Here is a 57,671-nt window from a genome sequence, read left to right as displayed (position 1 = left end):
CCGAGAATCTTATTGTACTTGGTGAACTAGACTGCAAAGACCTGATGCAGAAAGCTTCTTATTTTGATGATTCAGACCCTAACTATCATGCAAAATTAGGCGATCTGGTAAAAGAAATTGACCAACTGGTTGCAGACCTTATTGAGTTTATCATTTCTAAAGGTAAAATTCCGGTGATCGTTGGAGGCGGACATAATAATGCCTACGGAAATATTAAAGGCGCGGCTAAAGCTTTGAAGGATCCTATCAATGTTATTAATATTGATGCTCATACAGACCTTAGACAGCTAGAGCATCGCCATAGTGGAAATGGATTTAGTTATGCCATCGAAGGCCAGTATTTGAGAAAATATTCGGTATTTGGTTTGCAAAAAAATTATACTCCAGAATACATTTTTGAAGAAATGGAAGCTTCAGAAAATATGAGTTTTAGTTTAATGGAAAACCTGTTGAAATATCCAGACGAGTTATCCAGACGTTTTGAGCAGTCTCTTGAAAAGGTGGGGAATTCAAATTTTGGATTTGAGTTAGATTGTGATGCAATCGCAAATTTCCCAAGTAGCGCTAAATCTCCTTCAGGCTTTTCAGAAGATCAAATCAGGAATTTAATTCAACTAACCTCAAATAACGAAAATTGCTGTTACTTTCATATTTGTGAAGCCGCACCAGATGAGCAAACTTCAGCCCAGGTTGGGAAAGCTTTAGCTTATTTTATTAGTGATTTTATCAGGGATTAGTCAGGAATTTTGATCTAATCGATTTTCATCACTATTACGCTGCCAGGGAAATCTACCTTCAATTTCCAGCTCTATAGATAAGCTTAAAAATGTCCTGATAAGCACAATGACACCAAGAGTAAGCACTTTATTCATAGTAGGTTCAGTGACTACCGTCGCAATTATATCTGCTGCGACCAGGATCTCCAGCCCCAGCAATATTCCTTTTCCTAATTCCTGTCTCAAAAGCTTATAGGATCTCTGGTTTCCATTTTGTTTCGAAAACAGAAATTTTCCAATAGCGATTATTGTTCCTACTAATATGGTTAGAACCCCTCCAATCTCAATAATTTTAGCTGTATATTCTATATATAGTTCTATATTCTCCATAGATTATTTTCCTGATGATAATTTTTGATAAACCCCGTTAGTCCAGCCAAATCCATCCTGTGTTGGGTATTCTCCACCACCACTTTCTTTAGATAAATCTTCAACGTTATATTTTTCAAGCATTTTATAAGTGCGCCCGTAAACATCTTTATTCAGTTTCAACCAACGTGATTTTATTTTGTTAGCCAGATCAATATTTCCATAATTTTGTAGTCCTTTTATTGCTAACCATTGTAATGGAGCCCAACCATTCGGCGCATCCCATTGTTCTCCTGTATTATAAGGAGTGGTTACTAAACCGCCCGGTTTTAAGAACATATTTTCAATTTTGGCGGAAACTCTACCAGCCTGCTCATCTGTTGCAACCTCAAAGAATAAAGGATAAACTCCAGCAAGAGAAAATTGACTCGTCTGTCTGGATTTTCGGAAATTATAATCCATAAAATAGCCTTCCTCTTCATTCCAATGGTATTTCAAAATTGCTTTTTTCCTTTTTTCTGCCTTCAATTTAAATGCCTCCGATTTCTCAGAATTCCCCATTATTCCAGCTGCTTCAGAAATAGTCATTTCCAGGTTATATAATAAAGAATTCAGGTCTACGGGAACAATATCTGTAGTATGTATCGTGGATAGGTCAAATTTACCATTAGATCCTTTTTCCAGCCATCTACTGGAAAAATCCCAGCCAGATTCAGCTCCGGCTCTTAGATCTCTATAAACTTCCTCTTTAGAAAGTTGAGGATCTTTAGAAACGGCTATTTCAGCCGTTTTTATATCTTCACGGTAACTTTCTGGTCTTGGGGTAGCATTATCATCCCAGTATCTATTCAAGATCTCACCATCGGTCATCTGTACAACTCTTCTATATTCTTTTTTATTTTCAAGTCTTCCTGTACCATCCATCCAGAAATTATACTCTGTTTCAAGTTCTGCCAAATACTTCGGTAGAACTTCAATTGTTTTCGCATCGGCTAATGTTTTAACCATCATGGCAAAGAATGGGGGCTGCGATCTTCCCAGGTAATAGGTCCTGTTTCCGTTAGGGATAAAACCATATTCATATATTAAATATGCGAAATTGTCTACCATATTCTGAATAGTTTCCACCTCTCCATCTACCTCCAGGCCAAGCATGGTGAAATAACTATCCCAGTAATAGATTTCCCTGAACCTGCCTCCCGGAACGATATATGGATTTGGTAAGGGTATTAATGTTCCCGAAATTCTTTCATCGCTAGGACGTTTTAACACACTCCACAATGCAGCGATATGATTATTAATTGAAGAGGAATCTGTTTCAAATGATATTTCATCTCCTGGTATTTTAAAATGTTGCTCTACAAAATCTGAGACAGCCGTTACAGAAGTATCATTAAGCATATTATAACGTTGCCTTATAAGTCCTACATTTTGTTGTGGCACTACATCTACAAAGGTTTTACTGTCCTCAAAGATCTCCTTATTCTGAACATCGTAGAAAAGATCGCCATAGAGCTCTCCTGGCGGCAGAATTTCAACTTCATTTTCAATCTTCTCAAGTTCCTGTTCCGGATCTGGACCTATTTTACACGAAAGAAAGAAAAGAACAATAAAAAAGTAATGAAGCCAGAAAGAAAGTCTAATTCTCATAATGGTGAATTTTAATGACTTATAAATATAATAGAATTTGAATAGGCCACCGCCCCAACTAAATTTCTAAATATTTAATAGTTTTATGATCTAAACTTATAATGATGCAGATCGTAGATTGGAAACCGGAATATTCAGAAGAATTTAAAAATATGAACATTCACTGGCTGGAGGAATTCTTTTGGGTAGAGCCTCATGATGAAGACGTACTGGGAGATCCTAAAAAACATATTATAGACCCTGGTGGGATGATCTTTTTCGTTAAAGAAATAGATAAGATTATTGGCTGTGTTGCTTTAATGAAAATTGAAAATAATATTTTCGAATTAACTAAGATGGCTGTAAAACCAAAACATAGAGGAAAAAAAATTGGTCAGCAATTAATGCAACACACCCTCGATTTTGCCAGGAATGAAGGCTGGGATCGATTAATCATCTATTCAAATAGAAAATTAGAAAATGCCATCCATCTATATAGAAAATATGGGTTTATCGAGATCCCGATTGAGAAGAATAATCCTTATTCCCGTGGAGATATTAAAATGGTTTTAAACCTTTCATAAATGTTTATTAATTGGGAAGTTACTCCATAATTCCTTCTTTATTTTTAGATAAAAATATAATTATGAGAAGAATAGCTACCCTATTAGCTGTTGGTATTCTACTAGCAGGATGTAAGAATAACTCAGATTCCAAGGAAAGTAAAACTACATCTGAAGTAGTAGAAAAAAATACTTCCTCAGAGACAAATCCAGACACGTTAGATATTGAAATTACCCCTATTTCACATGCCACGGCAGTATTTAAATGGAGCGATGCGGTTTTTTATACAGATCCGGTTGGTGGAGCTGAAGCTTTTTCAGGAAACGATAAACCAGATTTTGTCTTAGTAACAGATATTCATGGAGACCATATGAACGCTGAGACTTTGAAGGCATTAGAATTAGGGGACACAAAGATAATTGTTCCTAAAGCTGTACAGGAGAAGTTACCAGAAGAATTACAATCTAACCTGATTGTTCTAAATAATGGTGCGACTGTAGAGCATATGGGATTTTCTATTGATGCTATACCAATGTACAATTTACCGGAAACCAAAGATGCTATGCATGTGAAGGGTCGAGGAAATGGTTATTTATTACAGAAGAATGGTCAAAGTTTATATATCTCTGGTGACACAGAAGATATACCGGAAATGAGAAATCTCAGGAATATTGATGTTGCTCTAATATCCATGAATTTACCTTATACTATGCCCGTAGATCAGGCTGCAGAAGGAGTACTTGCTTTTAAACCAAAAAAGGTTATTCCATATCATTATCGTGGGAAGGATGGATTTGCAGATGTAGAAAAATTCAAGCAATTGGTGAATAAAGGAAATAAGAATATAGAGGTAGAATTAATAGATTGGTATCCTTCTAAATAAATAAACTTTATAAAAAAGTCATCTCCTTGTGCGCTCGCGAGTATCGATTATGTGAAATTTTATTTTGGCTAATTCAAATTTAACAGTATTTCAACGCAAATGCCCCTAAGGAGACGACTAATGTTTTTTCAGTAAAACTTATTTAAATATAGAGATTCATTTTGCATTTAACAAAATTTATTAAACATAAATGATTAAAAATCAGTATGTTTTAAGATTCGTTGAATTTTGAATCATTAAGAATTCTTTGTACGATTAAATGGATTTCTATTTTTTGATTGATGAATGACCATTGATTAAGTATGGTAACACATTCTGGTTTTAACCATACAGCTCTTAACTTTAAAAGTATTTTCAGACTGTATATTATACACTTTGTATCTGAAAAACTCCTGAACATTCTCCAATTTAGTGTCGATAGATAGAGCAGCGTACCCAGCTTTATGCTCAGGTGTAAAACTTACTTTTGCTGCTATTGCCAATAAGATTACTGTAAAGAGTAAAAGCTGGATTCTTTTCATTTCTAATTACTTAGTTGTTCTATTTAAAAGACGACGCCAAAAAACTTTCGTTACACTTAATTTATCATTTTAACATTTTGATAATGAGTACACTAATAGAATAAACGAACAGTATCTAAAAAAATTGCAAATAAAAGGCCCGGCAATATGCCGGGCCTTTTATAATATAATAAGGTTCTGTATTCTTAAGAAAGTACTTCCTGTACTTTATCTGCAGCTTCCTGAAATTCTATAGCACTGTAAACTTTTAACCCGCTACTGTCTATCAATTCCTTAGCAATATCAGCATTGGTTCCTTGAAGACGAACAATGATAGGCACATTCATAGCATCTCCCATATTTTTAGAGGCATCTACAATTCCCTGTGCTACACGGTCACATCTTACAATACCTCCGAAGATATTAACAAGAATAGCTTCAACTTTATCATCCTTAAGGATTAATCTGAAAGCTTCTTCTACTCTTTTAGCATCAGCAGTACCTCCAACATCAAGGAAGTTGGCAGGTTCTCCACCAGCTTGTTTAATCAAATCCATTGTTGCCATAGCAAGTCCAGCTCCATTTACCATACATCCTACGTTACCGTCAAGATCTACATAGTTAAGACCTACCTCTCTAGCTTCAACTTCAGTTGGATTTTCTTCACGAACATCACGCATCTCTGCATAATCCTTATGACGGAAAAGTGCATTATCGTCTAAAGTTACTTTTGCATCAACTGCCATGATTAGATCATCACTGGTTTTTAATACCGGGTTGATCTCGAATAAAGAAGAATCAGACTTTTCAAAAGCTTCATATAATGACATTACGAATTTTGTCATCTCTTTAAATCCTTTTCCGCTTAAACCTAGGTTAAAAGCAATTCTACGTGCCTGGAATCCCAGGAGTCCTGTAGAAGGATCTATTTCTTCAGTGAATATAAGGTCTGGAGTTTCTTCCGCAACAGTTTCAATATCCATTCCACCTTCAGTAGAATACATGATCATGTTACGACCAGTAGCACGATTAAGCAATACAGACATATAATATTCTTCCGGCTCCTTGTCTCCTGGATAGTAAACATCTTCAGCTACTAATACCTGGTGTACTTTCTTACCTTCAGCAGAAGTTTGAGGAGTTACAAGATTCATCCCAATGATATCTCCTGCAATTTCTTCAACCTCCTTTAGGTTTTTAGCAAGCTTTACACCACCACCTTTTCCACGGCCTCCAGCGTGTACCTGTGCTTTGATCACATGCCACCCGGTTCCAGTTTTCTCTGTTAGTTCCTTCGCAGCATCAACTGCTTCTTTGGCGTTTCTTGCCACGGTCCCACGTTGAATGCGAACTCCGAAGCTGCTTAAAATCTCTTTTCCTTGATATTCGTGTATATTCATAATCAGCTATTTCTTCTGTATTAATTACGGAAGGCAAAAGTAACAAATACATACTATTGTACCAATCTTTTTTGAGCTTCTTAACGCTTGCTGAATTTGACAAATTCAACTACAAGCTGGCTCGAATGGATTCCGGGATTTCAACGAAAAGGTTATCGGTTAAATTTCCTTAAATCTTGTAGTAATAGATTGGTCTCTTGTAAATTGTGCGTTTAATTTTTGCATTATGAAGAAGGCATTACTAGCATTAGCGATCGGAGGTTTTGGAATAGGCATGACAGAATTCGTGATTATGGGAATATTGCCTGAAGTTGCAAATGCCCTGGATGTCACTATTCCTCAGGCAGGTCACTTTATATCTGCATATGCACTTGGTGTAGTAGTTGGAGCACCTTTGCTAACAGTTTTTGGCAATAAATGGCCTGCTCATAAAGTCCTTCTGGCACTTATGGTCTGGTTTACGGTCTTTAATACGCTATCTGCATTCTCCAATTCATATACGCTTCTTTTAATATCCAGGTTTCTATCTGGACTGCCTCATGGAGCATTTTTCGGAATTGGCGCCGTGGTAGCTGGAAAACTAGCAAAACCAGGAAAAGATGCCCAGGCTATAGCCATGATGTTCACTGGGCTAACCGTAGCCAACGTGATAGGTGTACCATTAGGAACCTGGTTAGGACAGAATTTTAGCTGGGGAGTTGCTTTTTTAGCCGTAGGTATAGTAGGTGTCCTGGCTGTCTTAAGTATAAAATTCTGGATGCCAGAATTGCCAATATCGGAATCTAATGGGTTTAGAAGCGATATGAAAGTAATGAAGAAGCCTGAACTCTGGATGGTAATTTTATTAACCACTATAGGTACAGGTGGATTCTTCGCCTGGTATAGTTATATCGCACCATTAATTACTGATGTGGCCGGCTGGCAGGAAGAGATGGTAAGCTATGCAATGATACTGGCCGGTTTGGGTATGGTTGCAGGAAACTTTTTAGGAGCAAAATTAGCAGAAATGTTCAGCCCCATAAATGCTGTTATTATAGCTCTTATTCTCATGGTGATTGCATTAATTTCAAACACTTTTCTAGCCTATGATCAAATTGGAGTATTAGTAATGACCTTTATTTTACCGGTGATCGCCTTTTGTATCGCCACTCCAATTCAAATGGCAGTGATAAATTCTGCTAAAGGATCTGAGATGCTGGGTTCTTCACTTAATCAAAGTGCATTTAATATGGGAAATGCCAGCGGAGCGTATTTGGCTGGATTACCTATCGCTTATGGTTATGGTATTGTTTCCGCTCAATATGTTGGGGCGGTAATGGCGGCTATTGGCATTCTTCTGGGGATTGGCGTTGTAATTATTAGAAAACAAAGATCATCTGAACTTAAAATAAGTAATTCATAATTATTTCTTTTTAGAATTAACAAAATATATAAATCGGTTATATTTGATATTAGCCTTACTTATTAAAGCTTAAGAAATATATTTTTGCGCTAAATTTTTAGAATATGACACAAAAGGAATTACTATCGGTTGCTGAGGAATTTGGAAGCCCTGTTTATGTTTATGATGCGGAAAAGATCACTTCCCAGTATAAACGCCTTACTAATGCTTTTAAAGTTGACAACCTTAGAATTCATTATGCGGTTAAAGCCCTTTCGAATATTTCAATCCTTAAGTTATTGAATTCCCTTGGTTGCGGACTTGATACCGTTTCTTACCAGGAAGTAAAACTAGGACTTAGGGCCGGTGTTGCGCCAGAAAATATCATCTACACTCCTAACGGTGTTTCGTTGGAAGAGATCGAAGAAGTGGTTGAGCTTGGTGCCCAGATCAATATTGACAATCTGTCTATTCTGGAACAATTTGGAAATCGCCATCCGGAAATCCCAGTTTGCATAAGGATCAACCCACATGTAATGGCCGGGGGAAATTCTAAAATTTCAGTGGGACATATAGATTCAAAATTCGGGATAAGTATTCACCAGATGCCACATCTGCTTAGAATAGTTGAAAATACCGGCATGCACATTAACGGTATACATATGCATACCGGAAGTGATATTCTTGATATTGGTGTTTTTCTATATGCTTCTGAAATTCTTTTTGAAGCAGCCAAAAATTTCAAAGAATTAGAATTTATAGATTTTGGTAGCGGATTTAAAGTACCATATCGTGAAGGAGATATAGAGACAGACATTGAAGATCTGGGAACTCAGTTGACAGAGAGATTTAATAATTTCTGCAAAGATTATGGAAAAGAATTAACGCTTGCTTTTGAACCCGGTAAATACCTCGTAAGCGAATCTGGGAATTTCCTCGCTAAAGTAAATGTGATCAAGCAAACAACCTCAACAGTATTTGCTGGTATAGACACGGGGTTTAATCATTTGATAAGGCCAATGTTCTATGGTTCTCATCACGATATAAAAAACATATCTAATCCAGAAGCTAAACCCCGTTTCTATAGCGTGGTTGGATATATCTGTGAAACTGACACTTTTGGAAGTAACCGCAGAATCTCTGAAATAAGAGAAGGAGATATTTTAAGTTTTAGCAATGCCGGGGCTTACTGCTTCTCGATGGCCAGTAATTTTAATTCAAGATATCGCCCTCCGGAAGTACTTTGGTATAACGGAAAAGCCCATTTAATAAGGGAAAGGGAAACTTTTGAAGATCTTACCAGGCATCAGGTGGAAATTGAATTCGAAACTCCAGAAAAGGAACTTGTAGATAAAGACTAAAAAACAATACGAATAGAAACCTTGTCTTTGATGAGGACTTTAAACCTGCTATTGAAGGTGGGAATAACGTCATCTTACTTTCTAATGATAAATTTAAACAGAAGGAAGCCTTTCAATTATTCTAACTGTTTCTTTCTCCAGCTACCCTGAATAAAACCACAAATAATGGGAATGGTTCTGTAACTACTGGATCAATGTTCCCAATTGGTTAATCATAGGTCCGGGACTGGCAGCTTTAAATTTAATCAAGGCTTCAGCATCAAATAAAAGATTTAAATACGAATTGATGGAATACGACCTTAATTTAAATCATTGCAACCAGGAGAGGAAAAATCCGGTATCATTGGTATTAATTCTGAAAGTTACGATGCTCTAAAGATCAATTATATTGGAAATATTGACCTCGAAGAGGAGAACGAGATTTCGGTTGAATAATCTTTTTCAATAGTTATTACATTAAGCCTGTTTTTATTCGAACAGGCTTTTTTAATATAATGCTAACCAATTCAACAAGTTCATTTAGTATCTTAATATGAAAAAATTAAATGAGCTATCAACTGGATAAAGACCTGGATCTAAATAAAAATATAAGCAATATTGTTGCTGAAGAATTACAAGGATGTCTCACGGCCTTAGATACCTTGGATATTCATGAGGCTATACATGATATAAGGAAGCGACTTAAGAAAATTCGTGCCCTGGCCAGAATTGTAAGAGATGAATTAGGTGATGAAAAATATAATGAGATCAATATCTTTTTTCGGGATCTTGGAAGAGAAATTTCAGATTTCCGAGATCTTACTGCACATTTAGAAACCATAGCTCTTCTAAATGAACGATATGGAAAACACATATATGTAAACTTCCTTTCTACCATTCACAAACAAATTGAAAAAGAAAGGGACACTATGGAAAAGGAATTAAGAGAAAGTAAATTCTTTTCAGAACATTTAGTCGATAAGCTTAAGCAGGCTCAAAAAAAGCTTTTAACCTGGCCTGTTCACAACAATGATATTCAAATAATACTTCCCAGTATTAAGAGAGTATACAAAAGAGGGAAAAAAGCATTGAAGAAATCGTATAAAAATCCAACAAAAGAAAATTTTCATGAATGGAGAAAAAGGGTAAAATATCTTTGGTATCAAACGCTATTGCTGCAGGATACCTGGCCCCAGTTTTTTGAAACCCTGGAATTAGAATTACATGAACTTGCCGATTTTTTAGGGAACGATCATGACCTGATGGTATTCCAATTGAAGGTGAATTCCGGAGATATTGATATTAAAGATCCTCAACAACTTGAGTTAATGAATGCTATTATTAACCAATACAGCAAAAAGCTAAGGGATAACGCCAAAACAAAAGGTGAGCTAATCTATGCCGAATCTCCGGCCGATTTTACCAAAAGAATAGGATCTTATACCGAAATTAACTGGAATTGATTTAGTAAATTAATGGATCAAAATTAATTCTATATGAAAACCCTAAGCATCTTAATAGGTCTGGTTATTAGTGCTAATATTTTCGCCCAGGATCAACAAATTATAAAGGGCGAAATTGTAGATCTTACACATTCTTTTTCTGAAGAAAGTGTGTATTGGGTTACTGCCAAAGAATTTCAGCTTGAGGAGGTTGCTAGCGGACTTACTGATGCCGGCTTTTACTATTCTGCCAATAATTTTACTACCGCAGAGCATGGAGGAACACATATAGATGCTCCCATACATTTTGCAGAGAATAAACAATCTGTAGATCTAATACCTTTAGAAAATTTGATAGGTACAGGAGTAAAAATCAATGTACAGGATAAGGCTTTAAAGAATCCTGATTACCTTATAAGTATAGAAGACATTAATAACTGGGAGTCTAAAAATGGAATGATCCCAATGGAAAGCATCATCTTATTTCAAACTGGATATGGTAAATTCTATCCTGAGGCTAAAAAATATCTTGGAACAGATAAACGCGGATCTGATGCCGTTAAAGAACTTCATTTCCCAGGTCTCTCAGTAGAAGCGGCAAATTGGTTAATAGAAAAAAGAAATATAAAAGCTGTAGGTTTGGACACCGCAAGTATAGATCATGGACAGTCTAAAGACTTCGCTACGCATGTAGCATTAATGACTCAAAATGTCCCTGCCTTTGAGAATGTTGCTAATCTTGATAACCTACCCGAAAAAGGTTTCCAGATTATTGCATTACCTATGAAAATTAAAGGTGGAAGCGGCGGACCGCTAAGAATTATTGCCATCAAATAAATCAATGCTCTTTGGATACAAAAAATTTAAGACCCCCACTCTATTTTATTGCCATAAGCCCACCAGCGAATATTGTAAAATCTGTTGAGAGTATTAAAAAAGAATTGAAAAATGAATTTGGGGTAAAACATGCACTAAAACTTGATGCACATATCACCGTACAAATTCCTTTTAGAATGCCAGAATCAAAAGAAGGGATTCTGATAAATAAACTTCAACAGTTTACCGAAGAACAACATACTTTCACCACCAGACTGGATGGTTTTGCCAAGTTTGCCAAAAATGTCATTTTCATAAAAGTTCTGGATCACGAGCCATATATCAAATTACATAAAGAACTTCAGGAATTTATGCTGAAGTTTAATGATTTGAAAAGTCATGAAATTTCTTCAAAAATTTATCCACATCTAACCTTAGCTACAAGAGACCTAAAGAGAGGCCATTTTCCGGAAATTTGGGATCACTTCATCGGGAAAAATTTCTCTGAAACATTCATAGTTGAAAATTTACAATTGCTAAAACACAATGGTCAAACATGGGATATTATCAAAAGATTCAAATTCCAGGCTAATAAATAGCTCAACATGCTCAGAAACTGACTTTTTTAACCCGAATTTATAATTAACCTAAGATTCTTTATGATACTAAATCTGTAATTTCAGGAAAACAGAAAAAATGAAAAACCTAACCGAGCTACTGGAACATGAGATCAAAGATCTTTATTCTGCCGAGAAACAATTGATTGAAGCGATCCCTGAAATGATCGAAGCTGCGAAAAATGAGAAGTTAAAAAAGAAATTCGCCAAACATCTTAAAGAAACCGAAGACCATTTAAATCGTATCCAGGAGATATGTAAAGAAATGGAGATCAACCCTGGAAGTACTAAATGCAATGCTATGGCAGGGTTAATTGAAGAATTTCAGGGGCTTTTAAAGGAGAAATCTAATCCAGAAATTCTTGATGCTGGTTTGGTAGCGGCTGCCAGAAGAATTGAGCATTATGAAATAGCCGGATATGATTCTGCCTTTAGATATGCCAAAGCCTTGAAATTAAAATCGGTTAAAAAATCCTTGAAGAAAACGCTTAAAGAAGAACTAAAAGCAGAGAAGAAATTAAAGAAATTAGCTCGTAAGAAAATCATTAAAAATGCCCGGGATTAACCCAGAATTTCAATATAACCCTGAAATTATTTCCTCACTAAATCTTTTAGAATTAAGGCTTGAGCTAAGTTATTCTATTGCTTACTAACACCTAATTTTTCTATTACTTTTCCTACGGTAAGACCCTGAACCAGGATGGAAAATACCACTACAAAATAGGTGATCATTAGAAATAGTTCACGGTGCATTTCGGCAGTTAAGCTTAGTGCTAAAGCAATAGAAATACCACCGCGTAAACCACCCCAGGTCATGATTAAATTTGTATTAGGTACAAAGTCCAGTTTTCTACTAAAGAATTGAATGGGGACTAGTAATGAAGCATACCTACATAGAAGAACAACAGGTATAGCTATAAGTCCTGCAATTATATAATCACCCTCAACGGTTAGCACTAACATTTCCATTCCTATAAGAACAAATAGAATTGTGTTCAGTAAAATATCGATGAGTTCCCAGAACTTATCTACATAAGTTTCTGTGATCTTAGACATTGTGGAAGATCTTACCGTATCGTTTCCTACAATTAATCCAGCTGTAACCATTGCTAAAGGCGCTGAAAAATGGAAATGGTGGGCAATTGCCGTACCACCCATCACCGCTGCCAGGGTTATAATTACTTCTATATCATAATCATCTATAGATCTCATTAAGCGGTAAGTGAGATAACCAAGAACAAGTCCTATAGCAACTCCACCTATGACTTCCATCCCAAATAATTTTAAAACCTGGCCTACTCCCACATCGCCAGATGAAGATGATGCAATCTTATAAATGGTAAGGAATATCACTACTCCTACCCCGTCATTAAAAAGAGATTCGCCAACAATTTTAGCTTCCAGCTTCTTGGGAGCACCTGCTTTTTTTAATATTCCAAGAACCGCTATAGGATCTGTTGGTGAGATCAACGCTCCAAAAAGAAGACAATAGATGTAATCTACGCTTAAAGGGATAAGTTGTAATATGAGATAAATTATAGTCCCAACTAAAAAGGTAGAAACAATCACTCCAATCGTTGAAAATACGAGAACCGGCCATCTTTGAATACGAAGTTGTTCAAAATTGGTATGCAAGGCTCCAGCAAATAAAAGAAAGCTCAACATTATATCCAGCAATACGGTTTGAAAATCGATACTGTTTATAATGTATTTTTCAGCATTTAGCAAAGTATCATCAATCGCGCTTAAAGCTATAACCCCCAAACTAAATAGAATAGTAATTAGCATTAAGCCTATACTATTAGGGAGTTTAAGAAATTTCACATTTATAAAACCAAAGACTGCCGCAAGGCAAACAAGAATTGAGGTTATTAGAAAATACTCCATTAATAAGAATTAATATGCTGAATGATTAGAGCCTCTATTGCCTGATTAAATTAAGGTCAAACTATCTCTGCAGGTAAGATATAGAAATAAATACTTATAAAATGGGCGAACGTACCTAATAAGACGAAAATGTGAAAAATCGCATGGTTATAGGGAATCTTGTTTTGCATAAATAAGATAGCCCCAATGGTATAAAAAATTCCGCCACTAAATAACCACCAGACACCTTCTGTTGACAGATTTTCAATTAATGGATTTATGGCAAAAATGATTAGCCACCCCATAGCTACATATAAAATGGTTGATAGTAATTGAAATCTACCGGCATAGAACAATTTCAGAATTACCCCGGCAAGCGCCATGATCCAAACGACCCAGAGAATAGTTAATCCAGTAGTTCCTTCCAGGGTTACCAGTGCAAAAGGAGTATACGTACCTGCAATGAGCACGTATATTGCTGCGTGGTCTAAAATATTAAGTTTAATTCTAAGTCGGTTGTCTTTTGCACTATGATAAAATGTAGAAGCAGCATACACAAGAACCATGCTTGCCCCAAAAATAGTAAAACTAACCAGGTGCTCCAGTTCGCCGAATTTTCTGGCCTTAAGAATTAATAGAATTAATGCGAGTATACTTAAGCCGAAACCTATTCCATGAGATAGTATATTCAGTTTTTCTTCACCAGGGGGATAATATTTCGGTTTTTTAAATCGGCCCATCTTACTGTAATAATAGCTTCATTAATTTAAATGAAATTTCAGAAAATTGCAATAAGCCACAACCTAAAATCTTTAAATAAAGAAAACTGCCTTCCGGTAAAAAAATAATGAATTCGAGATTTGAAAGTATTATTCAGGTATTTTAATGATCGTCTCTACCCCGGAGCCATCCTTTTTATTTCCTATTTCAAAGAAGTAATTATCCTTATATAGATTTTGAAGACGATCATTGATATTTTTCAAGCCGACACCTTTTTGCATAAGTTCAGTATGAGTTTCAGAAACCGGTGCTCCGTCGTTCTCAACCTTAATCACCAACATATTATCTTCCGGATAAATTGAAACATGAATATTTAGATCTGTATGATCGTATGAATATCCGTGCTTAATAGAATTCTCTATAACTGGCTGCAGCAGCATGGCTGGAACTTTTCTTAAAAGTAAAGATTCATCTATCTCTTTTTTGATACTTAAATGATCTGAAAATCTAACATTCACAATATTCAGATAATATTCTAAAATTCTAAGTTCTTCATCCAGACTAATCCTGTTTCTATCACTATTATAAAGGATCTCCCTTAAAAAGTCACTTAGGTCTGCTATGGTATCTTTTGCCTTATTAGTATCCATATCGGTTAATACTGCAATAGAATTAAGCGTATTAAAGAGGAAGTGCGGCTGAAGCTGGGATGAAAGCATTTTCATTCTTGTATTTACTAACTGAGATTCAAGTTTAGAATGACGCTTCTCAGCTTCTTTCACCTGTCTCAAATAATAGTAAGTATATATAATGAAGATCATGGCGAAATAGATAAGAAAGTTCAGATCTATTACATAAATAAAGGCATTGATACTTTTTCTGAGATCAAAATCTGCGATATCTATTCTACCTGCAAGAATTGAGTAAAAGTCAAAGATCAAGCGAATTATCAGACCTATTAGCAATGAAAAAACAGTATGTATGGAGATGATCTTGAACCAGGGATAATTCTTATTTAAGAACCTTTTAGTGCTTATGGCAATTAAAGTCATATAACTTACCACAATGATATAATCGAAAAGCAGATTATGAATAAGGAATTCTGGCCAGGAGAAACCGCCACCTTCACGTGGCATATAATGTCGCATATAGAAAACTTTGACCAGCAAAACCATGTCAAACAACAAATAAAAACCAGCCAGTAGTAAAACCAGTTTAAAATCTATATACTTCTGTTTAATTTCTGAGAAACCCATTTAAATACCAATTTTTTCTAGAAATTCCTTTTTGTGGGACTTACTTATATGCAGCAATTTCCCGTCGGTCATTTTTGCATCAATTTCAGAATAATCTGAATGAATAATTTCATCTACAAAATTCAGGTTGGCTATGGTAGATCTATGAATTCTTACAAATACATTGCTGTCAAGAATTTCAGCCAGATTATTTAAAGATTCCCGTAATACATACTTTTTAGAATTCACAAAAATTTCAGCATAATAACCTGAAGCCTGGATATACAAAATATCATTGGGATCTACCAGGGCTGTTTTATTTCCTTGCTTGATTGGTATTTTTGAAACGGCATTGAGTTGAATTCCGCCTTTAGAATATTCGTGGAAGAATTCTACCATACGCTTTTCGAAATTTGAGTCTGCTTCGGTTCGAGTTGTGTTCAGCACTTTATTGATGGTTTTAAAAAATCTTTCATCTTTGAAGGGTTTTAGAAGAAAATCAAAAGCTTCTACATCAAAAGCCTTCAGAGCGTAATTATCATAGGCGGTAACAAATATAACTACAGGTTTGGGAGAGATCTCAACTTTTTTAAGGACTTCAAAACCATTCATATCCTTCATATTAATATCCAGGAATATGAGATCTGGCTTATCGTCATTAATTCTTTCAATAGCGTTTCTACCATTTGAACACTCTCCAATAACTTCGATCTTATCAACGTCTTCAAGAAGATTTAAAACTCTCTTTCTCGCTAATTCCTCGTCATCAATAACAAGTGCTTTCATAGTTTTTGAATAGTTAGACTGTTCTAATTTAAAACTATTTCAAGATTAATATTGCATAATTCACAATTTCGTAATCAAATCTGTAGTTATTTATCATATATATTAGGTTAATTGCTCAATTTGAATCCAATTAAAGGCTATCAAAATTAAATCTTGATAGCCTTTGCTAAAACTCAAACAACTAATTTAAAAAATCCAACCTATTCATTGCTTGCAACTGAGGATCCAGATATTCTAGGATCTATTTTCATAGTTCTCTTTTGGTTCCCATTTTCAAGCTTTATTTTATAGATTTCTTTTTCTATAAGGTCTCCCCTACCAGAAGCGACATATTTATTCTGAGTCATTGTCCAACCTTTATTGGCCATATATACTTCTCTTCTAATATCCAGAGGCAGCACTATATCTTTAAATTTCTGAAAAGTCTTTACCAGGTTTCCATCCTGATCAAAGTCTGCAGAAAGATATCCGTTAGAACTTGTGAAGGTTACTTCGTAAGAAACATAATCTTTACCATACTCAGCAATAAAGTTTTTGATGTCAAAATTAGCTTTCATAAAACCGATGGCGTCTTTTGAGAATGCTCCAGTATAAGCTTCGTTAACTTTGTAAGAGAAGCTATCTCCGTCTCTTGTAATTTTAGCGTCCAGTGGTGCAAAACCTACTTTAGCTTCTTCCAGTTGGGTAATTTCCTGAGCCTGACTGAATGTTGTCACGGCAATTAGCAATAAAGAAAAAATTAATGTTTTCATGATGAATGTTTTTTGAATGAATAATGATTTTTCTAACTGTCATTAAATTGATTAATGAATTAATAACACTGCTAAACTACAGGATTAATGCCCTCATTATGGTAGAATGATACGGTTAACTGAAGTATAGTAACCAATCGCACACAAAAAGATTTAAATATAAAATGTGGGTGAAATACTAAAATTAAAAAGGTTTGTGGCTGTTCACCGCTAAATTTTGTTGAATGGCCGTTAAAATTGATGATTTCAATGCAGATCAATTAGCTGTTGATTATTAAACACTTAATTGCAATGGTTTTGTAAATCCATTGAGATTATAGATTTTTAAGGACTAGATAACATTCTCTACGTATGAAAATTACCCAGTATATTGAATCTGCTTTCAAAAAACTGATCCCAGCACCTTTTACCCTGGCTGTATTATTAAGTATCCTCACCATATTGATTGCAATGTTATTTACAAATAGCAGCAGTGGAAATCATGTAGTGGAGATCCTTCAATATTGGCAGGAAGGAATGTGGGAACCGTCTTTACTGGTTTTTGCTGTCCAGATGATGTTGATCCTGGTTTTAGGTCATGTCCTGGTTTTAAGCCGACCGATAGCCTGGTTAACAGGAAAGCTAACTAACCTGGTTACCGGAAATTCAAGTGCAGTGATTCTGGTTTCTGTATCTACAATGCTAGTTGCCTTTTTTAACTGGGGATTAGGACTGATTTTTGGAGCTATTATGGCCAGGAAAGTGGGTGAAGCTGCGCGAGACAGAGGTTTTAATATTAATTACCCATTAATTGGAGCTGCAGGCTATGTTGGGCTAATGGTATGGCATGGAGGAATTAGCGGAAGCGCCCCTTTGAAGGTGGCTGAAAATGGACATATTGCAAGTCTGTTTACTGAAAGCTCAGATGATCCAATAATTTCGAATTTACCATCTTTCATTTCTACAGACACCACCATTTTCGCCTCCTGGAATCTTATAATCTTCGGAATTTTATTAGTAGCCATTCCGTTAGCGTTATGGATAATAGGTAAAAGAACAGCCTCGACCTCAATAAATCTACCCATAGAAAAGAAGATTGAAAAAAGTAAATTGATCGAAGGAGCTGAGAAAATTGATAACTCAAGACTTCTAAAAATTATTTTCGGGTCTTTATTGCTCGCCGCATTTTTTGCTAGTTATTATACAGAGCTATTATCGGCAAGGTTAACACCCAATATGCTTAATTTTTTCATGCTGGCAATATGCATACTTCTCCATCGATCTTTCGTTTCATTTCTAAGCGCTTTAGAAGAGGCAATAACCGGAGCAGCCGCCATTTTAATTCAATTCCCGTTGTATTTCGGAATTATGGGAATAATGAAAGAGACCGGTCTAGTGGGCGATATTGCCGGTTTCTTCACTAACATAGCTACAGATAATACGCTCCCCGTTTTTACATTCCTTAGCGCAGGAATCGTAAATATATTCGTTCCCAGTGGCGGAGGCCAATGGGCTATCCAGGGGCCAATTGTATTAGAGAGTGCTATAAAATTAGGAATACCACTAAATAAAGCGGTTATGGCATTTGCTTATGGAGACCAAATCACTAATATGCTACAACCATTCTGGGCGTTGCCTTTACTTGCAATTACAAAACTGAAGGCGCGGGAAATTCTTCCCTATACCCTAATTATGATGGTAGTAGGAGCATTCATTTATATTGGTGGATTGCTTTTAATTTGAAACGGATATAATTTCTGAGAGTAGACCAGAATTTCGGACACAAAAAAAGGGTAACTAAAATATTTAAACCATTTTCCAGTTACCCTTCGCAATTATCATAAAAATGATAATTACACTATAAATATAATTTAAAATCTTGTTTTTAGCAACAGTATAGGCCAAAATTCTAATAATTTTTTTTCCTTAGCCGCTAATACAGCTCTTATAATAAAAATATAAGATCGATAATATCTAAATCCTTTGTTTTCGAAGAATCTTAAGTTCTGAAAGATATTTTTTAATTAGCTTTTGCTGTCTGGAATTATCCAGCCTAAGTTTAATCCAAATTCCAGCAACTATTACCAAAGAGGCACCTACTACGAAATAAAATAATACTTCATCCATCTTGAAAAGATTAATAAGATTATAAAAAAGAAAAAGATTGGGGGGGATATTAAATATAGAGCATTGTTATATTCAACATAATGAAGAACAGCAGTTTAAGGTTTTTTTAACAGTATTTTCCTGCTATCAACAAACCTCAATGTAGGAATATTCTTCGAGCGTAAAATACTTCGTTTGAAAAATAGAATAAAAAAAGGGCCGTGACTATCATTTCAGAATTGACCCTTTTTTCTCTTCTTTTACTACTAATACAAACCTATTACAGTTTGGAATAAATTTCAACAATTCAATTTAATTAAAAAACTAACAAATTGTTAATTAAACATTTAACCGGAATATTTTCTAAAAATAATAGATGTGAATTTTCATATTATAGTGAAGATTAAAATCATGAAACCTTCCTCTAATATAGCACCCGGAATCTTATCGTACCTTCAATCCCTTTAAGGTCTTTGATCACTTCAGCTTCATATTCCTTATCAATATCGGTTATAACATATCCAATGGTTTCGTTGGTTTTCAGATATTGTCCCACAATATTGATATCATGGGTAGCTAGAATCCTGTTTATATGAGCAATAATACCAGGCTTATTATGGTGTATATGTATCAACCTGTGTGCATTTTCGAGAATTGGAAGCTGTAGGTTCGGGAAATTTACCGAATTCGTGGTGCTACCGGTATTTATATAATTAATGATCTTTCCTGGAACAAAATTACCAATATTCACCTGTGCCTCTTCTGTACTTCCCCCAATGTGAGGAGTAAGAATTAGGTTAGGCAAACCTCTTAATGGTGATTCAAATTCTTCCTGATTGGTTTTAGGTTCCTTTGGAAATACATCTACTCCTGCTCCTTTAATTTTACCAGATTCCATATGTTTTTTCAGGGCATCTACATTTACTACCTGCCCACGTGCGAGATTTAAAAATATCGTTCCTTCCTTCATCCAGCTAAACTGCTTATCGCCGATCATATTTTTGTTCTCCTTACGACCATCTACATGTAAGGTAACAATATCAACTTTTTCAAAAAGTTCCTTTAAACTATTACATTTAGTGGCATTCCCTAAAGCTAGTTTTTCTACCAGGTCATAGTAATAAACATCGAAACCAATAGCCTCTGCAACCACAGATAACTGTGAACCTATATTTCCATACCCAACAATCCCTAATCTTTTACCTCTAACTTCGTAGCTTCCAGTAGCAGATTTATTCCATTGGCCTTTATGCATTTCAGCGATCCTATCTGGTAAATTCCGCATTAACAATATGATCTCTCCAATGGCAAGTTCTACCACAGAACGCGTATTGCTGAAAGGTGCATTAAATACGGCCACTCCCTTCTTGAGGCAGGTCTCCAGATCTATTTGATTTGTTCCTATACAAAAAGCTCCAACCGCTATCAACCTGTTCGCATTTTCAAGCACTTTTGCCGTTAGCTGAGTTTTAGACCTAATTCCCAGTATTGAAACGTCCTTGATCTTTTCTGCTAATTCATCTTCATCCAATGCTCCTGAAATCGTGGACACATTATAACCTTCATTTTTCATGATGGCTACAGCATCTGCATGTACATTTTCCAGTAAAAGGACTTTGATCCTGTTTTTAGGGTAAGAAATAGCTTTATTCATTTTATGAAGATATAAGAATTCATCAAGACTCGGGGTTATATGATCTGCTTTCTCAAGAATATTATCACGTTCAATATTTTCTGTAAAGGCGTAGAATTTATTGGCCAATCCGGCGGCTTTGATCTCATAGTCATTATAGCCATCACCAATTACGTATACGTCACCTTTAAGATCCATTTTTTTAAGAAGTTCTACTTTTCCATTATTTGATGAAAGTACATTCTCCTGGTCAAATCCAGTAATTTTCCCATTTGCATCAAACTTAAAATTATTCGCATAGACATTCTCTTCCTTCACCCCATATTCTTTAACGATGGGTACAATGAATTCTCTGAAGCCATTAGAAATAATATAGATACAATCCTTATATTCTGTAAAGAACTCTTCATTCCTAACAAAGGATACTGAAACCCTGTCTTTTAATTTTTCGATAAGTTCAGGAATGAGGTCTTTATGAGCTTCCAGAATTTCCAGTCTTCTTTCCAGTGATTCCCGGAAGGCTAGTTTCCCTCCCATGGCTAGATCTGTAAGTTCTTTTAACTCCTTAAGTTTTCTTTCTTTATTAGGGTTTTTGGCCAATGAGATCTCTCCAAGCACATCAAGGGCTTCCACCTGCGTAAACGTGCTATCGAAATCAATTACAAAATGCCTTTTATTCTCCATTTGGATAATTGCTAGTGTGATTTTGAACAGATAAAACTAAGTCTTTTTAAGGCATTAAGAAACATGAATTTCAAGAGAGAAACCGGGAATTGCAGTTTCCGCAAAAAAGCGGGTTTTTAATTTAGAAAAAAGAAAAAATCTCCTGAAAAATGATTTTTTTTATGGAAAATTCAGAGAATGAATAGAAATCTTTTTTTTAGAATTTAGATCACGACCTCTATCAGTAAAAAAATAACTTTAATCAAAATAAGTATTATCTTGATTTCCTAAAGTCTTGTTAGGAGTTTTGATGATTTTAAAACTTTAAACAACAGTTAATTGCTCTCAATTTATATCTATATATAGTTCTACTGGATCTGGCTTATGAATATCTTTTTCAGCAAAAAAAAGAACGGAAATGATTCCCCGGTGATCCCCTCAGTTAAAGATGGTCTGGGTACATTTGGAGGTGTTTTCACCCCTTCCATTCTAACTATTCTTGGAGTGATCATGTACCTGCGCTTTGGCTGGGTAGTAGGAAATGTTGGGCTTATAGGAACTTTAGTAATAGTGACTCTTTCAGTTTCTATTACCTTTCTTACCGCACTCTCGGTTGCTTCGATTGCCACAGACCAGCAGGTTAGAGCCGGAGGCGCTTATTACATGATAAGCAGGTCGTTAGGAGTCGAAGCAGGTGGAGCTATCGGAATTCCGCTATTCATAGCACTGGCATTATCTATTGCATTATATACTGTAGGATTTGCAGAAAGTGTGGTAAGTGTTTTTCCTGAATTAGATTTTAAAACGGTGGGTGTAATTACTACTATTCTTGTAGCGGTTCTTGCTATGACCTCTGCTAAGGTTGCGATCAGGGCCCAGTATTTTATAATGTTCGGAATAGGCCTTTCTTTAATATCTCTAATTTTTGGTAGCCCTATTGAAGAAACAAATATAGAAATGTGGAGTACCTCTGTAGAAAACAAAGAAAGTTTCTGGGTAGTATTTGCTGTTTTTTTTCCGGCGGTAACAGGTATTATGGCCGGGGTCAATATGTCTGGAGATCTTAAAAATCCTTCTAAATCCATTCCAAAAGGAACCTTTGCTGCGATTGGTGTAGGCTACTTAATTTATATGGTTTTGCCTATAATTCTGGCTAGTCGGGCAGATGCTGAAACTCTAATTGCAGAACCATTAATCATGAGGAAAATTTCATATTGGGGAGATGCTATTCTTATTGGTGTCTGGGGCGCTACCCTTTCAAGCGCTGTAGGCAGCATACTCGGAGCCCCGAGAGTTCTTCAGGCTCTTGCAAGAGACAGGGTATTGCCGCAATGGCTAAGCTGGCTGGGAATAGGCTCGGCAAATGATGACTCACCACGATATGGAACTTTATTTACTATGGGTATCGCATTAATTGCAGTTTACTTAGGTAACCTTAATATTATCGCCCCTATTTTAACTATGTTTTTCCTTACCACTTACGGCGTATTAAATGCTGCTGCAGGAATTGAAGGCATACTGGATAGTCCTTCTTTTCGTCCGGCTTTCAAAATTCACTGGATCTTTTCCTTATTAGGTACTTTGGGGTGTATAGCCGTTATGTTTCTTATAAATGGGCTGGCTACTGGATTCGCCTTTATATTTATCGCTATTATTTTTGTCTGGTTACAGAGCAGAGAAATGAAAACAGCATGGGGAGATGTACGCCGTGGCGTTTGGATGGCCCTGGTTAGAATAGGTCTTCTCCATCTTAGTACCGAAAAAGCAAGCAAAACCTGGAGGCCAAATCCCCTGGTTCTTTCCGGAGCACCAACTAAACGCTGGCATCTCATAGACTTTGCATCCAGTATTACACATAACCGGGGAATACTTACCGTAGCAACCGTTCTAACCAGTAAACACACTACTATAGAACGAAGAATACAAATGCAGCAGAATATTCAGGATTTCCTAACTAAAAAAAGTTCTCGTGGTTTTGCGCGGGTTATTGAAGCTGATGAGACTTTTAAAGGAGCCGAAGATTTTGTGAAAGCCTACGGGCTGGCTTCCCTGGAACCTAATACCATCATACTCGGAGATAGTCAGAATTTAGAGTATAGAAAGAGGTATTGTGATATGATCACCAAATTTTATAAACTAAACCGTAACATTATAATTATTCGGGAAAATAAAAAGCAACATTTTGGGATAAGAGAAAAAATAGACATCTGGTGGGGAGGTTTAAAAGGAAACGGAGGCTTATTAATGATCCTCGCCTATTTACTAAAAAGTAGCAGATTATGGTATGATGCCCAGGTCACTTTAAAGATCATGGTAGATAATGAGAAAGCTGCGGCAGATGCACGGCAGAATTTATCTTTAGTCATCAAAAAGTTACGTACTGGCTCTAAACTGGAGGTGATCGTCTCCAATGATCGCAGCTTTGAAGAAGTTCTTCAGCAATCTTCAGCCCAGGCAGATCTTATATTCATGGGGATGGCAAATCCCGATGAAAATTTCGAAAGTTATTATTCAAATTTACAGAAAAGACTAAAAGGACTTCCAACCACGGTTCTTGTATTAGCTGCAGAAGAAATATCCTTTGGAGAAGTTTTAATGCAACAGGATGTTTTCCGCAAAGATTAATTTTCCCCTAAGGTTCTGAAGCTCAATATTCCGCTTTTCAGACCAGGAAAAATTTGAAGATTTAATGAGTTAGAAGTGTAACAAATTTGAGTTTACACACACTCGTTATACGAGTTTATCCAAAGAATAATTCAGTTTATAATTTTATTTCCGGGCCAAATTAGGAGTGTGGCAGATTGAGTAGGGTCGGTTTGCTGACTCCTGGTCCGGAACTATAAAAAGAGTAACCTGGTCTATTGATATTTAAAATTAAGGTAGGGCTGCAAGTGAATTAATCTCCTGGCTTTGTAATACTCCATTGTATAAAATTTACAGCCCACACAATAACCTAAAATCAAACAACTATGATCTGGTTCGATATTAAAAATCTTGAAGAGAAGCTTATTAAAAATGAAATTTCTGAAAGAACAGGCTACCATTACCTGCTCGCTTTTCTTATCATCATTACACTGGCAATTAGTGGAAAAGAACCAGCCGACTTTACTTCGCAAATTTTAAGGTTTCTGGATATAATAATTGGTCTAATAATAACCATTTGGGGTACTGGAAAGCTATTTGAAATTAATAATAAAGGAAACAACCGGGATTTTCTTAAGAGATATTTTTCACTATGTTTCGTGCATACTTTAAGGATAGTTATTGTAGCCTTCTTAATTACATTATTATACAATTTGGTGGCCGAATTTATTTTAGTTGATAATTCAAAATACCTGGATAATTTATTAAAGAATGATATCTCAGAATTGGTCTTCAATATTTTATTCCAAATCGTATTTTATTTTCTGGTAATAAGATCTTTTAAAAAAGTAAATCGTTTCTCAGAGAATACTGAGGCTATTTCAGCTTAAACTTCTGAATACCTGAAGACAAGCCAGCAATAAAAGATTAAAGAACTGCATACCAGTACAAAAAAAGCCGGGAAACAACCCGGCTTAAGTTTTGGCTAATTCAATGATTAATTAATTTGACAATCATTGTAATTATTTTCAAAATTTATTTTTCCATATAAAACCTCCTTCTTTTGTTTTATATATATACGCGAAAATTAGGCCTCCAGTTTTTAAAAAACAGCCGTAATAGCTTAAAATATTGATGCATTTGGAGTTTTTTATTTAAATTATTACAAACTTAAGTCCAAATAATATAAATAGAGATATTTTCAGTAAATCCATTTTATAATTAGAAGAAAATTCTGATTATGAATTTTGCCTGATTATATTTACACTTATAATCCGTTATATATGGAGAAGAAAATACTAGTCCCTACCAATTTTTCGAAGCAATCCTGGAATGCTCTTATTTTTGCGATGAATCTTTATAAGAAGCATCCGTGTACTTTTTACTTAATCAATGTTTACCAGTCGCAGGGATTCTTAAGTGAAGCTATTCCACTGGGGAGAAAGAATAGTGACGAGAACAGTGAAAAGGAAACTTCTGAAAAAGGCCTGGACAGGATGATGAAAGGCCTAGGATTCAGAAAGGAAAATCCTAAACATCAATTTGAAACGATTTCTATACAGGATAATCTTATAAATGGTATTCAGGATAACGCTGATAAATTAGGAATAGATCTTATCATTTTAGGAGCAAAAGGAGATTCTGCTGGAATTAATGTAAGCCATGATAATAAGATCTCGAAAATTTCTGAAGAAATAGAAAAATGTCCAGTTCTGGTTATTCCGGAAGATTATGAACTTAAGACCGAAAAAGACCTGGAGATCGTTTTCCCTTCTAATTTCAGAATTCCTTTCAAGCAAAAAGAATTAATCCCACTGGTAGAATTATCGAATAGCTTAGGAGCGTCTGTTAGAGTTTTATACATAAACACCGAAAATAAACCGCTTAGCCCCGAACAAGAAGAGATAAAAGGAGAGCTGGCGAAACATTTTTCTGACATTCCTTTTGCTTTTCACAACCTTACCCAAACCACACCATCTACTGGAGTACATATATTTATTGAAAGCAGGGAATGTGATCTACTGGCACTGTATCAAAGAAAGCAGGGATTTTTTTCGAGGCTCTTTCAGCATAAAAGATCTAATGAGCTCAATTTTGATCCAAGGTTACCGGTACTCATTTTAAAAGAATATGAATAAAAGAACAAAGGGAACATAAATGAATATTTCACATTAACTGTTCCCTTTGTAAGTTGCAATCTTCATCTGGCATTATCCAGACAATCAACAGGTATATTCTCAGCTCAACTAAAGGATAGCACCCTGTACAACAATCTAAATATAGCAAACAATTTCTTTTGAATTTAACTCAATTCAAACTTTAATTAACTGTATTTGAACACTTTAAGCTACAATCAAATTATTGCTCTTTTATATAACTCCATCCCTGTCCCTGCTTTTGGGCAATTTCAAGAATGCCATCTGGAACCACTATCACCCCGGGAAGTAAGGCAGATTTATCTGCATTTTCCCTGGCCATAGTACCAGAACAAACGGCTACCGTTACATGTTCATCACTTGCCAATTTCTTAAGATCTTCGGCTACCGATGATTTTTCATTCAGTACCATATCCAAAGCCCCGCTATATACCACAATTTCGAATTCTGAATCAGGATAGGCTTCAGACATCATTTTCACATGTCTTACCGCCTTTTGATGGACCTTCACGTCATCACTGGTTACATCGAAGACGATCTTAACCGGTTTATCCTGTGCCAGAAGGTTTAGCGAGAAGAAACATGCAATAGCTATTAGAATATATTTTTTCATAATATCGAATTTTAAATTATTTAATTATCCGGCAAAGATGTATCCGCAGCCTTTAGCTTGTGCTCTGGACAATGCCCATACCCCGGAAGGAACGATTTGAATTCCCGGAAGCACAGCATCTTTCCATTCCTGGTATACTTCTTCTTTTTCCATACCCATTTTTTCAGCCGCCATCCCACTGTAAACATTCATAGCCAGATCACATACACAGAACATTGCTCCCCTATCCTGCAGGTCTTTAATGCCTGTAATAAATGGAAAAGGCATATCCTTGCCTTGCGGCTCGTATACCACATTTCGAATAGCGGCAGATTTTTTATTATTATCCTGCACTTCAAACATTTCACCCATATTATATTTCTCCCACACTTCATCTTTCATTGCAAAAGGAATTGCATTGTGCCTTAGCACGGTCATTCCCGTTAGATCATCATCTGCAGACCCAGAACCATTATTAGTATGATACCAGGCCCAGTTCCAAATAATAGGAAAATTATGATGCGGCATAGAACCATCAAAAACTACTCGGTGTGTACCTTTGATCTTATCGAACCATTTATCTGGATCGCTTATTTTCTTATTATCGAAGGCGGCAATTTTGGCCTCAAGGGGATTAGTTAATACAGACATTCCACTGGCAGCAGCTCCCAGAACCATCGCGCTTAGAAAATCTCTTCTGTTTGAATTTAATTGATCAGGTTTCATTTTTAATAATTTAAGTTAGACAAATGCTTAGTTAAAGTGTAGTGATCTTAAAGTTAAGCTTTAAAATTTTAATAAAACACTAAGCAACAGAAGGTTAAGCTATTCAAAAGGAGGTTATTTCGTTTTCTTCATTCCGTATTCTTCTTTGTAAAATTCCATAATAGGTTGAAATGGTCCCAGTTGATGCTGAGAAACAGGGAAAGTATCGGCATAAGGGGGGTAAGGCGTAGAGACCGGTTTCTTTTTTAGATCAGGAAAATCGAATTCAGGATTGGTTTTTATAGGGCGTTCATGCTGATTTATATAACCGGCCAGGTCATATGCCTCTTCATCTGTAAGCTCTGGCTTCTCGTAAGTTGCTCCATAAGGCATATTGGTTTTAATGAATTCTGCCGCGGTGATCACCCGGGCCATCCCTGCACCAATATTATAAGAATCTTCGCCCCATAATGGTGGATATAAATATCCTGGGTAATCCTGTAGTGCTATTCCCTGCCCATCTTCTCCATGACAGGACGCACATTTATTTAAAAATAGCTTCTCCCCTTTTTGAAGATCTACGGCCCGGTTTGGAATTTTTATCCTGGTATATCCAGCACCTTTCACCTTTCCATCCTCCGGAGCAAACTGGTTGAGCCAATGCATATAAGCTACAAAAGCCTTCATTTCCTCTCCGTTTGGAGGCAATGGCTTGCCGTTCATACTGCGCTCCATACAGCCATTTATGCGTTCTTCTATAGTACCTATCTTGTTTTCTCTTCCTCTAAACTGTGGAAACCTGTTTATCACCCCAATCAGCATCCCCGAGTAAGGCTTGGTTCCGGCATTTAAATGGCAATTATTGCAAGCAAGATTATTTCCTGAAAACGAACGTTCCCTTTTTCCATTATTGGGTCCTAGATATTCGGCAGTATTAATAAAAAGCTCGTAACCATATTTTATCTGTTTGCTTTTCCTGGAATCATCCAGGTGAAAGGTATCATAATCTGCGGTTAAGGGATCTATTTTGTTTTTATCTATTTTGACATAATCAGTTTCAAATGCCTCATTTTTGAATAGAAAAAAAACAATGAGCAGTAATACCACAATAAAAGATAAGCCTATTAAAAGCTGAACTGTGGTTCTTTTTTTTCTCAACGATTTATATGTCATAATCCTAATGTTTAAAGGATTATAAGCAGGAAGATCAGGAGGTAAAGATTGAATTAAATTAGTAATTCAATCATAAAATTACGGATTTTATTTTTTGAAAGCTAGCGGTCTGAAAAACTTGCGCAATTGAATTCTGAAATTCTATACCGCCATTTTAAATGGCTCTTCTATTCGTTTTGAATTCTATTGTAATTCTCTTCCCCATCTTTCTTTTCTCTTACCGGAATTACCATAAATGGGGTATTGGTGTGATATACCAGTTTATTAATGACTGGTTTAAAAAGTATATTTTCAAAGAAACCATGCTTTTTATGAACCATGATGATCAGATCTATATTATTCTCCTTCTGGAAATTTTCTATGGCTTCTGGGATATCCTTTCCTTCGGTTATATGAAACACCGCTTTTTTATCTTTCAAAAACTCTGATAGTCGCTTTCTGTTAGCTCGTTGCTGTTCATCCAGGTTTTCAGTATAAACATTAAGCACATGCAGGCGGGAAGAATGCAGGCGGGTAAAAAATTCCAGGAAAAGGAGTTCCTCCTCCCGAAGTATCTTATAATCTGTAGCAAATAATACTTCCTCTGGTTTTTTATAAACATATCCGGACGGAACAGCCAGAACCGGGCGGTTCACTTTTTTGATTGTGTACATAGTTTGGGTTCCTAAAAAGATCTCTCTGGCGCCAGTTGCCCCCTGGGTTCCCATGATAATAAGATCTATATTTTTCTCTTTAACCAGACTTCTTATCTTGCTGATTAGCAAATTAAAATCAACCACCCATTTTAGCCGGTGCTTAGGGTTCTTAAATTCAGTTTTTAGAGTATCCCGAAGCTCCTTTATTTTCTCAACGGCCACATCCCTTGTAGCATGAACCAGTTCTAATGCAGTGAAATTATGAAAAGCTTTTCCTGAATGATAGGCCGTTGGAGTAAAAGTATGTAGGAGGTAAAAAGTACATTTATAATCCTTAAAAAGATGTAGTGCATACCTTATTGCATTGATAGAATTCTCTGAGAAATCTGTAGGTAGAATTATACTTTTCATAGCTTTGATATTTATACTTAGAAAAATAAAACGACTACCCTCAAAAAAACATGACTTTCGTCATAACATATTGAATTAATGCGTTTTATATTTTATGATTCGGTGATCTCCCCTTCACAGGAAACACAAACCATTACCTTTTAAGAAAAAACCTATACCCAGGATAACTAACTAAACTTTCAAAAGTTAGAAATAATATCACCAATAACAATTTTAGTGTTTTCCTTTTACACCAGGTTTTCTAACAATAGTTAAACATCAATATGAATCACTGTTTTTCAGACACTTAAAAACCTTGCTGCTGAAATCTTATAACTTAATTCTGTATATTTAAGATTATAAAATATGTTTCTCACACCCTGCTTTCAAAAATATGTCTAAGATAATTTTCATGCTTTTCCTGGCTTGTATTACTTCCTGGTTTAGTTTTTCACAGTCCAAAAATCTAAGCAAAAAGGAAATAAATAACCAACCGATAGACTCAAGCCTGGCCTGGATGCGCGCTAATATCACCACCGCTGAGAATTTAGAAGAATTCCATGCTATTGGTCTTAAGACATTAAAACGAAGTTTAAAAACTGAGAATGATACTTTAACTGCTCAGATTCATGAATCATTGGCTAGCTGGCATGCTTACAATGGTCTTTTTTCACCAGACTCTGTAGTTTATCATGCTGAAAAAGCACTGGATTATCATTTAAAAGGTGGTGATAAGAAAAAAATTGCAGATACTTATAGATCGCTCTCCATAGATTATTTAAATACCGGGCAATTAGACAAAGCTCAGGTAGTTCTTTTTAAAGCTATTGGTCTATATGAAGAGATAAATGATGCAGCCGGTCTTGGTAGTGCCTATCGCACTTTAGGTGTGAAATACAGAGTAATGGAAGATTATGATAAATCTATAGAATATACAAATGAGGCCATTCCACTTTTAGAAAAGACCGAAAATTACAGTGAACTGGCCATCGCTCAATTCAATTTAATAATCGGTTATGGTCAACTGGGTGAATATGAAAAAGCTTACAAAGCAACCGAATATTGCCTGGAAATCGTAAAATCTAAAGCTCCTGAAGAAATTTTCGTTCCCGTGAGAGCTTATTCTTATCGAGGTGATGTATACCTCAAAGCACGAGATTATGAGAATGCATTGAAAGATTATACGTCAGCCTGGGAATTATGTAAAGAACATATAGGTGAGGATAGATGTGCCACCTATAGAACCGAAATTGGTAAAATATACCTGTATCAAAAAAAATACGAGCAGGCATTAACACATCTATTAGCCGGGGTTAATGCTTATGAAGAGAAAGATCAAAATGGCCTGATCCAGCCATATCTAGACCTGGCCGAAGCTTATATTCAACTCGGTGATTTTGAGAATGCACTGTTATATAAAGACAAAGCATACAATAATTCTAAAAACTTACTTGAAGGCAAGATTGAAAATATTGAATCTGAGATGGCCATTAAATATGAAACCGGGAAAAAGGATGAGGCCCTGGCATCTCAGTCTGCTTTGATTGCTCAAAAAAGTAAGACCCAAACACTCTTTATAGTTATAGTCTCTCTATTAGCCGTGTTATTACTTTCATTATTATTCTTCTTTTTCAGAAGTAAAAAAGCCACCAGGATTATCCGGGCCAAGAATGCTGAAAATGAATTATTACTAAAAGAAATACATCACCGGGTAAAGAACAATCTTGAAATGGTAAAAAGCCTCATTGCTCTACAATCGGCTCAAATAGAAGATCCTGCTACCAAAGAAGCTATGATCGCGAGTCAGAACCGGGTGCAATCCATGGGTATTATACATCAAAAATTATATCAGGGCACTAACCTGGGTAGTATAGAAATGAAGGATTACTTCATCAATTTAAGCGAAGGTATTCTGGATACATTTAATGCTGAAGACAAAGTGAAAATTGAATGCGCCATGGATCAGTTGGATCTGGATGTAGATACCGCGGTTCCCATTGGTCTTATTGTAAACGAATTATTGACAAATGCACTTAAATATGCTTTTCCGAAGCAAAAATCGGGTGTAATAAATATCAGTTTAGAAAAAGATAGTTATCAGAATTTAAAATTACAGGTTAGAGATAATGGAGTAGGAAAAACAGATGGTCTTGCACCAAGGGGAACAGGATTTGGATCTCAATTGGTGAGATTATTAACTCAGCAACTTAACGGAACAATGATAGAACGGAATGAAGAGGGAACTCATATTGAATTTGATTTTCTAATTAGAAAAAGCGCCTAATGAGTGAAAAAATAAAAATACTTATCGTTGAGGATGAGATGATCATAGCGGCGAACATCTCTTTACAATTAAATGAACTGGGTCATGAAGTTACCGGGATTGTTCCTCGTGGTGAGGAAGCTTTAATGCATATTAAATCTGAAACTCCGGATATTTTACTGTTAGACATCAACCTGAAAGGAAGCTTAAATGGAATAGAGACCGCATTAGAAATGCAAAAGACACATGATATTCCGGTTATTTATTTGACCGCTAATGCTGATGATGTCCATTTTAATAAGGCAAAGGAAACTCACCCCTACGGTTTTATTGCCAAACCTTTTAAAAAATTAGATCTGCAACGAGCCATAGAATTGACCATAAGCCAGATAGGAATCAAAAATGACCCCAATCCTAAGGCACATTCTAACAATGAAACCTTAGTCTTAAGTGACTGTATCTTTGTGAGGCACCTTAATTCTATGGTGAAAGTAAATATCAAGGACATACTTTACATTGAAGCCGAACGTAACTATTGCCGTATTTTCTCTAATAATAAGGAATATTTACTGGTCATGACTCTTAAGGAAATGGATAGAAAATTACCCTCCAGACACTTTCTAAGAATACACAGATCATTTATCATCAATATTTCTCACATCAAAGAAATTGCCACTACCCATATTGTAATTGGGAGAAAAGCAATTCCTATTAGTAAAGCTCTGAAAAAAGTATTGCTAAGACGATTGCAAACCATCTAATTCTTTCGCTAAAGAAAATGTCTTCCCCGGACAGCTTAAAGATGCATTCGTCCTGAATCACTTTTTAATCTCACTGAATATCACTTACTTATAACTGTAAAAGATCATAGAAGTGCCTTAAAGATCATCACAATGGCACTTAAAGGAGCCCTACCATCAATTTTGATGTTCTATTTCTGTCTTTTTCATATTCAGGTCATTCATCAATCTAAATATAGGATATAAAGAAGGCAGAAATATTTCTGTATAGTAACCGAATTCCCTCAAATATTAAGCAGTTGCAGATTTTAATCTACTAATCTTGAAATCTAAATCATGAAGGATAAAACTACTCGCGTAAATAATAGATTAGGGAAAAATTTAACCGATAATGCTATAACAAGATACCTTACGTTCTCGGCACTTTATGTAGCACAGGGAATTCCAGAAGGCATCACATATTTTGCACTACCAGCATGGATGGCGATGAATGGAAAATCTGCAATGGAGATCGCTTCACTTGTTAGCGTTATGCTTATTCCATGGAGTTTTAAAGTTTTAATAGCGCCTTTAATGGACAGGTTCACTGTTTTATCTATGGGTAGAAAACGGCCCTGGGTACTCTTTGGTCAACTTGGACTTATTCTGAGTTTTATTAATCTTGGTCTGGTAACCGACCCTTTAAATAACCTCAGCGGATTAATGATCGCAGGTTTCTTAGTAAATTTCTTTGGCGCTTTTCAAGATGTAGCAACAGATGGAATGGCGGTAGAAGTTATCCCAAGAAAAGAGCAGGCAAGAGCTAATGGCTTAATGTGGGGATCAAAAACCATAGGTAATTCATTGGCTTTGATTACAGGTACATGGCTTATCAATAATTTTGGTTTTTCATTCACTGTTTTCTCCCTGTCTATTGCCGTAGCATGCATTATGATCTTCCCTTTATATTTTAAGGAACGACCCGGCGAAAAACTCCTTCCCTGGACTTCTGGGAATGCGTCTATAGAGTCTAGAAAGACACAGTTAAGAAGCTGGAAGCACATATTTAAAAGTCTTTACAGAGTAGTGATATTAAAATCCAGTTTGGTGCTATGTTTAGGTATTTTCATTTTAGGAATAATGTATGGATTAGTAGATACATTACTACCAATTTTTAGCATACAGGAATTAGGATGGTCTAATTCATACTTTTCGAACATACTTTCTATTACCACCGTTATTGGAGGTTTCTTAGGGATGTTCATAGGTGGTTACCTGGTTGATTATTTTGGTAAAATTAAAATGCTAACTCTTTACCTGATCTTAGCTACAATCCTAATTGCAGTATTTGCATTCATAACCCAATTATGGAGTAGTATTTTTGTTGTGATCACCTTTATTCTATTTTATTACACTCTATATACATTTTTATGTATTGCCATATTTGCATCTGCCATGCATCTATGCTGGAAAAAAGTCGCGGCAACTCAATTCACACTTTATATGGCCTTGTCTAATATGGGACGTGCCATGGGAGCTGGTTTACTGGGAATTTTGAAGACCAGTTTCGATTGGGAAATGGTATTTATTACGATCTCCATTATACCTTTTACCCTGGTAATCTTAATTCAGTTTATCAACTTAAAAAGACATAGGATCATAGTACAGAGCTTTGATGTTTCGGTCTTTAAAATGGCTGCTCCTCCAGTTGTGAAAAATTAAATTGATTTTTACTGTAAAACATAAGTATCTAAATATTCTTAAGACTTTCTGGTTTTGAGGAATTATAATAGGATCGAAGACACTTTAACCGCCATATAGTTCCGGCTGGATCTAAATATATACTCACTTCTAACCGTTCATTTAAAAAAATAATTTGTCTTTCGGTTAAGTATGTTATTTTAGCGCGTCTAGAGATCTTCAAATCCCTATTTAACTGTAGTTTTATTTTATGATAAAAGTAGTCATCATCGACGATGAAGTAAATGCTCAGAATTTACTTGAGAAAACACTGAATAAGTATTTCCCGAATAAATTCAATATTGCTGAAAAATGCCATTCGGTAGATGCTGGTGTCACGGCGATTAAAACGCATGAGCCAGAGCTCGTCTTCCTCGACATTCAAATGCCTGAAAAAAATGGTTTTGAACTATTTCATTATTTCGAGGTCATAAAATTCGAGGTCATATTTACCACGGCCTACAATCAATTCGCGATCAAGGCCATAAAACGAAGTGCCCTGGATTATTTATTGAAACCAATTAATAATCTGGAATTAACTGAAGCTATAAAAAGGTTTGAAACCAGGAATGAAGGTAGTTTTGCCCAGAAGAAATTGTCATTATTACTGGAAAACCTAAATGTAAATGACCAGAATGTGAGTAAGATCGCCTTTGCTACCCTGGAAGGATTTGAGCTCATTCATTCAAACCAGATCCTGTATTGTAAAGCCGAGAGCAATTACTGTAGCATTAAAAAAATTGATGGCATAAATAAAATGGCTACAAAAACACTAAAGTTCGTGGAAGAAATTCTTCCTTCAGCCTTCATTAGAATTCATAAAAGCTACGTGCTTAATTTAAATTTTGTGGTAAGGTATCATAAAGCCAATAAGGAAGTTGAACTAACCAATGGAGAGAAACTTCCTGTTTCCTTTCGTAAAGAAGAAGAATTTATAAATGCCATTCTACAGAATCAATAAACCTTTACTCCTCTTATTTTTTTGGTTCAACTTAGCCTTTGCTCAGAATTTTCCGGGTAAAAACTATACTTCAGCTAATGAGCTGCCCAATAACACGGTGCGATCTCTCCTGGTGGACAGTAATAATACTTTGTGGATAGGGACTGATAATGGTGTCGTAAAAAAGGAAAATGATCTCCTAAAAAGTTTTTTTGAAGAGGACGGCCTGGCAATGAACAGCTGTTGGGCCATTGCTGAAGATCATAATAATCATATTTGGTTTGGAAGCTACGGTGGCGGAGTCAGCATTTATGATGGAAGAAATTTTAAAGTGATCTCGGAAGCAGACGGATTGATTCACAACGAAGTCACTAAACTTTTCTCCTTTAAAGATCATATGTTCGTAGGTACCAGTGATGGAGTTTCAGTAATCAATATAAATTCCTTGGAAATATATTCTCCAAAAGCACTTACTCAGGATGAACTTTTCAGGGTGACAGGTTTTTTCGAATTTCAGGAGCTTTTGTATATATCAACCTATAGAACTGGTATTTATAAAATCAGCTTTAAGAAGGATCAGTTCATTTTAGAAAAAGTGAATGATCATAAATTCATCTATTCTGTATTCGTAGATAATGATAGTATCTACAGCAGTAATAAAGGTTTTTACACCAAAAATCTACTCGCTGATTATGTTAATAGCGACGATTCTATTATCACTAACAAATTGGGTAGATCGATTATCTGGGACCATGTAAAAACCGTTAATAATATGATCTATGCTGCGGCATGGGGAATCTATGATACCAATGGCGGCATCTATGAAATTAAGAATAATGAATTAATTTCGAGAGCTTCAGATTTCAATATTCCCAGTAAGAATATAATTTCCGTGGCTTATGATGAGAATTTTGAGAGATTATATATAGGTAGCCTTGAGGCCGGATTATTTGAGATCAATTTAGATCCCCAGGTAAAATTCAATGAAATATCCGGGAACGATGTCCTCGGATTCGCAGAAACAAAAAATACCTCTGCCATTCTATTAAATGACGGACTTCTTCTAAAACAAGCCAAAAATGAACAAAAGATCAGTCTGAATCAACTAAAACAATGGCAACAGGAATATGTTAGAACAACCAAAATACCCTTACCAAAATATGAAGACTCTTTTTATGAATTAGACTATACGACCAGGGCTGAAGAGATCATGTTTTATGACATAAAGGTTTCTGAAAAAAAATACTGGCTAAATACAAATATTGGTATCTATGTTATAGAAAATTCCGGAGAACTTGAACGATATATCCCGCTACATTCCGAAGAAATCAATTTTACTAAAAACGGTGATCTTATTGAGACTCATCCTTACGGCGGAATAAGAATTTATAGTGATCTGGATACTTTTCAATTTGAGTATTATGAGCAGGAGGCTCCACAAACACCTACCCTGGTTGTGAACAGCTTAGGACGTGGTCCTAAAACCTATTTTCTTTCCGTCTTTTCCGGACTCTACAGTTGGGAAGAAGGCAAATTCAGGTCTTATCTGGATGAGGGCATTTGGAGAGAATCAAAATTAAGACATATTACCCCTTTAGGAAGAGATATGGCTATTTCTAATGAGTTTGGTGATATATTCATCGTAAATGATGAAGATCAATTTGACATCTTACAAAAAATTCCACGCGCTAAAATCCCCGGGAATACTATTTCGTTTTTAAAAGAATATAAAGATCATCTTTTAATAGGGACTGAAAAAGGATTGACGATTTTCAAAGATAGGCGGCAAATCCTGCTCGATTCGGAACAAGGGCTAAAGCAACCCTTTTTGAGTACCGTGGTTAAAGAAAACAGGCTGTTTCTGGGGACAAATGGCGGATATTATAACATTGATCTTGATGCGGTCATCGATCCTAAGACCCTGGTAGACCAGGTTAAACTTGAGGGAATTTATATAAATAATAATGAACTCCCTTTGAAGCAGATCCCTGGAAAGGAGAAAATAAACCTGGCCTATGATCAAAATACAGTGTTGCTCGAATTTAGTACCACTGCACATCCTTATCCTAAAAAATTAAAGTATCAATATAGGTTAAACCCGAATGCAGACTGGAGTCTCCCTTCTTCTAAACCAGAAATATTCCTGCCATTCCTACCATCGAATGATTACGAAGTCACTTTAAGAGTGTTAGATGGCAGCACAGGTATGTATTATACACAATCACTAACCAAACTATCTATTAATCCCCCATTCTGGAAATCCTGGTGGTTTATACTGATGATCATCATCTTCCTCTTGCTATTAGTATTTATTATTTATAAATACCAGATACGGCAGCACAAAAAATTTGAATCACAAAAGAGAATTATCCAGAAGCGATTTGAAGAAACCAAGATGGAAGCCTTACTGGCGCAAATGAATCCGCATTTCATATTCAATGCTATGAATTCCATTCAAAATTATATCGTAGACAGTGATATAGATAATGCAAGCATTTTTCTGGGTGATTTCGCAAAACTCATCAGGTTGAACCTGGATCACTGCACAAAACCTAAAATTCTACTGGAAGAGGAAATTGAATATTTACGATCCTATATCCGGGTTGAAAATACTAGGTACAACTATACGATAAAGGTGAGCTTTAATATAGATCCCACGATCGACACTTATGACGTGGAAGTTCCCACGATGATCTTACAGACCTTTGTAGAAAATGTTTTTGTGCATGCGTTTCCTGCCAGTGTTTCCACTCCGGTTTTAGAAATCTCTTTCAGGCAATTATCACCAAATTTATTACAATGCAAAATTGAAGATAACGGGGTTGGAATTTCTAATAACCATACCCATAAACTCCACGAATCTAAAGGTGTAAGCCTGGTCAAAGAACGCCTGGCTCTACTGGGTTACGACGTAGAAAAGACGATCCAGATAAACTCTCGCAAGAATAAAGGCACGACTATAATTGTGCAACTCGCCATTTAAACGTTTACTTTCAAAATCCATACGTTTACTAAATGACACTTTATCATTCTAACTTAACATTTACATTTATGAAAAATTAGAGCAAGTGACGGTTATTTTCAACATGAAAATTGCTTTCAGATAGTTTATTATAAGTAGGGTTGTAATAAATTATCGGGGTTTCAATAGCCGGAACTTCTCTAGTCTTTAAGGCATAAAACCACTAACTTTTGTTGGTGGTTTTTTTTTGCCCGTTCCTAAAAAAAGTAAGCAGATTATCCCGCATAATATCAATGAACACTTCGCATTTAAAATTGCGGGCATGAAATATTAAATATATCAATAACTTCAATTATCAATTCAGTATATATTCGCCGGTACAAAATTAAATCAGGGAAGTCCTTTTCAATTTTTATTTCCTGAACTGGGTGAGGAATACACCAATGGAGACCACCCCCATCCCCACAAGATCCATGGTTTTAATTTGATCTCCAAAAGCTATCCAGGCCATAAACATGGTTACGGGGGGACCCAGATAAAACAAACTGGCTACCTTGGTGGTATCCAGACGTTCTATTAGTTTCCACATCAATATATATGCTCCCAATGAAACTGCCAGGATCAACCAACTCATGGCGTAAAAAAATTCGGGTACCCATTCGGTTTGTAAATTCTCAATAAAGATGGCCGGGAAAGCCAGGGCCAGCATCGTCGCGATACCCTGATAAAACAGGCTTTGCGCTATAGGTAGCTTTTGGGAACTCGCATTCAATTCCATTTTACGCTGAATCAAAGTCGCAACCGTAATGCCCATTACAGAAAATAAGGGAATAATATATCCAAAGAGCGAACTGGAACTCCTGAAATCGATCCTAAAACCTACACTCAATACTACCCCGATAAAGCCCAGTACTAAACCTATCCACTGGTAAAAGTTTGTCTTTTCATGGGTGACAGACGGAGACAGTGCTCCTGTCGCAAGAGGTTGCAAGGCCACAATAAGCGCCACGATTCCTGCGGGTACCTCACGGTCTAACGCAAATAATACACAAGTTAGCCAGACTCCATGAGCAAGAAAACCAATGAGCATATTTAATGATGTTACCTTCCAGCCAAACCATTTTAACCTGTTTCTCACCAGTAGATAAACGAAGATTAATAGGCTCAACACCAAATATCTCCAGAAAACAAGCGTAAATGGTCCCGTATGCGGGAGTCCATATTCGGCTCCAATAAAACCCGAGTTCCATAATAACACGAACCCGATGACCAATATTAGTATTTGTTTATTCATCGTTTCGAAACAATTACCAGAAACTCGCAACAGTTTTTTAAAATGACTCAATTCAAAAGGTCTGAAAAAATAAAATCTATCGAAAACAATTTTTGCTCTGGTATTAAATGATCTTTTAAATAAATGACAATTCTAAGCCGACCCCTGCATAAGGTTATAAATATTGAAACCAAACAGCACCAGAATACTGAATAACGCAAAAACGGTAGGAATAGGAATATTATTGATATTTAAGGGGATCTTGAACACGCCTTCTTTTTTATCTTCTTTATTCCTGTATCGGAAACTCAGTAAAGCGATATTCACCATTCCAAATAAACAAAAAACAAAAATGTTACTTATTGAAGCGACTATTTTAAGATTACCAATAAGCCCGAAGCCAATGGTTACCACGGCAACCGCAATAATTGCATAGTTGGGTGTTTTATTTCCCAAGCCAGAGAGGGTGGTGAACTTCTTGAGCCAGGAAATATTACTATCCCGGGCAACATCATATAATACCCGTGATGTTCCTAATATATTGCTTAAGATAGTTTTGCTGGTGGCAAATAGCGCTACGATCACCAGAATGGTCCCTCCTATGGCACCCCACTGGGATTCAATTATAGCAGCCAGAGGTCCTTCCTTTTCCGAGAGTTCCTTGGCGGTAAAAGTACTAATAGCACTAATCGCTATGAGCACATAAAGCAGAAAAACAATTATACCACTAAAAAGGACTCCCCGGGGCAGCACTCTTTTTGCGGCTTTAGTCTCTTCTGCTAGTTTCACCAGGTCTTCAAAGCCCACATAACTAAAGAAAATGAGCGCCGAGCCAGCCAAGATACCGGTTATACCACCATCTCCCATATCAAAGTAATTTACCGTTCCCCAGTCTGGAATACAAAAACCGATCACCAGGGCCAGCCCCAATAATGTTATTGCCGTTGCCAGTTTGTTAAACTGAGAACTTATTTTGGATCCAATGATATTAAAAATTGCCATGGCCAGGATGATCCCAATTATGGCGATCCAGTTGGGTACTTGAATCAACCTGCTTAAATATTCTGCGAAACTTATAGCTATAGCTGCCGGGGCAACAATTCCGGTAAATGCTATGAAAATCGCCATCACGAGGGCCGTTTTCTCATTCATTCCCTGCTTGATATATTCAAAGCTGCCCCCGGCATCGGGAAACCGGCTTACAAATTCGGCATAAGATAACCCGGTTAATAAGGCTACAATAGCGGCAACCGCAAAACTTAACCAGAGCATATTGCCGCTAAGCCCGGCCGCCTGACCAATGATGGCGTAGATCCCGGCACCTACTATACCGCCTACCCCAAACATGAGAATATCCCAGAACCCGAGCGATCGTTTTAATTTTTCCTCAGCCATAATTCCTGCATTTTTAAGCTATTTAAACAAAACTTAAAATTTTATCTCAATATCTTCATATTCAAAATTTTAAAGTTTTTATAAAAGGTGGTGAGAAATGCTAAAAAGGTAAAAAATGAATGGAAAAGAAAAAGTCTTAATCGATAGGTTAAAAATTACTAGTAACGTCCTAAATCCGGTTAGCAATAATTTAAAAAATATATTTTTTTGATCTCTTGTCGATCTCTCGCGGTAAGTTAGTTTATGCAGGTTTTTATTTTTTTTATAAAACCATGTTTTATAAAATAATTAGAATTACCAATTAAAAGAGAAGGTAAATTCGAATTACCCCAAAATGTTAGAACAAGTAAAAGGAACTAGGGTTGTATTGTTAACTTTTACATTTAAATTCCAAATAAAAGATAATATTATTCAACTTGAATCTTCATAGAATAAATGGAGCTGGCGTAAGCTTGATTATTTCAGCAAAAACTATAATTCTGTATGGTTGGATGGGAAAAGAGGCAGAGAAAAACTAAATCATAGCAATTTCTTAGTAAAATCAAGAATAAAGAATCAGACTTTATAAATGAGAAAGTTAAGTTCATAAAGTATCTAGTTGACATTTCGAAAATATCTTCACCAGAAAAAAATGATCACATATTTTTCCTTTGGTTTTTTCAGAAAACGATCAAGAAAAACCTTTGATCTAAGCGAAAATAAACGGGTAATATGATCTAGCAGAAATTGAGAAAAGTATTCTCATAATATTGCTCGAATCCAATAATGATAGGTTCCTATAATGCTGTATTTCTTCAAGAAGGATTAATAAATGATATAAGCGTCTCCTCCATAATATCTGGATTTGCTCCCTCCTCCCCAGCGACTAATGCACCCATTGCACATGCCTGGTCAAGTGAGATTTGTGGTTCTTCTCCTTGCAACAATTTAGCAATTAATGTTGCTAGAAAAGAATCTCCTGCGCCAACAGTATCTTTGACCTTTACCTTGTAACCCGAGTTATAATACATTTTTTTATCATGCAATAATACTGCTCCATGCCTTCCCTTGGTCACACAAATAGTTTTTGCATTCGATTTAACAGCCATAAAGAGTAGGTTTTGTTCCAGGGAATTATATTTGGACCCTAATAAAACTGCAATCTCAAAGAGTTCGTCATCATTAAACTTTATGAACTCTGCATGCTCCATCAATGCTATCACTAATTCCTTTGAATAATGTGGAGGTCGTAAATTAAAATCGAGCACCCGAAACTTAGCTTTCGGAATAAGCTTGAACAAAGTGCTTCGACTTATTTCATCACGGCAAACTAAACTTCCAAAAATAAAAACATCGGCCTTTAAGACAGATTCTACCATTCCATCCTTGAGTGTGATCTTGTCCCATGCTGAAGGATACCTGATTTTATAAGTAGCAGAACCATTAGCAGAAAGACTAACATTTACAATTCCGGTATCAAATTGTTCGTCTTTTAAAATATTCCCAGTTTCTATATTTCTTGAGTTAAGGTAGCTAAGCAATTGATATCCTTTTACATCAACACCAGTCTTGCTTATCATCTCTGTGTCTATTCCCATGCTGCTTAGTCTGCTCGCTACGTTTAATGGCGCCCCACCAATTCTTTCTGTAATAGGAAAAACATCATAAAGGATTTCTCCAAAACATACTGCTTTTATTTTTTTTGTCTTCATTTCTTGTTTACGAATTTAAAACGGAATAGTATTTCTCAATAAAAAACACGAGGATAAACCCCGTGTTTTTCTGACAAACCAAACAATTTATAATAATTAATATCCAGAATTCTGAACGTAAAGTCCACCTGTAAAATCAATTTCCCGTTGCGGAATTGGATAATACTCATCTCTCCCGGCGGTAAATACAGCGTTAGCTAAAAAGTCTCTTTTAGTCTTTTCTTCATCCAGATAAGCATTTAGAGTTTCTTCAGCTTCACCCCATCTAACCAGGTCAAAGAATCGTGGTCCTTCCATGCCGAATTCAAGTCTTCTCTCAAACTTTAATGCTTTCCAGGCAAATTCCTTACTTGGAAAAGAAGTATATGATCCTACATTATAGATATCTGAAGCGCCGGCCTCAACCGGTTTCTGTGTACTAGCAGCAGCCCTTTCTCTAACTTCATTTATCAAAGGTAGTGCTTCATCATATCTATCTAACTGAATAAGCGCTTCCGCTTTAAATAATAGAACATCGGCATATCTAATAAAAATTACGTTTCTCGAAGTCCCAACAAACGGACCTTCTTTCACATAGCAAGAACAATCTGGCGCTTGCTGCTCTTTCATATTCCCGAAGAAACCATAAACTCCCGGATCTCTCGCCCAACTAAAATTATAGATCATATCTCCCTGTTCATTCACGGTATTACGGTATTTAAAAGGTCGTCCCGGTACTCCTACGGTATGATCTAATCTAGGATCTACAGTTAAGCCTGAAGAAACTGCTACCGTTCCATCTTCCTGAACATCGTTTAAAATATCTGAACCATTAAAAGAATCTAATAATGGTAAGCCATTTGCGTCTGTTCTAAATGAATTTACCATATTCTGGCTGGCAAGATGGAAGCCACAACATCCGTAAAGTCCAGTGCCATGAGGAGAATTTAATCCTGTAACGAAGCTTACCCTTCCAACTCTCGTACCATCATTAATAGAAAATTGTGCAGCCCATATAGATTCAGGTCCATTTTCATTTTCAATAAGAAAATTATTCGCGTAATCGGGTTCAAGACTACCGGTTACCTCATTAGCATAATCTATAACTTCCAGAAGAGCAGAAGTATTTATACTAACTACCTGATTATTTTCGTCCTGTTCGTAAGCCTGATATAGCTTTGTTTTAGCTAGGTAGGCGGCAGCAGCATTTCTATCAGCTCTTCCCGCCTCATCCTGAGCTTGAGGCAGATTGTTATACGCGAAAAGAAAATCATTAGCTATCAAATTCCATAATTCCTGATTTGGAAGATCATTTCCGGTATCGGCGATCTCGTCTTGTGTAAGATCTTCAGTGATATAAGGAATCTTTTTGAATATTCTTTTAAGCATAAAATGGCAATGAGCGCGTAAAAACCTCAACTCTCCCTGCCGGGTAGTTTTCAAATCATATTCCGCGTCAGGAATATCATTTATTACTTTTAGCGCAAAATTTATCCTGGAGATGGCTTTGTAGTAGTTTGTCCATGTTCTAGGAGCCATCAGTTCTCCCTGATCTGGAACCGTTAGATAATATTGTTCATATCTATCAACTTCACCAACATCACCTCGACCCCCTCCGCCTTTGTAGGAATCATCAGAGCGAACGCTCCCATAAACCCACATATGGGTTAAGGGCCCTATCATATCGTCATTGGCAATTCCTGCATAAGCAGCAATCACGAGAGATTCAGCATTTTCAGCTGTTGCTACATTCTCATTGGAAAGAACTCCTTCTGGTTCATATTCTAGAAAATCTTCGGAACAGGATATTAATAGGCTGGAAAGCAATAATCCTGTTATTATATATTTTATATTTTTCATGATTGTCATATTTTAAAAGTTCACGTTTAATCCAAGAGAAACCACCGTTGGCACTGGGATTCTATTCACATCGGTTCTTTCAGGATCTGATCCTATGTAATCATTAGGTGTAAACCAAAACAGGTTTTCTCCCTGAACATAGATTCTAAAACTTTCCAGAACTCCAACTTTTTCAATTAAAGCGTCTGATAGGGAATATCCTAATTGGGCATTTCTAATCTTGAAATATGAATTGTTTCGAAACAAATAATCGGAAGTTCTCAAATCGTTAAAAGCGAGTGATAAAGATGGAATATCTGTATTAGTGTTGTCTGGGGTCCATGCGTCAAGTACACCCAATCCAGCATTTTCCCTACCCTGAACAAAATTGTTCCAGAATATGTAAGGATCCTGGCCAATTCTACCGGTCACCCCAGATCCAAATACGGAGAAATCCCAGTTTTTGTACCCAAGATCTATTCTTACACCATATTCCAGATCTGGTAAGGTTGTACCTATAAAATCACGGTCATCTGTATCTATAACATTATCTCCATTAAGGTCTTTAAACTTAATACCTCCGGGACGAGCACCCACCTGTTCTGGAGAGCTATCTATATCTGCCTGACTTTGGAAGAGACCATTTGATTTATATCCAAATATCGAAAATTGAGAATGCCCGAGTATTGAATTTTGTGCCGTTCCAGGGAATCCTGCCCGAACTTCTTCAGGAAGAAATGTGATCTCATCCTTAAAAGAAGATAAATTAGTTGACACTGAAAAAGTAAGACCATTTTCTAAAGTATTCGTGTACGCAAGTGCGAACTCCCAACCATTGGTTTTCGTAGAAGCACCGTTTAATACTCGCTGCTGACCTTCTCCAAGTACTGAAGGAATTGGAGGCGTGGTTAAAATATCAACCGTTTCCCTGGTAAAATAGTCAAAGGATCCACTCAATTTGTTATCAAAAAATCCAAAGTCTACACCAAAATTCCATTCTTTGGTGGTTTCCCATTTAAGATCTGGATTCTCCGCCTGGACAGAAACAAATCCGGAAGGTAAATTCCCTGTATTATTACCATTAATGTCATAAGCGGTACCAACGTTATAATACTGCTCAAAGAAACCGCTTGCATATTGCGAAAGAGTTGGGCCATATCTCGCTTCATACAGTCCGAATCTGGCAAGATCACCAATTGATTGATTCCCCACTTCACCATAACCTGCTCTTAACTTAAGATTGGTAATGGTTTCGCTTTCATTTAAAAAGTCTTCGTTACTTAACCTCCACCCTGCAGTCACCGCCGGAAAAACACCATATCTTTCATTCTTCCCAAACCTTGAAGAACCGTCTCTACGTACAGTTACCGAGGCTAAATATCTATTATCAAATGAATAATTTATTTTACCAAACTGAGAAAGCAATCGGCTACCAGAAGAACTTCCGTTAGAAGTCCTGGCACCTGTTCCAGCATCTAATACAAAGTAAGATTCTTCTTCTACGGCAAAACCATCAGCTCTTGCAAGAACACTATCAAAATCATTTTTAACCGACTCCACACCCAGAAGAACGCCAAAATTATGATCTCCCAATTCCAGTTTATAATTTAGCGTATTTGTAAATACTACACTGGTATATTTATTAGTATCAAAGGTAAGACTGTTATTACTCCTGGTTATAAAGCCATTATTTACTCGTGGCTCTATATCTTTTCTTTTGAAATCGCTAAAGTCTATCCCGAAACTGGATCTAAAAGTTAGATTTTCCAGAAGGTCGGCTTCCAAATAAATATTTCCAAAGAAATTATTTTTTTCAGCATTATCCCAACGATTCAAATATTGCATCAATACAGGATTGTTCCTATCTGAATAACCTGCTCCAATGGGGCCGGCAAAATTCCCATTAATGTCATATACTGGTATTGTTGGTGCCAGAGATATAGCCAACCCAGGAGTAGGCGCACTTCCCACATCTGGAGATGCCAGCGTTTCATCTGATGTTGAAAACTGTGTATTTACACCAAAACGAACCTTATCTTCAAACAAGCTTGTATTTGCATTGACCTTAGCCGTAAAACGCTCATAATTGGTGTATTTAAGAATACCTGTATTTTTAAGGTGTCCAAGATTTACAAGGAATGAAGATTTTTCAGAATTAGCAGAAACAGTTAACTCATTATTATACACATATCCAGTCTCATAAGTTGCATCCTGCCAGTCTGTATCTCCTGCCGGAACCGTTTCATCTCCGCCAACAAAAGGTCTTACGGTAACACTATTTAGTACAGGATTTTGAAAATCATTATTCCAATCGAAATTATAAATTTCGCCATAGCCGGAGGCAGGGTCGGCACCGTCATTTATAGAAGCCCTCCATAAGGCCTCACCTCGCTGAACTGCATTCAGCATATCATACCGCTGCTGTTTTTCAGACTGTACAGAAAAATTTGAATTGAAGCTTACACTTACTTTCTCTGCACGACCGCTCTTATTTTTGGTGGTAACCACGATTACCCCATTACCAGCTCTTGCTCCATATAATGAAGAGGCAGAAGCATCTTTTAGTACCTGAATAGATTCAATGGCATCTGGATTCAAGGAAGAGAAAACTTCCTGTCTCTGAGTAGGCACTCCATCAATTACGTATAGTGGATCATTGTTCCCTAAAGTAGTTATACCTCTAATAAGCACCCTACTACTTGCTCCCGTAGGATCTCCAGATTTTTCCACGAAAAGGCCTGGAACTCTTCCCTGCAGTGCCTGCATAGCATTTCCAGAACTTCTGCTTTGCCCTTCTATGGGGGCTGTTTCAACAACAGTTATTGCTCCGGTTACATCCACTTTTCTTTCCCTGGAGTATCCTGTTAAAACAACCTCATCAAGCAATGCAGAATCTGCCTGTAACGCTACATCTATAGTGGTATTACTATTTACAGGTATTTCAAGTTCTTTATATCCAACAAATGTGAATACTAATACGCCATCCTCAGGAACATTTTCCAGGATGTAATTTCCATCAAAATCTGTGGAAGTTCCATTACTGGTCCCTTTAACAAATACTGATGTTCCTGGAAGAGGCATTCCTTCCTCCGCTGTAGTTACCGTTCCTGATACTTCGATCTCCTGTGCCGAAACAAAACTCAGCGGGAGCAGGAACAAAAAAAATAAAATCGAATTTAATTTCATAATGCTCTTTTTAGTTAAATTTTAGTTGGTAGGCTTCTATTTCATTTAGGGTAAATGAGCCATCTACTGATTGTAGTGAAAGAGTTTCCCAGGGATGATTCGGGAAGAAAATTTCAGTCATTACAGTTTTTCCTCCATCAAAGAATAGTTCAATAGAAGTTTGGTCAATTATGATAGTACCATCAAGGTTTTCGGCAGTTGAAATTCTAGGAGCTGTTGATATTTTCGAAGCAAATTCTTCAGAAAAATCTACCTGACCTGCTTTTGACCTATTTATAAAAAACTCTTTATCTGAGTGATCATATCCAAAAAGAAGCTCTTCTCCTGTTGAATTCGAAAGTTTAAACTGATACTTCTTTTCCTTTAAATCTGAAATTTCAAACCTTATTTCTGCGCTGTTAAGAGCTATTTTTTCAGAATCAATAATTTTAGTTAATCCATCAATCTGAATATTTTGATCTTTATATTTTTTGCTACGATAGCTTTGCAACTCTTGTACTGGCACCGAACTAATGATATATTTACCATCTAATTTTTCAAGTTTTAGTTCTCGAGCAACCGTCATGGCACTGCGCCAGGTTTCCGTAGGCACTTTCTGAGCATATTGCCAATTAGACATCCATCCCAGAAATAGGGTTCTTCCGTTTTCCTCAGGAATATTGGCCCAGGTTACTCCTGCGTAATTATCCTTTCCAAAATCCATCCAGTATGGATGTTTTTCACCTAGATCCTTCATTTGCTCTACTGGCGTAAAAGTTTTGCCATCGAAATCCCCTACAAAATACTGAGTTCCAGAACCGCCATTATATCCGCCAGGATTTAAACTTTGAATAAGTACCCATTTCAACTCGTTAGTATCCCCAACATACATCGGGAAGAAATCTGGACATTCCCATACCCCTCCATGAGCACCAATCCCTTCACCAAAATCTGACTGTCGTGTCCAGTTTTTAAGATCTTTAGAAGTATAGAACAGTGTTTTTTCATAGGTTGCCAGAACCATAATCCATTGTTGATGAATACCGTCCCATGTTACTTTTGGATCCCTAAAATCTTTAATGCCGGGATTTTCAATAACCGGATTACTCTCATATTTCGTCCAGGTTTGACCTTCATCCAAACTGTATGCAATCGCCTGGGACTGGTAATCTATGTCTCCTTTTTTCTCCCCTTTCGGATCATGGTAGGTGAAAATGGCCACAATGGGGGTTTTCCCATTTTTGCCAAATCCAGAAGTATTGTTTTTATCCACTACCGCACTACCGGAGAAAATGTAACCCTTCTCATCAGGGTAAATGGCAATAGGCTGCTCCTTCCATGAAATCATATCGTTGCTAATCGCATGACCCCAGTGCATTGGCCCCCAAACATTATCATCTGGATAATGCTGAAAAAACAAATGAAAATACCCGTTAAAATAGAACATTCCGTTAGGATCATTCATCCAGTTCTTTTCTGGAGTGAAGTGAAAATTAGGTCTGAAATCCTCATCTTTCTGAACTTCGACAGAAGCTGTTTCTGTTTGAGGTTCTGTATTCTCTGTAGCATCTTTACAAGAGGTAAAAAAACTAACAGGAATCGCCATATAGACAATTAGGTAAATTATTTTTTTCATATTGATTGGTTATTAATTGATACATTTTTATTTACAGAAAGTTCTTCACTTAAATCTTCCAGGGATTTCCCCTTGGTTTCTGGCATCATAAAAATCACGAAGATCAGCTGCAGCACCATCATAAAAGCGAAGAAGGCGAATACATATCCAGGACCTATAGTAGTAAAGAGAAATGGAATACTTGATGGGATTATTGCTGCAAGCACCCAGTGTGTTGAAGAACCAAATGCCTGACCAGATGCACGTAAACGGTTCGGGAATATTTCAGAAATAAACACCCATATAACCGCTCCCTGACCTATAGCGTGCGATGCTATAAAAAGAAATAGAAAAACGGGAACCCATAGTCCGCCCCAATTCAGGAAAAAAGCGGCAGCCACAAGTGAAAGAGAGATTATATAACCTATGGAACCATAAAGTAAAAGTTGTTTTCTACCAAGTCTATCTATTAAAAAAACTCCTAAAAGCGTAAACAGAAGATTCACCACTCCAATTCCAATACTGCTTAATAATGCAGTACTTTCACCTAAACCGGCAGATTCAAATATTCGTGGTGCATAGTATAAAAAGGCATTTATGCCCGAGAGCTGATTAAAAAAGGCCACCAGAAATGCGAGTATCAACGGAAAACGATACTTTTTCATAAAGATATTTTCGCCTGTTGTTTCTTTAGCATCCAACTCCTGTATCTCCCTAATCTTACTTCTGGAATCGATGTTAGGATTGATAGTACTCAACACTTTTTCAGCCTCCTCAATTCTTCCTTTTGAAACCAGCCATCTTGGGCTTCTAGGAATAAATAATACGAATAGAATATATATTAGGGCCGGCAATGCTTCTATACCTACCATCCATCTCCATGGTTGAGCCCCTGTATTCCGCAATAAATAATTGGACAGGAACGCGATTAGAATACCTAATACTATATTAAACTGATAAAGAGAAACCAGTTTCCCTCTTTGATTTGCAGGTGCAATTTCAGATACATAAGCCGGCGCGGCAATTGTAGAAGCTCCTACTCCAAGGCCACCAAGAAACCGAAAGACTGCAAAGGTTATAGGATCATCTACCAGGGCTGACCCTAGAGCAGAAACAAAATATAGTACGCCAATAATTAGAAGTGTATTCTTTCTTCCCCATTTATTCGTTGGAATACCTCCAAAAACAGCCCCCACTACAGTTCCCCATAACGCCATCGCCATAACCACAGATCCATGAAATGCATCTGAAGTATTCCACAACGCCTGAAGTTGCTTGTCTGCACCTGAAATTACAACCGTATCAAAACCAAATAGAAAACCGGCAAGTGCAGCGCTAATTGACCAGGTTAGAATTTTATTCATCACTTAATTTTTATATCTAAAAACTAAATTATGTTTAAAATTCCTCCCTATATTTTAAGAATTCCGCAAATAGTTTTAATATTGTTAAGGATAAGTGAATTTTCGAATAAATACTTCAATATCAATACCTTAAAGGAAATTCAAAAATATTTCGAAAACGATATAGTTTTAAATTTGATACATTAATTCTAACTATGTATCAAATTTAGAAGGTGTTTCTAAGTTAGAAGATTTTATGATTAAGATGATTTTAACTCTTTCGGAGAGATACCATATTCCTTCTTAAAAGATGTTGAAAAATATCCCGGAGAAGAATAACCTACTTCATAAGCAATCTCAGATATATTAAACTTAGATTCCTGGAGGAGACTTTTAGCTTTTTTAAGGCGTAGAGAATTAATATACTCATTAACACTAACACCTAAAAGAGCTTTTACTTTTCTATACAATTGCACTCTTGAAATCTGAAGGCTGGATGCAAGGTCTTCAACGGTAAAGCTAGAATTCCTGAGATTAGCATCGATTAATGCATTAAGGTCTTTAAGGAAAAATTGTTCTGGCCCGGCAAAGTTTTCATCATTCACCTTATCTATACGGTTGGTATAATAATATCGTAATTTCTCCCGATTGAATAAAGCCGATTTAATAGATTCCATAAGGATCTCATTATTGAATGGCTTGGTAATATAAACATCTGCTCCCGCCTTTAATGCTTTAAGTCGCGATTCCTTATCACTTAAAGCAGTTAATATCAAAGTAGGAATATGAGATGTGCGCAGATCGCTTTTTAACTCCTGGCATATTTGAAACCCATCTTTATCTGGCAGGTTGAGATCGCATATAATCACATCGGGAATAACTTCAAGAGCCTTTTCAACCCCGTCTGTTCCATCAGAAACATGAACATTGTATTCCGAGCTTAATTTTTTCCGAAGCAAATGAGATAATTCGAGATTGTCTTCAATGATCAACACAGAATCTGCATTTTCCCCTAAACTTATATTATCTTCTAACTCTTCAGGAATTAGGTTATCCACTCTGCTCCTATTAGAAGAGCTATCCATATCCGGCTGAATTTCAGAAATAACATACTCTTTTAAGTGAGCACGTCCTTTTAACAGCGAAATTCTAAATTCAGCTCCCTGATGGGATGAAACCGCAATGCTTCCTTTATGTAATTCCACAAATTGCCGGGTAATATACAAGCCAAGACCAGAACTAGGCTTAGTATTATTACTAGCCTGCATGTATGGATCAAAAATGCTTTGGAATTCATCTTTCGGAATCCCAATTCCGGAATCCCTGAATAAAATATTAATTTTTTCGTCCTCCTCCTCTACAGCAATATGAATCGTTCCATTTTTCGGAGTAAACTTAAAAGCGTTGGAAAGAATGTTAAAGAATACCTTATCCATCATTTCTCTATCAATATAAAGTTCAAGATCCTCGCATTTATAAGAAAATTTCAGATCAATAGATTTTTTAAGGGCTTCACTTGTGAAATCCTCAGCTATATTTTTAAGAAATGGAATAATTTCCGTTTTTGTAATCCTTAAATCAAAACTGCCATTTTCGAGTTTTCTGAAATCTAACAGCTCATTAATGAGCCGTAGCAATCTTCTGGAATTATTTATAATAAGATTGGTTTCATACGAAATCCCCTGGGATTCTTTCGTAGGACGTTCAGAAATTGACTCAATTGAGCTGGTAATAAGTGTTAATGGGGTTTTAAACTCATGCGATAAGGCCGTGAAAAAATTGATCTTACTTTCATTCGAAATTTTCAATTTCTTTGCAAACTCCTCAATTTTATTTCTCTGTGCCAGGATTTCAGAATTACTCGATTCCAGATTTCTTTTTCGCTTTCGAAGTTTAACGACAAGATAAATACTCCATACGCTTAGTATTAGAAGTAGGCCTAATAAAACAATCAATAACAGAATAAGTTTCGATTGTGATTTAAAAGTGGTGATCTGATTATCTATAACCTCCTGCTGGTTCTCAATATCATTCTGTTGTTGTTTCATTTTATCAAACTGATTTTGCATGATCTCAACATTTACAGAATCTATGATAACAGTCTTGAGGATATTATTCTTTTCAATGTTTTCATCACTCAAAAGATCTTCGGCCAGTTTTATTGCCTCCATCCCCCCGGTAGGATAAAGTACCGTGGCAGCCAGAATACGATCTTTCACTAACTGAATCCCGCCATTTGGTCCAAAAAGTCCATCCACTCCAATAATATGAATTTGATCTTCAAGAGATTTCTTTTTTACTACCTCCCAGGCGCCCAAAGCCATTCGGTCATTATGTGCAAAAATATATTCAGGTGGTTTAATGGAATCTAAAAGTTTTGTCAACTCCTCTTCTATCGAAGCCTTTTCCCAATCACCTTTAATTATATGCGATATAGTTAGATTAGGAATTTTATTAATCATTTTTCTAAAGCCTTCACTTCTTTCATAGGCAGGCGAGGATCCTTCCTGCCCGGTAATCTCTATAATTTTAGCTGGTTCATTTGATTGTGAAATTATGTACTTTGCAGCATTACGCCCCACTTCCACATTATTTGCACCTATATAAGCTGTAAAATTGCGCCCGTCTATCTTTCGATCTATAACGATAGTGGGGATTCCCGCATCCATCGCCTTTTCTATTACGGCGGTGATAGGAATTGACTGAATAGGTGAAACAATAAGTACATCCACACCGTCTGCAATAAAATCTTCTATTTGAGTGATCTGCCTGGCAATGTTATTCTCAGCATCTTTAATTTCAAGAACTATTTCAGGATGAAGAGAAGCTTCAAGATGCATAGATTTATTCATCTCACGTCGCCAGTTGTCCGTAGTCATCGCTTGTGAGAAACCTATTTTATACTTCTCCTTAATATTTTCTTTGGAGCATGAAAGGAATAACAAGCAAAGAATATTAAGAAGTAAAAACTTAATTTGAGACTTCATTGATTAGTATTTAACTAGCTTCTAAAATAGAATTTAAAGATTATTTAACAACAAAAAGCCTCGTCTAATTGTAAAACAGTATTATGGCGTTTGATTTAGACAGGCACTCCAGAGTATTTATTCTTGAAAGATTTATTTTTTTAATAATAATTATAAAATGCCCTCGATTGTAAGGATTGGCTTTAATGCATTAAAGATACGAGTACTTTGAGACAACCTAGCCAGTCAACGCCTTTGATAGAAAAACGATCAGGAAAACCTATTAGGCGAAGTGAAATCAATTAATTCATCCTGAGTATTCACAAATTGAGAAATGTTTTTGTTATTGCGGTAATACCATTTTATGGTTTTCTTATTTAATAGAAATGGATACCTGTAATAATGAAGATGTTTAATGAAAGTCTAAAATAAATGGTTCAGAGTGCTACGTGACCTGGTTCATTTTTGTTTTATTTCAGAAACTAGTTGGATTAACTGCGTTGATCCCGGAAGAGGATCCAGCAAAGAAAAACCAAAGCACTACTCTGGCAGTGCTCTTTTTTGTTTTTCGCTTATGTAGCAAAGCGAGCTTTGCACAAAGCTGAAAAACAAAAAACCCGCAATTTTCATTGCGGGTTTTTCTTTGCGGAGAAAGAGGGATTCGAACCCCCGGAGGTGTGACCCTCAACAGTTTTCAAGACTGCCGCATTCGACCACTCTGCCATTTCTCCTGAGTGCCTCATCAGCTATTTGCTGAATGCGGGTGCAAATATAACACGCTTTTTTAATTTACCACAACTAATTCCTAAACTTTTTTCAGCTTTTTTATAGCTGCTTCTGTATCAGCATATTTGATGGGATTTATTTTAGACCTATTTACTTTTTGTAAATTGAAACCAAAATTTAACCCATGAAATTTTTAGGTTTCAGTCTGAGTTTTTTATTTATTGCCTTTTCTTTAAATGCCCAGGACAAAAATTATCAAGAATTAATGGAACAGGATTGGCCGGAATTGAAACGTTATCGCGAAGCAAACCAGGAGATCATTAATGGTGAAAACTGGCCCAGCGTGGTTTTTATGGGTAATTCCATTACCGAAGGCTGGGTAAAAACGCATCCTGAATTTTTCCAAAAAAATAATTACCTGGGTCGAGGAATTAGCGGGCAAACCAGTCCGCAGATGCTAATAAGGTTCACTGCAGATGTGCTCGACCTTACCCCTGAAGTGGTAGTGATCCTGGCCGGCACTAATGATATTGCCGCGAATACCGGGTTTTCTTCCGTAAAAATGATCAGTGATAATATCAAAGCTATGGCCATGCTCGCAAAACAGGAGAACATTAAAGTTGTTCTGAGTTCTGTACTACCTGTCTACGATTACCCCTGGCGCCCGGGACTGGAACCAGTTGCCAAAATTGAAGAATTAAACTCCTGGATTAAAAATTACGCCAAAGAAAATGGTCATATCTATCTGGATTATTTCAATCACCTAAGTGATGATAAAAAGGGAATGAAGAAGATATATTCTGAAGATGGAGTTCACCCTAACACGCAAGCTTATGAAGTTATGGAGCCCCTGGCTAAAGCTGCAATTAAAAAAGCCCTGAATAACTAATTATTCTTTATTACTACATTTTTCTTTAATATCATTTTTAAACCTTCCCACATCATTTGAGTCTATATTTATGAATCCCTTATTACTAATTAATATCAAAACCGTTATATTGGCGGCAATTATCTAAAAATCAATTAATAAAATGAGAAAAATATTGCTTTTGGCTTTTCCAGCCATCCTTCTATCCTGCAGCGCGCAAAATGGTAAAGTTGAAGATGCAGATCCCATGGAATATGCAAATACTATTACTGCAGAAGACCTAAAAGAACATCTTTATACTTTCGCCAGCGATGAATTCGAAGGTCGTGAGACTGGAGAACCAGGACAAAAGAAAGCCGCAGAGTATTTAAAAAATGAATATAAAAGCCTGAATCTTCCATCTCCACTAGGCGGTGATGATTACTTCCAGGAAGTTCCTGTAAGTTATTTTAAAAGAGGAAATGTAAAACCTACAGAAAATGTAGTTGCATTTCTTAAAGGTTCAGAAAAACCAGAAGAGATCCTGGTAATTTCCTCTCATTATGATCATGTAGGTATAGACGATCAGGGAAGGATCTATAATGGTGCAGATGATGACGGTTCCGGAACGGTTGGAGTGCTTGAGATTGCCGAAGCTTTTGTAAAAGCAAGCAAAGATGGATTTACTCCAAAAAGATCTATTTTGTTTCTTAATGTAACCGGTGAGGAAAAAGGGCTGGTAGGTTCTAAATTCTATACAGATGAGCCAATTTTTCCTTTAGCAAATACGGTTGCTAATCTAAATATAGATATGATTGGCCGTATAGATCCTGCACATGAGGGTAACGATAATTATATATACCTTATTGGCAGTGATAAGCTAAGTACAGATCTTCATTTATTAAGTGAAGGTGTGAATGAGAAACATGTAAAAATGGATCTTGATTATAAATATAATGATGAGAATGATCCTAATCGTTTCTACTATAGAAGTGATCACTATAATTTTGCTAAGAACAATATTCCGATTATTTTCTATTTCAACGGAACTCATGCTGACTATCATAAGCACACAGATACTCCAGATAAGATTGAATACGATCTGTTAGCTAAAAGAACTCAACTGGTATTTCTAACTGCCTGGGAGATCGCAAACCGTGATGCGAGAATTGTCGTAGACAAAGCTGAAGATAGTGTTACTGCCGGGAAGTAATTTATCCGGTAAATAATTTATAGAGCCTCGTTTTTTTACGGGGCTTTTTTTTGTAGAATTGAGTATTGAGAAGTGAGATGTTAGACTGAATTTAACTGTCACTCTGAGCAAAGCGAAGAGTCTCATCCTAATCAGAACATGAGATTCTTCATTCCGTTGCACTACATTCAGAATGGACAACAAAAAATAGTTTCCTGTCACTCTGAGAGAAACGAAGAGTCTTAACCTATTATGAACTCAAGAGATTCTTCATTCCACTGCACTACATTCAGAATGTACAAATTCAATTAATATTCGTTCTTTTAAATGTCACTCTGAGCAAAGCGAAGAGTCTCATCCTATAGACTAAATTCATCATTTAAAAATTTCCATTCTGGATTATTTTCATTTATCAGACCTACCTTCTTTGACCTTAACCAACCTTTCAATTGTTTTTCTCTGGCAATCGCATCCTGAACCCAGGAGAATTTCTCATAATGAATAAGAAAAATACAATGATATTTCGCAGTAAAGGTTTTAGCTCGTAATCTGGCCCCTTGATGATGTTCAATTAAGCGTCTCTGAAGATTATTGGTTACTCCAATGTATAAGACTGTTTTATTCCTATTGGTAAGTATGTAAGTAAAATAGGATTGTGAATCATTGCTGAGCATCCCTGAATTTAACCATTTTTATTCAAAGCCTAAGAAGATTCTTCATTCCACTGCGTTACATTCAGAATGGACAACAAAAAATAGTTTCTTGTCACTCTGAGCAAAGCGAAGAGTCTTATCCTATCATGAACTCAAGAGATTCTTCATTCCGTTGCACCACATTCAGAATGGACAAATTCAATTAATATTCGTTCTTTTAAATGTCACTCTGAGCAAAGCGAAGAGTCTCATCCTAATCAGAACACGAGATTCTTCAATATACTTCGTCTCGTTCAGAATGATAGCTTAAAGCAAAAAATCAATTATCAATTAAAAAACTAATTCTTGTCCTCAAGCAGCGGCACAAACCTGAAGGCTCCAAATTCCTTCTTATCAAATTCCTTAGCAGATTTTCTAACAAATAAGGTCATGGTCTGTACCTCGGTTCCTACCGGGATCACCAGCCTTCCTCCTACTTTTAACTGACTTAACAGGTCGTTAGGCACCACCGGTGCTCCAGCCGTAACGATGATCTTTTCATAAGGCGCATATTCAGGGATTCCCTTATATCCATCACCGAAGCTTAGATATTTAGGTCTGTAGCCAATTTTCGCCAGGAAAGTTTTCGTTTTTTTATAAAGCTCACGCTGCCGTTCTATGCTGTAAACTTTTGCGCCTAATTCGCAAAGCACAGCGGTTTGGTATCCGCTTCCCGTACCAACCTCCAGCACC

Annotated in this window: 46 protein-coding genes and 1 tRNA gene (2 of these 47 cut by a window edge); 21 read left to right on the top strand and 26 right to left on the bottom strand. The window is 36.3% G+C overall.

All coding sequences use genetic code 11. The features are described from left to right. Positions 1-737: the 3' portion of a formimidoylglutamase gene (locus tag G530_RS0112220; protein WP_026934810.1), read on the top strand. It extends 259 nt beyond the left edge of the window; only the last 737 of its 996 coding nucleotides appear in the window; its start codon lies beyond the left edge, outside the window; its stop codon occupies positions 735-737. Here the strand turns inward: G530_RS0112220 and G530_RS0112215 are convergent, their stop codons facing one another. Together G530_RS0112215 and treF are read right to left on the bottom strand one after the other, a co-directional pair. Continuing rightward, on the bottom strand, positions 738-1,106 hold the full coding sequence (locus G530_RS0112215) for a DUF1622 domain-containing protein (RefSeq protein ID WP_026934809.1): 369 nt from the start codon (positions 1,104-1,106) through the stop codon (positions 738-740). Between the two features lie 3 nt (positions 1,107-1,109). Further along, positions 1,110-2,735 (bottom strand): alpha,alpha-trehalase TreF, encoded by a 1,626-nt coding sequence (gene treF, locus G530_RS0112210; protein WP_051199780.1) that lies wholly within the window; start codon positions 2,733-2,735, stop codon positions 1,110-1,112. A 104-nt stretch (positions 2,736-2,839) separates the two neighbouring features. Here treF and G530_RS0112205 point away from each other — a divergent pair, with 104 nt between their 5' ends. Both G530_RS0112205 and G530_RS0112200 read left to right on the top strand, forming a co-directional pair. Beyond that, positions 2,840-3,298: a GNAT family N-acetyltransferase gene (locus G530_RS0112205; protein WP_026934807.1), complete on the top strand. Its 459-nt coding sequence runs from the start codon at positions 2,840-2,842 to the stop codon at positions 3,296-3,298. A gap of 62 nt (positions 3,299-3,360) precedes the next feature. Beyond that, on the top strand, positions 3,361-4,161 hold the full coding sequence (locus tag G530_RS0112200; RefSeq protein WP_026934806.1) for an MBL fold metallo-hydrolase: 801 nt from the start codon (positions 3,361-3,363) through the stop codon (positions 4,159-4,161). A 296-nt stretch (positions 4,162-4,457) separates the two neighbouring features. On the opposite strand, the gene G530_RS0112195 is transcribed toward G530_RS0112200, so the two are convergent. Then, complete coding sequence (locus G530_RS0112195) at positions 4,458-4,682, bottom strand: hypothetical protein (protein WP_026934805.1); 225 nt, start codon at positions 4,680-4,682, stop codon at positions 4,458-4,460. 185 nt (positions 4,683-4,867) lie between these two features. Further along, positions 4,868-6,061 carry an ADP-forming succinate--CoA ligase subunit beta gene (sucC, locus tag G530_RS0112190; protein WP_026934804.1) on the bottom strand — a complete coding sequence of 398 codons (1,194 nt, stop codon included), beginning with the start codon at positions 6,059-6,061 and terminating at the stop codon, positions 4,868-4,870. A 226-nt stretch (positions 6,062-6,287) separates the two neighbouring features. On the opposite strand from sucC, the gene G530_RS0112185 reads away from it, so the two are divergent. The 7 genes from G530_RS0112185 (at position 6,288) to G530_RS0112155 (ending at position 12,222) form a co-directional block, all read left to right on the top strand. Further along, complete coding sequence (locus tag G530_RS0112185; RefSeq protein ID WP_026934803.1) at positions 6,288-7,463, top strand: MFS transporter; 1,176 nt, start codon at positions 6,288-6,290, stop codon at positions 7,461-7,463. A gap of 104 nt (positions 7,464-7,567) precedes the next feature. Beyond that, positions 7,568-8,803 (top strand): diaminopimelate decarboxylase, encoded by a 1,236-nt coding sequence (lysA, locus tag G530_RS0112180; protein WP_026934802.1) that lies wholly within the window; start codon positions 7,568-7,570, stop codon positions 8,801-8,803. A 312-nt stretch (positions 8,804-9,115) separates the two neighbouring features. Beyond that, entirely contained in the window at positions 9,116-9,238 is a 123-nt protein-coding gene (locus G530_RS17895; RefSeq protein ID WP_276202553.1) for a hypothetical protein, read from the top strand. Between the two features lie 110 nt (positions 9,239-9,348). Continuing rightward, positions 9,349-10,245 carry a CHAD domain-containing protein gene (locus G530_RS0112170; RefSeq protein ID WP_026934801.1) on the top strand — a complete coding sequence of 299 codons (897 nt, stop codon included), beginning with the start codon at positions 9,349-9,351 and terminating at the stop codon, positions 10,243-10,245. A 33-nt stretch (positions 10,246-10,278) separates the two neighbouring features. Continuing rightward, complete coding sequence (locus G530_RS0112165; RefSeq protein ID WP_026934800.1) at positions 10,279-11,061, top strand: cyclase family protein; 783 nt, start codon at positions 10,279-10,281, stop codon at positions 11,059-11,061. A gap of 11 nt (positions 11,062-11,072) precedes the next feature. Further along, the gene (locus G530_RS0112160; RefSeq protein ID WP_026934799.1) at positions 11,073-11,639 is read left to right on the top strand and encodes a 2'-5' RNA ligase family protein; all 567 of its coding nucleotides are present in this window, start codon (positions 11,073-11,075) and stop codon (positions 11,637-11,639) included. A 97-nt stretch (positions 11,640-11,736) separates the two neighbouring features. Continuing rightward, on the top strand, positions 11,737-12,222 hold the full coding sequence (locus G530_RS0112155; RefSeq protein ID WP_026934798.1) for a DUF892 family protein: 486 nt from the start codon (positions 11,737-11,739) through the stop codon (positions 12,220-12,222). Between the two features lie 74 nt (positions 12,223-12,296). Here G530_RS0112155 and G530_RS0112150 read toward each other — a convergent pair whose 3' ends face one another. From G530_RS0112150 to G530_RS0112130, 5 genes are all read right to left on the bottom strand, one after another. Next, positions 12,297-13,544 carry a cation:proton antiporter gene (locus tag G530_RS0112150; RefSeq protein WP_026934797.1) on the bottom strand — a complete coding sequence of 416 codons (1,248 nt, stop codon included), beginning with the start codon at positions 13,542-13,544 and terminating at the stop codon, positions 12,297-12,299. Positions 13,545-13,600: 56 nt separating this feature from the next. Next, positions 13,601-14,263, bottom strand: a complete 663-nt coding sequence (gene trhA / locus G530_RS0112145; RefSeq protein ID WP_026934796.1) for a PAQR family membrane homeostasis protein TrhA — start codon at positions 14,261-14,263, stop codon at positions 13,601-13,603. 129 nt (positions 14,264-14,392) lie between these two features. Next, complete coding sequence (locus G530_RS0112140; protein ID WP_026934795.1) at positions 14,393-15,499, bottom strand: sensor histidine kinase; 1,107 nt, start codon at positions 15,497-15,499, stop codon at positions 14,393-14,395. Next, positions 15,500-16,264: a LytR/AlgR family response regulator transcription factor gene (locus tag G530_RS0112135; RefSeq protein ID WP_026934794.1), complete on the bottom strand. Its 765-nt coding sequence runs from the start codon at positions 16,262-16,264 to the stop codon at positions 15,500-15,502. A 200-nt stretch (positions 16,265-16,464) separates the two neighbouring features. After that, a complete protein-coding gene (locus tag G530_RS0112130; protein ID WP_026934793.1) occupies positions 16,465-17,016 on the bottom strand; it encodes a hypothetical protein in 552 nt (183 codons plus the stop codon). A gap of 351 nt (positions 17,017-17,367) precedes the next feature. On the opposite strand from G530_RS0112130, the gene G530_RS0112125 reads away from it, so the two are divergent. Beyond that, the gene (locus G530_RS0112125) at positions 17,368-18,738 is read left to right on the top strand and encodes a short-chain fatty acid transporter (RefSeq protein WP_026934792.1); all 1,371 of its coding nucleotides are present in this window, start codon (positions 17,368-17,370) and stop codon (positions 18,736-18,738) included. Between the two features lie 231 nt (positions 18,739-18,969). On the opposite strand, the gene G530_RS17645 is transcribed toward G530_RS0112125, so the two are convergent. Continuing rightward, complete coding sequence (locus G530_RS17645; RefSeq protein ID WP_156888630.1) at positions 18,970-19,122, bottom strand: hypothetical protein; 153 nt, start codon at positions 19,120-19,122, stop codon at positions 18,970-18,972. Positions 19,123-19,525: 403 nt separating this feature from the next. After that, entirely contained in the window at positions 19,526-21,418 is a 1,893-nt protein-coding gene (serA, locus tag G530_RS0112115; RefSeq protein WP_026934791.1) for a phosphoglycerate dehydrogenase, read from the bottom strand. 363 nt (positions 21,419-21,781) lie between these two features. Between serA and G530_RS0112110 the strand changes: the two genes are divergently transcribed. The 3 genes from G530_RS0112110 (at position 21,782) to G530_RS0112100 (ending at position 26,118) form a co-directional block, all read left to right on the top strand. Continuing rightward, positions 21,782-24,022, top strand: a complete 2,241-nt coding sequence (locus tag G530_RS0112110) for an APC family permease (protein WP_026934790.1) — start codon at positions 21,782-21,784, stop codon at positions 24,020-24,022. A 344-nt stretch (positions 24,023-24,366) separates the two neighbouring features. After that, entirely contained in the window at positions 24,367-24,870 is a 504-nt protein-coding gene (locus tag G530_RS0112105; RefSeq protein ID WP_026934789.1) for a hypothetical protein, read from the top strand. 393 nt (positions 24,871-25,263) lie between these two features. Next, positions 25,264-26,118, top strand: a complete 855-nt coding sequence (locus G530_RS0112100) for a universal stress protein (RefSeq protein WP_026934788.1) — start codon at positions 25,264-25,266, stop codon at positions 26,116-26,118. Between the two features lie 220 nt (positions 26,119-26,338). Here the strand turns inward: G530_RS0112100 and G530_RS0112095 are convergent, their stop codons facing one another. The 4 genes from G530_RS0112095 to G530_RS16875 form a co-directional block, all read right to left on the bottom strand. Next, on the bottom strand, positions 26,339-26,749 hold the full coding sequence (locus G530_RS0112095; protein WP_026934787.1) for a DsrE family protein: 411 nt from the start codon (positions 26,747-26,749) through the stop codon (positions 26,339-26,341). A 24-nt stretch (positions 26,750-26,773) separates the two neighbouring features. Further along, positions 26,774-27,454 (bottom strand): Tat (twin-arginine translocation) pathway signal sequence containing protein, encoded by a 681-nt coding sequence (locus tag G530_RS0112090; RefSeq protein WP_026934786.1) that lies wholly within the window; start codon positions 27,452-27,454, stop codon positions 26,774-26,776. A gap of 114 nt (positions 27,455-27,568) precedes the next feature. Beyond that, entirely contained in the window at positions 27,569-28,606 is a 1,038-nt protein-coding gene (locus tag G530_RS0112085; protein ID WP_026934785.1) for a c-type cytochrome, read from the bottom strand. Positions 28,607-28,773: 167 nt separating this feature from the next. Further along, positions 28,774-29,652, bottom strand: a complete 879-nt coding sequence (locus G530_RS16875) for a universal stress protein (protein WP_051199779.1) — start codon at positions 29,650-29,652, stop codon at positions 28,774-28,776. Positions 29,653-30,025: 373 nt separating this feature from the next. Between G530_RS16875 and G530_RS0112075 the strand changes: the two genes are divergently transcribed. From G530_RS0112075 to G530_RS0112055, 5 genes are all read left to right on the top strand, one after another. Further along, the gene (locus G530_RS0112075) at positions 30,026-31,915 is read left to right on the top strand and encodes a histidine kinase dimerization/phosphoacceptor domain -containing protein (RefSeq protein ID WP_026934784.1); all 1,890 of its coding nucleotides are present in this window, start codon (positions 30,026-30,028) and stop codon (positions 31,913-31,915) included. Next, on the top strand, positions 31,915-32,655 hold the full coding sequence (locus G530_RS0112070; RefSeq protein ID WP_026934783.1) for a LytR/AlgR family response regulator transcription factor: 741 nt from the start codon (positions 31,915-31,917) through the stop codon (positions 32,653-32,655). Before G530_RS0112075 ends, G530_RS0112070 begins: the two co-directional genes overlap by 1 nt. Positions 32,656-32,970: 315 nt before the next feature. Further along, on the top strand, positions 32,971-34,335 hold the full coding sequence (locus G530_RS0112065; protein WP_026934782.1) for an MFS transporter: 1,365 nt from the start codon (positions 32,971-32,973) through the stop codon (positions 34,333-34,335). A gap of 229 nt (positions 34,336-34,564) precedes the next feature. Continuing rightward, positions 34,565-35,314 (top strand): LytR/AlgR family response regulator transcription factor, encoded by a 750-nt coding sequence (locus G530_RS0112060; RefSeq protein WP_026934781.1) that lies wholly within the window; start codon positions 34,565-34,567, stop codon positions 35,312-35,314. Then, positions 35,292-38,276, top strand: coding sequence for a sensor histidine kinase (locus G530_RS0112055; RefSeq protein WP_084519465.1), 2,985 nt, complete (start codon positions 35,292-35,294; stop codon positions 38,274-38,276). The genes G530_RS0112060 and G530_RS0112055 overlap by 23 nt, the downstream gene beginning before the upstream one ends. 391 nt (positions 38,277-38,667) lie before the next feature. Here G530_RS0112055 and G530_RS0112050 read toward each other — a convergent pair whose 3' ends face one another. The 9 genes from G530_RS0112050 to G530_RS0112010 all read right to left on the bottom strand — a co-directional run bounded on the left by G530_RS0112050 (position 38,668) and on the right by G530_RS0112010 (position 54,252). Beyond that, a complete protein-coding gene (locus G530_RS0112050; RefSeq protein WP_026934779.1) occupies positions 38,668-39,549 on the bottom strand; it encodes a DMT family transporter in 882 nt (293 codons plus the stop codon). Positions 39,550-39,681: 132 nt separating this feature from the next. Continuing rightward, positions 39,682-40,923, bottom strand: coding sequence for an APC family permease (locus G530_RS0112045; RefSeq protein ID WP_026934778.1), 1,242 nt, complete (start codon positions 40,921-40,923; stop codon positions 39,682-39,684). A 794-nt stretch (positions 40,924-41,717) separates the two neighbouring features. Next, the gene (locus G530_RS0112040) at positions 41,718-42,614 is read right to left on the bottom strand and encodes a carbohydrate kinase family protein (RefSeq protein ID WP_026934777.1); all 897 of its coding nucleotides are present in this window, start codon (positions 42,612-42,614) and stop codon (positions 41,718-41,720) included. Between the two features lie 96 nt (positions 42,615-42,710). Then, positions 42,711-44,453: a RagB/SusD family nutrient uptake outer membrane protein gene (locus G530_RS0112035; RefSeq protein WP_026934776.1), complete on the bottom strand. Its 1,743-nt coding sequence runs from the start codon at positions 44,451-44,453 to the stop codon at positions 42,711-42,713. Between the two features lie 12 nt (positions 44,454-44,465). Beyond that, positions 44,466-47,618: a SusC/RagA family TonB-linked outer membrane protein gene (locus tag G530_RS0112030; protein WP_026934775.1), complete on the bottom strand. Its 3,153-nt coding sequence runs from the start codon at positions 47,616-47,618 to the stop codon at positions 44,466-44,468. A 10-nt stretch (positions 47,619-47,628) separates the two neighbouring features. Continuing rightward, entirely contained in the window at positions 47,629-49,233 is a 1,605-nt protein-coding gene (locus G530_RS0112025) for a glycoside hydrolase family 32 protein (RefSeq protein ID WP_026934774.1), read from the bottom strand. Continuing rightward, positions 49,230-50,576: a sugar porter family MFS transporter gene (locus G530_RS0112020; RefSeq protein ID WP_026934773.1), complete on the bottom strand. Its 1,347-nt coding sequence runs from the start codon at positions 50,574-50,576 to the stop codon at positions 49,230-49,232. Before G530_RS0112020 ends, G530_RS0112025 begins: the two co-directional genes overlap by 4 nt. A 239-nt stretch (positions 50,577-50,815) precedes the next feature. Beyond that, complete coding sequence (locus G530_RS0112015; protein WP_026934772.1) at positions 50,816-53,542, bottom strand: hybrid sensor histidine kinase/response regulator transcription factor; 2,727 nt, start codon at positions 53,540-53,542, stop codon at positions 50,816-50,818. 625 nt (positions 53,543-54,167) lie between these two features. Then, positions 54,168-54,252, bottom strand: a tRNA-Ser gene (locus G530_RS0112010). A gap of 179 nt (positions 54,253-54,431) precedes the next feature. Here G530_RS0112010 and G530_RS0112005 point away from each other — a divergent pair. Next, the gene (locus G530_RS0112005; protein WP_026934771.1) at positions 54,432-55,136 is read left to right on the top strand and encodes an SGNH/GDSL hydrolase family protein; all 705 of its coding nucleotides are present in this window, start codon (positions 54,432-54,434) and stop codon (positions 55,134-55,136) included. 142 nt (positions 55,137-55,278) lie between these two features. After that, positions 55,279-56,307, top strand: coding sequence for a M28 family metallopeptidase (locus tag G530_RS0112000; RefSeq protein ID WP_026934770.1), 1,029 nt, complete (start codon positions 55,279-55,281; stop codon positions 56,305-56,307). A 338-nt stretch (positions 56,308-56,645) separates the two neighbouring features. Here G530_RS0112000 and G530_RS0111995 read toward each other — a convergent pair whose 3' ends face one another. Next, positions 56,646-56,960: a GIY-YIG nuclease family protein gene (locus tag G530_RS0111995; RefSeq protein ID WP_026934769.1), complete on the bottom strand. Its 315-nt coding sequence runs from the start codon at positions 56,958-56,960 to the stop codon at positions 56,646-56,648. A 317-nt stretch (positions 56,961-57,277) separates the two neighbouring features. Next, positions 57,278-57,671, bottom strand: partial view of a protein-L-isoaspartate(D-aspartate) O-methyltransferase gene (locus tag G530_RS0111990; protein ID WP_026934768.1) — the 3' portion only. 248 nt of this gene lie beyond the right edge of the window; only the last 394 of its 642 coding nucleotides appear in the window; its start codon lies beyond the right edge, outside the window; the stop codon is at positions 57,278-57,280.

The organism is Christiangramia echinicola DSM 19838, assembly GCF_000423065.1.
Classification (GTDB): Bacteria; Bacteroidota; Bacteroidia; order Flavobacteriales; family Flavobacteriaceae; genus Christiangramia; species Christiangramia echinicola.
This window is presented reverse-complemented; position numbering and strand designations above follow the sequence as displayed.

Coding starts and splice junctions, on each gene's coding strand:
- G530_RS0112125 (WP_026934792.1), top strand. CDS start 17,368: ATGAAAATTACCCAGTATATTGAATCTGCTTTCAAAAAACTGATCCCA.
- G530_RS0112035 (WP_026934776.1), bottom strand. CDS start 44,453: ATGAAAAATATAAAATATATAATAACAGGATTATTGCTTTCCAGCCTA.
- G530_RS0112040 (WP_026934777.1), bottom strand. CDS start 42,614: ATGAAGACAAAAAAAATAAAAGCAGTATGTTTTGGAGAAATCCTTTAT.
- G530_RS0112075 (WP_026934784.1), top strand. CDS start 30,026: ATGTCTAAGATAATTTTCATGCTTTTCCTGGCTTGTATTACTTCCTGG.
- G530_RS0112005 (WP_026934771.1), top strand. CDS start 54,432: ATGAAATTTTTAGGTTTCAGTCTGAGTTTTTTATTTATTGCCTTTTCT.
- G530_RS0112020 (WP_026934773.1), bottom strand. CDS start 50,576: ATGAATAAAATTCTAACCTGGTCAATTAGCGCTGCACTTGCCGGTTTT.
- trhA (WP_026934796.1), bottom strand. CDS start 14,263: ATGGGCCGATTTAAAAAACCGAAATATTATCCCCCTGGTGAAGAAAAA.
- G530_RS0112085 (WP_026934785.1), bottom strand. CDS start 28,606: ATGACATATAAATCGTTGAGAAAAAAAAGAACCACAGTTCAGCTTTTA.
- G530_RS0112070 (WP_026934783.1), top strand. CDS start 31,915: ATGAGTGAAAAAATAAAAATACTTATCGTTGAGGATGAGATGATCATA.
- G530_RS0112215 (WP_026934809.1), bottom strand. CDS start 1,106: ATGGAGAATATAGAACTATATATAGAATATACAGCTAAAATTATTGAG.
- G530_RS0112200 (WP_026934806.1), top strand. CDS start 3,361: ATGAGAAGAATAGCTACCCTATTAGCTGTTGGTATTCTACTAGCAGGA.
- G530_RS0112140 (WP_026934795.1), bottom strand. CDS start 15,499: ATGGGTTTCTCAGAAATTAAACAGAAGTATATAGATTTTAAACTGGTT.
- lysA (WP_026934802.1), top strand. CDS start 7,568: ATGACACAAAAGGAATTACTATCGGTTGCTGAGGAATTTGGAAGCCCT.
- G530_RS0112195 (WP_026934805.1), bottom strand. CDS start 4,682: ATGAAAAGAATCCAGCTTTTACTCTTTACAGTAATCTTATTGGCAATA.
- G530_RS0112095 (WP_026934787.1), bottom strand. CDS start 26,749: ATGAAAAAATATATTCTAATAGCTATTGCATGTTTCTTCTCGCTAAAC.
- G530_RS0112090 (WP_026934786.1), bottom strand. CDS start 27,454: ATGAAACCTGATCAATTAAATTCAAACAGAAGAGATTTTCTAAGCGCG.
- G530_RS0112060 (WP_026934781.1), top strand. CDS start 34,565: ATGATAAAAGTAGTCATCATCGACGATGAAGTAAATGCTCAGAATTTA.
- G530_RS0112155 (WP_026934798.1), top strand. CDS start 11,737: ATGAAAAACCTAACCGAGCTACTGGAACATGAGATCAAAGATCTTTAT.
- G530_RS0112205 (WP_026934807.1), top strand. CDS start 2,840: ATGCAGATCGTAGATTGGAAACCGGAATATTCAGAAGAATTTAAAAAT.
- G530_RS0112100 (WP_026934788.1), top strand. CDS start 25,264: ATGGAGAAGAAAATACTAGTCCCTACCAATTTTTCGAAGCAATCCTGG.
- G530_RS0112185 (WP_026934803.1), top strand. CDS start 6,288: ATGAAGAAGGCATTACTAGCATTAGCGATCGGAGGTTTTGGAATAGGC.
- G530_RS0112045 (WP_026934778.1), bottom strand. CDS start 40,923: ATGGCTGAGGAAAAATTAAAACGATCGCTCGGGTTCTGGGATATTCTC.
- G530_RS0112130 (WP_026934793.1), bottom strand. CDS start 17,016: ATGAAAACATTAATTTTTTCTTTATTGCTAATTGCCGTGACAACATTC.
- G530_RS0112165 (WP_026934800.1), top strand. CDS start 10,279: ATGAAAACCCTAAGCATCTTAATAGGTCTGGTTATTAGTGCTAATATT.
- G530_RS0112000 (WP_026934770.1), top strand. CDS start 55,279: ATGAGAAAAATATTGCTTTTGGCTTTTCCAGCCATCCTTCTATCCTGC.
- serA (WP_026934791.1), bottom strand. CDS start 21,418: ATGGAGAATAAAAGGCATTTTGTAATTGATTTCGATAGCACGTTTACG.
- sucC (WP_026934804.1), bottom strand. CDS start 6,061: ATGAATATACACGAATATCAAGGAAAAGAGATTTTAAGCAGCTTCGGA.
- treF (WP_051199780.1), bottom strand. CDS start 2,735: ATGAGAATTAGACTTTCTTTCTGGCTTCATTACTTTTTTATTGTTCTT.
- G530_RS16875 (WP_051199779.1), bottom strand. CDS start 29,652: ATGAAAAGTATAATTCTACCTACAGATTTCTCAGAGAATTCTATCAAT.
- G530_RS0112110 (WP_026934790.1), top strand. CDS start 21,782: ATGAATATCTTTTTCAGCAAAAAAAAGAACGGAAATGATTCCCCGGTG.
- G530_RS0112150 (WP_026934797.1), bottom strand. CDS start 13,544: ATGGAGTATTTTCTAATAACCTCAATTCTTGTTTGCCTTGCGGCAGTC.
- G530_RS0112025 (WP_026934774.1), bottom strand. CDS start 49,233: ATGAAAAAAATAATTTACCTAATTGTCTATATGGCGATTCCTGTTAGT.
- G530_RS0112015 (WP_026934772.1), bottom strand. CDS start 53,542: ATGAAGTCTCAAATTAAGTTTTTACTTCTTAATATTCTTTGCTTGTTA.
- G530_RS0112135 (WP_026934794.1), bottom strand. CDS start 16,264: ATGAAAGCACTTGTTATTGATGACGAGGAATTAGCGAGAAAGAGAGTT.
- G530_RS0112055 (WP_084519465.1), top strand. CDS start 35,292: ATGCCATTCTACAGAATCAATAAACCTTTACTCCTCTTATTTTTTTGG.
- G530_RS0112170 (WP_026934801.1), top strand. CDS start 9,349: ATGAGCTATCAACTGGATAAAGACCTGGATCTAAATAAAAATATAAGC.
- G530_RS0112050 (WP_026934779.1), bottom strand. CDS start 39,549: ATGAATAAACAAATACTAATATTGGTCATCGGGTTCGTGTTATTATGG.
- G530_RS0112065 (WP_026934782.1), top strand. CDS start 32,971: ATGAAGGATAAAACTACTCGCGTAAATAATAGATTAGGGAAAAATTTA.
- G530_RS0112030 (WP_026934775.1), bottom strand. CDS start 47,618: ATGAAATTAAATTCGATTTTATTTTTTTTGTTCCTGCTCCCGCTGAGT.
- G530_RS0112105 (WP_026934789.1), top strand. CDS start 24,367: ATGATCTGGTTCGATATTAAAAATCTTGAAGAGAAGCTTATTAAAAAT.
- G530_RS0111995 (WP_026934769.1), bottom strand. CDS start 56,960: ATGCTCAGCAATGATTCACAATCCTATTTTACTTACATACTTACCAAT.
- G530_RS17645 (WP_156888630.1), bottom strand. CDS start 19,122: ATGGATGAAGTATTATTTTATTTCGTAGTAGGTGCCTCTTTGGTAATA.